The sequence below is a fragment of the Prevotella sp. ICM33 genome (genome assembly GCF_000517825.1).
Classification (GTDB): domain Bacteria; phylum Bacteroidota; class Bacteroidia; order Bacteroidales; family Bacteroidaceae; genus Prevotella; species Prevotella melaninogenica.
This window is the reverse complement of the sequence record NZ_JACD01000009.1, coordinates 1-56028: the sequence shown is the minus strand read 5'-3', so window position 1 is coordinate 56028 and position 56028 is coordinate 1. Positions and strand designations below refer to the sequence as shown.

General features: G+C 41.4%; 40 protein-coding genes and 5 tRNA genes. 38 read left to right on the top strand and 7 right to left on the bottom strand.

What is annotated here, in order from left to right; genetic code table 11:
• Positions 1-43: 43 nt before the first annotated feature.
• Positions 44-1027: a transposase gene (locus HMPREF1505_RS02770; protein WP_036922172.1), complete on the top strand. Its 984-nt coding sequence runs from the start codon at positions 44-46 to the stop codon at positions 1025-1027.
• A gap of 561 nt (positions 1028-1588) precedes the next feature.
• Here the strand turns inward: HMPREF1505_RS02770 and HMPREF1505_RS02765 are convergent.
• Together HMPREF1505_RS02765 and HMPREF1505_RS02760 are read right to left on the bottom strand one after the other, a co-directional pair.
• Complete coding sequence (locus HMPREF1505_RS02765) at positions 1589-4273, bottom strand: fimbrillin family protein (RefSeq protein ID WP_036922169.1); 2685 nt, start codon at positions 4271-4273, stop codon at positions 1589-1591.
• Between the two features lie 46 nt (positions 4274-4319).
• The gene (locus HMPREF1505_RS02760) at positions 4320-4514 is read right to left on the bottom strand and encodes a hypothetical protein (protein ID WP_255326818.1); all 195 of its coding nucleotides are present in this window, start codon (positions 4512-4514) and stop codon (positions 4320-4322) included.
• Between the two features lie 380 nt (positions 4515-4894).
• On the opposite strand from HMPREF1505_RS02760, the gene HMPREF1505_RS02755 reads away from it, so the two are divergent.
• The 10 genes from HMPREF1505_RS02755 to priA all read left to right on the top strand — a co-directional run bounded on the left by HMPREF1505_RS02755 (position 4895) and on the right by priA (position 17038).
• On the top strand, positions 4895-5503 hold the full coding sequence (locus HMPREF1505_RS02755) for a hypothetical protein (RefSeq protein WP_036922164.1): 609 nt from the start codon (positions 4895-4897) through the stop codon (positions 5501-5503).
• Between the two features lie 36 nt (positions 5504-5539).
• Positions 5540-6112, top strand: coding sequence for a cob(I)yrinic acid a,c-diamide adenosyltransferase (locus HMPREF1505_RS02750; RefSeq protein WP_036922161.1), 573 nt, complete (start codon positions 5540-5542; stop codon positions 6110-6112).
• 53 nt (positions 6113-6165) lie between these two features.
• Complete coding sequence (locus HMPREF1505_RS02745) at positions 6166-6387, top strand: DUF2795 domain-containing protein (RefSeq protein ID WP_004337463.1); 222 nt, start codon at positions 6166-6168, stop codon at positions 6385-6387.
• 596 nt (positions 6388-6983) lie between these two features.
• On the top strand, positions 6984-7922 hold the full coding sequence (locus tag HMPREF1505_RS02740; RefSeq protein WP_051412295.1) for a type IX secretion system membrane protein PorP/SprF: 939 nt from the start codon (positions 6984-6986) through the stop codon (positions 7920-7922).
• A gap of 9 nt (positions 7923-7931) precedes the next feature.
• Positions 7932-9413: an SUMF1/EgtB/PvdO family nonheme iron enzyme gene (locus HMPREF1505_RS02735; protein ID WP_036922155.1), complete on the top strand. Its 1482-nt coding sequence runs from the start codon at positions 7932-7934 to the stop codon at positions 9411-9413.
• Positions 9414-10211, top strand: a complete 798-nt coding sequence (gene gldL / locus HMPREF1505_RS02730; protein ID WP_036922151.1) for a gliding motility protein GldL — start codon at positions 9414-9416, stop codon at positions 10209-10211.
• 64 nt (positions 10212-10275) lie between these two features.
• The gene (gene gldM, locus HMPREF1505_RS02725; RefSeq protein ID WP_036922148.1) at positions 10276-11865 is read left to right on the top strand and encodes a gliding motility protein GldM; all 1590 of its coding nucleotides are present in this window, start codon (positions 10276-10278) and stop codon (positions 11863-11865) included.
• A gap of 118 nt (positions 11866-11983) precedes the next feature.
• Positions 11984-13027 (top strand): gliding motility protein GldN, encoded by a 1044-nt coding sequence (gene gldN / locus HMPREF1505_RS02720; RefSeq protein WP_036922145.1) that lies wholly within the window; start codon positions 11984-11986, stop codon positions 13025-13027.
• A gap of 852 nt (positions 13028-13879) precedes the next feature.
• The gene (locus HMPREF1505_RS02715) at positions 13880-14509 is read left to right on the top strand and encodes a porin family protein (protein ID WP_036922180.1); all 630 of its coding nucleotides are present in this window, start codon (positions 13880-13882) and stop codon (positions 14507-14509) included.
• A 222-nt stretch (positions 14510-14731) separates the two neighbouring features.
• Positions 14732-17038 carry a primosomal protein N' gene (priA, locus tag HMPREF1505_RS02710; RefSeq protein WP_036922142.1) on the top strand — a complete coding sequence of 769 codons (2307 nt, stop codon included), beginning with the start codon at positions 14732-14734 and terminating at the stop codon, positions 17036-17038.
• Between the two features lie 275 nt (positions 17039-17313).
• On the opposite strand, the gene HMPREF1505_RS02705 is transcribed toward priA, so the two are convergent.
• The 4 genes from HMPREF1505_RS02705 to HMPREF1505_RS02690 form a co-directional block, all read right to left on the bottom strand.
• Positions 17314-17847: a hypothetical protein gene (locus HMPREF1505_RS02705; protein ID WP_036922140.1), complete on the bottom strand. Its 534-nt coding sequence runs from the start codon at positions 17845-17847 to the stop codon at positions 17314-17316.
• A 12-nt stretch (positions 17848-17859) separates the two neighbouring features.
• Positions 17860-18063, bottom strand: a complete 204-nt coding sequence (locus HMPREF1505_RS02700; RefSeq protein ID WP_036922138.1) for a hypothetical protein — start codon at positions 18061-18063, stop codon at positions 17860-17862.
• Between the two features lie 150 nt (positions 18064-18213).
• Positions 18214-19899: a membrane protein gene (locus HMPREF1505_RS02695; RefSeq protein ID WP_036922135.1), complete on the bottom strand. Its 1686-nt coding sequence runs from the start codon at positions 19897-19899 to the stop codon at positions 18214-18216.
• An 873-nt stretch (positions 19900-20772) separates the two neighbouring features.
• A complete protein-coding gene (locus HMPREF1505_RS02690) occupies positions 20773-22824 on the bottom strand; it encodes an HD family phosphohydrolase (protein ID WP_036922132.1) in 2052 nt (683 codons plus the stop codon).
• 141 nt (positions 22825-22965) lie between these two features.
• Here HMPREF1505_RS02690 and gltX point away from each other — a divergent pair, with 141 nt between their 5' ends.
• From gltX to HMPREF1505_RS02650, 8 genes are all read left to right on the top strand, one after another.
• Positions 22966-24483: a glutamate--tRNA ligase gene (gene gltX / locus HMPREF1505_RS02685; RefSeq protein ID WP_036922130.1), complete on the top strand. Its 1518-nt coding sequence runs from the start codon at positions 22966-22968 to the stop codon at positions 24481-24483.
• A 33-nt stretch (positions 24484-24516) separates the two neighbouring features.
• Entirely contained in the window at positions 24517-25752 is a 1236-nt protein-coding gene (locus HMPREF1505_RS02680; protein WP_036922127.1) for a 3-deoxy-D-manno-octulosonic acid transferase, read from the top strand.
• Positions 25749-26237 carry a hypothetical protein gene (locus tag HMPREF1505_RS02675; protein ID WP_036922124.1) on the top strand — a complete coding sequence of 163 codons (489 nt, stop codon included), beginning with the start codon at positions 25749-25751 and terminating at the stop codon, positions 26235-26237. Before HMPREF1505_RS02680 ends, HMPREF1505_RS02675 begins: the two co-directional genes overlap by 4 nt.
• Positions 26238-26277: 40 nt before the next feature.
• Complete coding sequence (gene trpS / locus HMPREF1505_RS02670) at positions 26278-27366, top strand: tryptophan--tRNA ligase (RefSeq protein ID WP_036922121.1); 1089 nt, start codon at positions 26278-26280, stop codon at positions 27364-27366.
• Positions 27367-28014: 648 nt separating this feature from the next.
• Positions 28015-31371, top strand: a complete 3357-nt coding sequence (locus HMPREF1505_RS02665) for a TonB-dependent receptor (RefSeq protein ID WP_036922178.1) — start codon at positions 28015-28017, stop codon at positions 31369-31371.
• Positions 31372-31390: 19 nt separating this feature from the next.
• Positions 31391-32980 (top strand): SusD family outer membrane lipoprotein NanU, encoded by a 1590-nt coding sequence (nanU, locus tag HMPREF1505_RS02660; RefSeq protein ID WP_036922175.1) that lies wholly within the window; start codon positions 31391-31393, stop codon positions 32978-32980.
• 433 nt (positions 32981-33413) lie between these two features.
• Complete coding sequence (locus HMPREF1505_RS02655) at positions 33414-35588, top strand: TonB-dependent siderophore receptor (protein ID WP_036922118.1); 2175 nt, start codon at positions 33414-33416, stop codon at positions 35586-35588.
• A gap of 108 nt (positions 35589-35696) precedes the next feature.
• Positions 35697-36944 (top strand): hypothetical protein, encoded by a 1248-nt coding sequence (locus tag HMPREF1505_RS02650; protein ID WP_036922115.1) that lies wholly within the window; start codon positions 35697-35699, stop codon positions 36942-36944.
• A 334-nt stretch (positions 36945-37278) separates the two neighbouring features.
• Here HMPREF1505_RS02650 and HMPREF1505_RS02645 read toward each other — a convergent pair whose 3' ends face one another.
• The gene (locus HMPREF1505_RS02645) at positions 37279-38271 is read right to left on the bottom strand and encodes a malate dehydrogenase (protein ID WP_036922112.1); all 993 of its coding nucleotides are present in this window, start codon (positions 38269-38271) and stop codon (positions 37279-37281) included.
• 300 nt (positions 38272-38571) lie between these two features.
• Between HMPREF1505_RS02645 and HMPREF1505_RS02640 the strand changes: the two genes are divergently transcribed.
• From HMPREF1505_RS02640 to tssD, 19 genes are all read left to right on the top strand, one after another.
• A complete protein-coding gene (locus tag HMPREF1505_RS02640; RefSeq protein ID WP_036922108.1) occupies positions 38572-40359 on the top strand; it encodes an aminopeptidase P family protein in 1788 nt (595 codons plus the stop codon).
• A gap of 244 nt (positions 40360-40603) precedes the next feature.
• The gene (gene rpsU / locus HMPREF1505_RS02635) at positions 40604-40795 is read left to right on the top strand and encodes a 30S ribosomal protein S21 (protein ID WP_009012368.1); all 192 of its coding nucleotides are present in this window, start codon (positions 40604-40606) and stop codon (positions 40793-40795) included.
• Positions 40796-40866: 71 nt separating this feature from the next.
• Positions 40867-41751: a tyrosine recombinase XerC gene (gene xerC, locus HMPREF1505_RS02630; RefSeq protein WP_081722914.1), complete on the top strand. Its 885-nt coding sequence runs from the start codon at positions 40867-40869 to the stop codon at positions 41749-41751.
• 22 nt (positions 41752-41773) lie between these two features.
• Positions 41774-42073 carry a ribosome hibernation-promoting factor, HPF/YfiA family gene (gene hpf / locus HMPREF1505_RS02625; protein WP_013264738.1) on the top strand — a complete coding sequence of 100 codons (300 nt, stop codon included), beginning with the start codon at positions 41774-41776 and terminating at the stop codon, positions 42071-42073.
• An 88-nt stretch (positions 42074-42161) separates the two neighbouring features.
• Positions 42162-42235 (top strand) — tRNA-Thr (locus HMPREF1505_RS02620).
• Positions 42236-42265: 30 nt separating this feature from the next.
• Positions 42266-42347: transfer RNA gene (locus HMPREF1505_RS02615), tRNA-Tyr, on the top strand.
• Between the two features lie 18 nt (positions 42348-42365).
• Positions 42366-42438: transfer RNA gene (locus HMPREF1505_RS02610), tRNA-Gly, on the top strand.
• Between the two features lie 10 nt (positions 42439-42448).
• Positions 42449-42520: transfer RNA gene (locus tag HMPREF1505_RS02605), tRNA-Thr, on the top strand.
• Positions 42521-42593: 73 nt separating this feature from the next.
• Positions 42594-43790 (top strand): elongation factor Tu, encoded by a 1197-nt coding sequence (gene tuf / locus HMPREF1505_RS02600; RefSeq protein WP_013264904.1) that lies wholly within the window; start codon positions 42594-42596, stop codon positions 43788-43790.
• Positions 43791-43850: 60 nt separating this feature from the next.
• A tRNA-Trp gene (locus HMPREF1505_RS02595) sits at positions 43851-43923 on the top strand.
• 17 nt (positions 43924-43940) lie between these two features.
• The gene (secE, locus tag HMPREF1505_RS02590; RefSeq protein ID WP_004361442.1) at positions 43941-44132 is read left to right on the top strand and encodes a preprotein translocase subunit SecE; all 192 of its coding nucleotides are present in this window, start codon (positions 43941-43943) and stop codon (positions 44130-44132) included.
• A gap of 11 nt (positions 44133-44143) precedes the next feature.
• Positions 44144-44692: a transcription termination/antitermination protein NusG gene (nusG, locus tag HMPREF1505_RS02585; protein WP_036922101.1), complete on the top strand. Its 549-nt coding sequence runs from the start codon at positions 44144-44146 to the stop codon at positions 44690-44692.
• A gap of 55 nt (positions 44693-44747) precedes the next feature.
• A complete protein-coding gene (gene rplK / locus HMPREF1505_RS02580; protein WP_013263907.1) occupies positions 44748-45188 on the top strand; it encodes a 50S ribosomal protein L11 in 441 nt (146 codons plus the stop codon).
• A gap of 21 nt (positions 45189-45209) precedes the next feature.
• Positions 45210-45902: a 50S ribosomal protein L1 gene (gene rplA, locus HMPREF1505_RS02575; protein ID WP_013264682.1), complete on the top strand. Its 693-nt coding sequence runs from the start codon at positions 45210-45212 to the stop codon at positions 45900-45902.
• An 18-nt stretch (positions 45903-45920) separates the two neighbouring features.
• Positions 45921-46439 carry a 50S ribosomal protein L10 gene (gene rplJ / locus HMPREF1505_RS02570; protein WP_013264185.1) on the top strand — a complete coding sequence of 173 codons (519 nt, stop codon included), beginning with the start codon at positions 45921-45923 and terminating at the stop codon, positions 46437-46439.
• A 64-nt stretch (positions 46440-46503) separates the two neighbouring features.
• Positions 46504-46881, top strand: coding sequence for a 50S ribosomal protein L7/L12 (gene rplL / locus HMPREF1505_RS02565; RefSeq protein ID WP_004361437.1), 378 nt, complete (start codon positions 46504-46506; stop codon positions 46879-46881).
• 149 nt (positions 46882-47030) lie between these two features.
• The gene (gene rpoB, locus HMPREF1505_RS02560) at positions 47031-50840 is read left to right on the top strand and encodes a DNA-directed RNA polymerase subunit beta (RefSeq protein ID WP_013264493.1); all 3810 of its coding nucleotides are present in this window, start codon (positions 47031-47033) and stop codon (positions 50838-50840) included.
• A gap of 28 nt (positions 50841-50868) precedes the next feature.
• Entirely contained in the window at positions 50869-55239 is a 4371-nt protein-coding gene (rpoC, locus tag HMPREF1505_RS02555) for a DNA-directed RNA polymerase subunit beta' (protein ID WP_013264976.1), read from the top strand.
• A gap of 466 nt (positions 55240-55705) precedes the next feature.
• Positions 55706-56028, top strand: a 323-nt coding sequence (tssD, locus tag HMPREF1505_RS02550) for a type VI secretion system tube protein TssD (RefSeq protein ID WP_036922097.1), incomplete at its 3' end; no start/stop codon positions are given.

Here is a 56028-nt window from a genome sequence, read left to right as displayed (position 1 = left end):
ACTCGTTATTCCAAAGAGTTCGGAGCTTTTTTAAAAGAAACGTATGGAGACATCCCCAGTGACCTGCCGTACGCTTGAGGAATTTTATCATATCGATGGACATCAGTTTGAGAAACAATATAAGGAGGTGCTTAGCGGCTATAGGGATTGGGATCAGCTATATCACGCTGAGGACTGGCTTCTGTTTCCTGATAATATTGGTTCACATCTTGCTATAGATGAGACCGCTCTGTCCAACGGAGAACTTTATACGATAGTAACTAATAGGGACAGACATGGCAAGAAGGGCTGCCTTGTAGCAATGGTTGCTGGAACAAAGTCTGAGAAGGTATGTGAGGCACTCGATAGGATAGATGAACAAAAGCGTGAGAAGGTCGAGGAGGTAACACTAGACTTGTCAGACAGTATGCGTAAGATAGTACGCCATAGCTTCCCTAAAGCCAAAAGAGTCATTGATAGGTTTCATGTTCAAAAGCTTGCCTGTGATGCTGTACAGCAGATGAGGATAGACTATCGTTGGAGAGCCATACAGGAGGCAAATGATGAAATGGAGGAAGCTAAACTTATAGGAAAGAAGTATCAACCTCGCACCTTTGAGAATGGAGATACGAAGAAGGAACTGCTAGCCAGGAGTAGATATCTTCTGTTCAAGTCTTCAGAGAAATGGACAGACTCACAGAAACAGAGAGCTAAGATACTCTTCGAACTTTATCCTAAGCTTCAGACGGCCTATGGTCTGTGTCATTCCTTAAGAATGATTTTTGCCAAGAATACCATCAAAAATGCAGCAAGGTTATCAATGGCTAAATGGTACAATAAGGTGGAAGAGGCAGGGTTTGATTCTTTCAATGTTATTGCAGCTACATTCTATGAGCATTATGATGATATCCTTAATTTTTACAACAATAGAGCATCAAATGCAGCAGCAGAATCTTTCAACTCAAAAATAAAATTATTCAGAACGAATCTGAGAGGAGTCAGAGACAAAAGTTTCTTTTTGTTTAGAATTAAAAACCTATATGCATAATCCCCACCTTTTTCCTACTGAGCCCTAATTGGATTAATAAGGCTTATAGGGCTGATACGGATAATAGCGCTCAAAAGCTAATAAGGCTAATATGGTTAATGCTTTTTTATTAAGGCTAATGAACTTGATCTGACTATTTACTTATTAGTTGAGATTAATGGGTTAGATAGGCGTAATTTTGTTATTAGCAGATTATATGCTTGTTTGAATCTTTTAAGTCGTTTAAATCGAAAGGAAAGGGCTTTTGGGGTAATGGTTTGATGGCTTATTCTATTGGAATGCAAATGTGAGCATTTGAATAGAGTATTATTAGGAGGGAAAAGAGCACATTAAGTAAGCTGTAATGGCAATACTTAATGTGCTCTTATATTTTGTTTATAGTGTATTAATCAAGTGAGAATTATTTGGTCTGTTTTTACTTTTTATTACACTTCATCTAATTTAGTTGTCAACTGATGTACCCTTATGTTTTAAATCAATTATATACAAAAGAGCAGCATACCATTTAGTATGCTGCTCTTTTGTATTATAGTATTATTTATTGAATAAATAAGATTGATATTATTGTGCTGCTACCGGACGGACACAGCCACCAGCTGCACGTGTAATTTCCATCAGCGGTCTTACATCATTTTCCTCAATTGTAAAACATCTTCCAGTTCTAATACCATCAGCGATACCATTCCAATAAATACCTTTACCACCGACTCCGAACAACTCACCATCGTTATATCTGCGTGAACCGATAGCTGGGAAGTAGACTGTAGATGGTGACGATGCATCTTTGGTATAGAAGTGATATCCCTGATCCCAGTTGCCAAGTGCATTTATTTTCCCAGGCTGAAAGACTACATTTTCACCAGTTGTTGTTACACCTGTAAAAGCGTTATATGGAGGCATGTGGAAACCAACAGGACATGGGTCGTAAATTGTTTTTACGAGAGCATTTGTTGGATCTTTTACCACTGTAGTTTCCATTGACCATAAGTTATATTGATTATAATTATTAGCCCAAGAAACATCACCAGTATAGAATTTCTCTGGATTCTGGATAGAATTTTTAATAGACATGTCGTCACCTGCATTTTTAACAATAGTGCCACCATAGAGTTTATCTACATCTACGCCAGGGAAAGCATCCTTACGCCCGAACTGATAGAATGTTGTAGAATAGATTCTTTCTGCGTATGGAGTTTGTGTGATAGTAATGTATGCAGTTTTCTTCTCACCATTTCCTAATTCCTGTTCAATCTTCATACGTGCAGCGCGTGCTGACTCATAAGATGTAGCTTGCCATTTATATAATGTATAGCCAAGGATGTTTTTTGTAAACTTAAACTTGTTACCATCATGGTTGGTACTTTCAATTGTACTCAACGCATCGCTATGGTCGAACCAAAGGTGCCAGCTCCACATAATAGTACCATCTGCACTCTTAACAGCGATAACAGCATTACCATTCTTAATATTTGCTGCAGACACATGGAAGTTAACAAATGACTTGTCGCCATTGTTTGTAACACTCAAACCGTCAACAAGTGCCTGCTGGTCCATCCATACGATAGATGCTTGTGTTGCAGGATTACTTGCATTTTGTACATTAATGTAAGGAGTGGTGATGTCATTTCCTAAATGATCTTTGAAATTACTCAAAATATCAGTACCTGTGTGAGCAGTCTTATATGAACTTTCATTTGTAGTTCCACCCTTAACAGCATTACCATATACCAATGGGATACGATAGTAGCCAGGAGCAGAAATCAAGTAGCTGTTAGCTGTGTTCTGGATAGCGTCACCGCCATTAGTATTTGACAAGTTGTAGTAGTTGCCTGCTGCACCTTTCTCTGTTGCAGTCTGCAATACCTTATTATACTCTGTGAGGCGATCTTTCAAGTCTGCCTTTGTTATAGTTGCTCTACCAGACTCAGCATTTGCACCACCTTCGCCATTTTCCTTAGACATGGCTGTCAACCAAGTAGGCTTATTTGTGCCCAAGTTAGTCCAACTGTCAGTTGCACGGTCATACTCCTCAAAGCCAACTGCCTTCCATTTAACAGGCTGCTTTGTTCCATCAGGAGCATTTCTGTAACTTGTTACAAGATAGTCATTAGACTTGTCTTGATTGTATGCTACGTTTGCTGGGTTTGTTGTTTCAAGTGTATATTCCCATGTTGAGTTCTTCTCGCTAAGCTTATAAGTCTTGGTAGTACCAGCTAACCATGAGCCCTTTAGTGTACTTTCAATTTTAGAACCATCAGTAAACTCAACATATACAGTAATATTCTTACCTGTAAGCTCTTGAGGAATCATATAGAAGGTATAGTTGTCACCATCATTACCAGTAAGCACTGCGTTAGGGTTCTGATTAGTGCTAACAGCAAGCCCTTCAAGCTTAAAGGTTTTAGCGTCACTCAAATTCTCCCATTTAGCACCAGTACCATCAAACTTGTCAGAAAGTGTATATTTACCTTTGCTCAAAGCATTGCGGATCTCAACCTTACTGATAGTTTTGTTGATAGAAAGGTTTTGACCAACAGCAAATTTGATAGCAGTCAGTGCGTGACGGAAGTCTAAGTCAGTTCTTGGAGCAGTACCTTGAACAGAATAGTGTACATGACCAGAGCAAGCAGTCATCAAGTCCTTCTGGTTAGTTACATCTGTTTCATCCTCAAACTCAATATAAGGGCTACCCTCATAAGTTTCTGGAGAAAGCTTAATCTTAGTATACTCATTCTTAACCTGTGGGAATACAGCATAAAAACGAGCGTGAGGAATTGCCCAACTCCACTTTCTTGGAGTAACAAGCTTACCATTACTCAAAGTTGGCTCATTGTAGAACCACTCAGGCTTAGTAGTGATATTAGCTTCTGTTGTACCACGATGACCAGAAGCAGAGAAGTTCTCTGTAATGTTTTTAATAACATTAGCACGTGTCTGAGCATCTGCCTGAACAGGATTGACACCCTCTACAGTTGTCTCAATGATGCAGAGCTTTTCAGCGTCAGCACCCTTAACATCCAATTTCTGTGGTGCAAGATCTTCTGATGAAAGATAAGGATTAATTGCTCCACGAGTTAAAGTTCTACCGCTTACAGCAATAGCACGTGTTTGAACATCGTTCACACCAAATGAAACTAATGCATCATTATCTCCGTTATTCTCATTCAAGTTGTCATTATCGACACAAGAAAACATTGTCAAAGTAGCTACACCAGCCAACAACAATGTTGATAATTTATTTTTCATACTTCGTTTAATTTGAAATATTTTAGGTTTAACTTTAGTGAGATGACTATCCTTCAAGGTCAGTATCTTCGTCATCTACAGTTTGCTCTATCACTCTTATGCTGCCTCCTGCATCACCTCCAGGGCGTACATTAGGGCTAACAGCCATGATGAAACTCTTTTCAGCCAATTCAAAAATCTTGGCACAAGGCTTGATATAAACCTCTTTTACAAGTTGTCGTTTTGTTTCCATTTGTAGAATGTAATATTTAATTATATCGTTTACTTGAATATACAGTTTGTAGAATCTGTGGTTATTAAAGATTGTAGAAAGAATATTTCATCTGATTATCCTGTCAGATAGAAAAATCGTTCTGATTTTATATTACTATGTATAGCAACCTTTTCTTAAAAAGCAGTGCAAAGATATAAATCTTTTGCGAATTATTAATGTTTTTTAAAATAAAAGTGTGTAATGATTTGACGTTTAATATAATTTTATAGATAAAACAGTTAATTGTTTGTATGTAAAGAGTAGAGTTTGTAAAGATTGAGTGAAAATAATTAAATTCACGGTTTTTGCATCTATTCTTTCTCTAATAAGGAAAAAACTATTAACTTTGTCAATTACATCAACTTATCATGGTATATTTCATCAAGCGATTTATAGTTTGGCTAAGACGTGTGCGCTACTCCAGAGGATTCGGCGTACAGTCGCCTTGGGCATATCGTTTTATTCGTTATGTGGTGAATGAACATTATCCTTATTATAAGTATGAACACCTTGCTGAGCAGGTTTATGGGATTGATAAGACAACTCGTAAACTATGCAAGTTTTACTTCCGTTTAGCGAATTATCAGCAAGGTCACACATTTGTAGATTGTTATCCAACCTCTTCTTGCTACAAGATTTATGTAGATGCAGGTTGCCAAAAGGTTAACTATCATAGGATAACAGAAGCGACATCAGAAGAAGAACTGATACGTTTATTCTCAAACATTGGTGAGTATAGTATGCTGCGTGTACCTCTTGTTGCAAACTATCGTACCGTTGTTGATAAAGCATTGGACCATTTACCTTCATCAAGTGTGTTGATTATAGAGAATATCAAGCGTGACAAAGAAACTCATAAATACTGGTCAGAGCTTATATCAGATTCGCGCACAGGTGTTAGCTTTGATTTATATTATTGTGGGGTCATATTCTTGAATAAAGATATGGTAAAGCAATCATATATAGTAAATTTTTGAAAATACAAGGTTAAACTTTAGAAATGTAATACTATTATGAAGATATATACGAAGACAGGTGACAAGGGTATGACCTCCTTATGTGATGGTAGTCGCTTATCGAAAGATGATATGCGTATAGAAGCATATGGAACATTAGACGAATTAAATGCAAATATAGGTTTACTTATCTCGTTACTGCAAGCAGATACCTTAAAAGAAGGAGATACTTTTGTCAGCTTAATTGATTTTTTGGTGGAAATTCAAGAAGAACTCTTTGTAATCGGTGGGCAACTCGCCTGTGCAGAGATAAAGGAAGACGACCGTTTTTGCACACAAAAACTTATTAAGGAGATAGAAACAAATATTGATAAACTCTCATCCCAACTCCCTGTACAGCATCATTTTGTTCTACCAGGAGGAACTCTATTAGCTGCTCAAAGTCATGTTTGTCGTACAATCTGTCGCCGTGCAGAACGTCGAATTGTAACACTATCCCATATCGCAACAGTTTCGCCAGAAATCTTTGAGTTTGTCAACAGATTATCAGATTATTTCTTCATTTTGTCACGTTATTTGAATAATGATAGTAGTTTAAGTGAAAAAATATGGAAAAATACTTGCAGATAAGAAAATAAATGTTACTTTTGCACGCACTAAGAATCATGTAAAAAAATAAGAATATGTATTGGACACTTGAATTGGCCTCTAAGCTGGAAGATGCTCCATGGCCTGCAACAAAAGATGAGCTGATTGACTATGCAATGCGATCAGGTGCACCACTTGAGGTTCTTGAGAATCTTCAAGAAATTGAAGACGAAGGAGATGTCTATGATAGTATCGAGGATATTTGGCCTGACTATCCTTCAAAGGACGATTTCTTGTGGAATGAAGACGAATATTAAAGAATAGAAAAGAGGTTGTAACGTAGCGTTACAACCTCTTTTTTATTGTTGTTAGTGGGAAGCAAAAACCCAAGTAATAGCTCATACTAATATGTATATGAGTCTTTTATTGTATATATAGTATTTGTTATTGGCTTAACTTTTTATGCGCACAGACTCAGATAGAGATAAAACGATCGCTTTTGCTATTTGAAATTATATGACAAAACGATCATCTTTGTTGGTCGTTTTTTATCGAGACACTAAGGTTTTTGCCTTTCTTGCAACTCTTTTATAATTAGTAATTTATAAATTTGGATTGCAAGAGGTGCTTAATTGGACTTCAAAAGGGCGTTAGTTAGGTCTCAAAAGGGCATCTTTTGCAAGCTAATTGGGCGTCTTTTCAAAGCTAAAAGCGCATCATTAAAAATCTGACACGAGAAATTTATTTACAATCATCACTTATGTATACATTCTTTCTTTTGGCAAGGAAGATGTAGAAGGGTAGAGGTGTGGTAGACCTTTTTTATCAGAGGTTTTCCTTTCTATATCCATATGCTCTTTAATATTTATACGTATAGAAAGCAATAATTCAACCAGACATACGTTATAGAAACGTGTTTAAACGTTTAATACTCATATTCCCACTTGCTTGCCTGATAGGAAACCCTGTCAAGGCACAGTACGATCCGTCTTATAGTCACTATTGGGCGATGGAGCCATCGTTTAATCCAGCTACAGTCGGAAAGGACAACAAACTGAATGTTGTGGGTGCATACGCCCTCGACTTTGCGGGTTATGAGCACAATCCAAACACTTTCTATGTCGGAGCAGACATGCCTATCTATTTCATGAAGCAATATCATGGAGTGGGTATTTCTATTTTGAATGATAAGTTAGGAGCCTTTGTTCATCAGCGTGTAGCGGGGCAATACGCTTTTCGTAAGGACCTTTGGGGTGGAATGCTATCTGCAGGTGTTCAGGTGGGTATGCTTTTTGAAAAATTAGATGGCTCTAAGTTAGACCCAGAAGAGTCAAGCGATCCAGCTTTAGCACAAGGAGAAGTCAACGGACATGGACTCGATTTGGGTGTTGGAGTTTATTATACACATAAGAACTGGTATGTTGGTGCATCTGTTCAGCATCTCAATGCGCCCTTAGTAGATTTGGGTGAGACCAATGAATTACAGATAAATCGTACATATTATTTAACGGGTGGATACAATATTAAATTACGAAATCCGTTTCTTACTATACCGACTTCTGTCTTGGGACGGTATGACGGCGTGAACTATCGGGCTGATATCACCGCTCGATTAGTCTACACGCACGAAAAGAAAGTACTTTACGGAGGAGTCTCTTATAGTCCAACAAACTCAGTGACAGCCATGATAGGTGGAACATTCCACGGAATTAACTTGGGTTATAGCTATGAGATGTACACGGGTACAGCAGCTTTCAAGAATGGTAGTCATGGGCTGTTTGTCAGCTATCAAACCGATATAAACCTGCAGAAGAAAGGTAGGAACAAACATAAAAGCGTAAGATTTCTATAGAAAGATATAATGAAAATGAAGAAAAGTATAGTTGCCATTTGTCTTGGTGCACTCGTCTTGGGAACATTGACAGGCTGTTTTGCTGGTAAGTCAACCGCATCGTCAGGTCGTGGCGGTGAGGTCACTGGCGTTGGTGGAGGTCGTGCCTTCCGCGAACCAGCACCTTACGGCATGACACTTGTCAAGCGTGGCTGGTTAAGAATGGGTTTGGAAAAGCAGGACTCCCTATGGGGTAAGAAGACACCTGTAAAGGACATCTCTGTTGATGGATTCTGGATGGATGAAACAGAGGTAACCAATTCCGAGTACAAGCAGTTTGTAGAGTGGGTTCGTGATTCTATTATCCGTACCCGTTTGGCAGACCCTGCATATGGTGGTGATGAAAGCTATATGATTACAGAAGACAAGAATGGCGATCCTGTCACACCGCATTTGGATTGGAACAAGCGACTCCCTCGTAAGCCTAATGAGGATGAGCAGCGTGCTTTCGAAAGCCTTTATGTAACCAATCCAGTAACAGGTGAGAAGAGCATTGATGGCAGACAGTTGAACTATCGTTATGAAATTTACGATTACACATCAGCTGCCCTTCGTCGTAACCGTTTGAATCCACAGGAGCGTAATTTAAATACTGATATCACAGTCGACCCTAATGAGGTTGTGATGATATCAAAGGATACAGCTTATGTCGATGAAAACGGCGTTATTCATAGCGAGACTATCAATCGTCCGTTGACAGGTCCTTGGGACTTCCTCAATACCTATATCGTTAATATCTATCCAGATACAACTTGTTGGGTGAATGACTTCCGCAATTCAGACAACGAGATTTATCTCCGTAATTACTTCAGTAATCCAACTTATAACAACTATCCTGTAGTAGGAGTAACATGGGAGCAGGCTAATGCTTTCTGTGCTTGGCGTACGGAGTATTTGCTTAAAGGCTTGGGAAAAGAGGCGCGCTATGTACAGCGTTATCGCCTTCCTACAGAGGCAGAGTGGGAGTTTGCGGCTCGTGGAAAGAATCAAGATGAGTTCCCTTGGGACAATCAAAACGTTAAGAATGGTAACGGTTGTTTCTATGCCAACTTTAAACCAGACCGTGGAAACTACACCAAAGACGGTAACTTGATCACGAGTAAGGTGGGAATCTATGGTGCAAACTCTAATGGGTTGTTCGATATGGCAGGTAATGTTGCCGAGTGGACAAGTACCATTTATACAGAGGCTGGTGTTGATGCGATGAATGACCTCAATCCACAGTTAGACTATAAAGCAGCCAAAGAAGACCCATATCGCTTGAAGAAGAAGAGTGTTCGTGGTGGTAGCTGGAAGGATCCAGAGAGCTATATCCGCAGTGCTTGGCGTACTTGGGAATATCAGAACCAACCACGTAGCTACATCGGTTTCCGTTGTGTTCGTAGTCTTGCAAGCTCTTCAAGTGAGGCAGCTAAAGAGAATAAGAAAAGCAGTAAGAAAAAGAGAAGATAAATGACACAGTACAGTAAATACAATCTCATATACCATCTGCAGAAGTGGATGGATAGTGTTCCTGGGCAGACGTTCCTAAACTATGGTTATAGTTGGGGTGCATCAGTGGTTATTCTTGGAGCTTTGTTTAAGTTGACCCATTTGCCGGGAGCTAATATTATGCTTTACTTCGGTATGGGTACTGAGGTTATCGTGTTCTTCCTCTCGGCGTTTGACCGTCCATTTGATAAGACGGATGATGGTCGTGAACTTCCAACACATGTTACTGAGGAACTTCTTGATGACAACGAAAATACTGTAGAACGCCCCGCAGCTGCGCCACAGGTACAATATGCTGCTGCAGAGAACATTGCACAGAGTGTTCAAGAGGCAATGCCTTCAGCTAATGATATCGCTGCAGCCGTTGTTAGTCAGCAGAGTAAGGCTATCACAGATGCACAACAGCAGACACCAGAGATGGTAGAAGCACAGACAAACTATGTTGCTGCATTGCAGAATCTGACAGAGATGTTGGGTAAGGTGAACGACCAGAGTCAGCGTTTGACACGTGATAGCGAAGAGATGGAGAACCTTAATCGTACCCTCACAGGTATCGCTAAGGTTTATGAGATGCAACTTAAGAGTGCCAGCCAGCAGATTGGTACAATCGATCAGATTAATGATCAGACCCGTAAGATGGCACAGCAGATAGAGCAACTCAATAGTATCTATGCTCGAATGATTGAGGCAATGACTGTTAATATGCGTGTGGCAGCACCTAATGTTGCCCCTCAGCAGTCTACACCTGAAACCTTGTAATGATGAAATATGGTAGGGAAGGCGTCTGTTTTCAGCTGTCTTCCCACTACAAATAATAGAATTAATGGCTATTAAGAAGAGAAAGATTTCCCCACGCCAGAAGATGATTAACCTTATGTACGTCGTCCTCATGGCAATGTTGGCATTGAATATCTCTACCGAGGTACTCAATGGCTTCTCTGTTGTTGAAGAGAGCCTGAACCGTACGACGGGGAATTCATCCAAGGAAAATGATGCTATCTTTGGCGAACTTGACCAAATGATGCGCAAGAATCCACAGAAGGTTAAGCAGTGGTTTATGATGGCATCTACGGTTAGAGAGATGAGTGATTCCCTCTATAACTATGCACAAGCGCTGAAAGTAGCCATCGTTCGTGAGGCTGATGGTGAGAAAGGTGACCCCTTAAACATCGAAGGAAAGGATAATATTGAGGCTGCCAGTTACATTATGTTGAACCCAGCCAATGGACAAGGGCATAAGCTTTATGAGGCTATCAATAGCTATCGAGCACGTATATTGCAGTTTGTAACAGACCCACGACAGAAGAAGATTATTGCAAGTAACCTTTCTACGGAGGTACCTCACCATTCAATGGGTAAGAACTGGGAAGAGTATATGTTCGAAAATATGCCTGTTGCGGCAGCAGTAACGCTTCTCTCTAAGTTGCAAAGCGATGTTCGCTATGCTGAAGGTGAGGTGTTACACACCTTGGTGGCTAATGTCGGTTTAAAAGACATACGCGTTAACAAGCTTCAGGCTTTCGTTGTGCCAAGTCAGACACGCCTTTATCCAGGTGAATCAATGACTGCACAGATGTTTATGGGGGCTGTAGACTCTACACAACAGCCACAGGTCTTTGTTAATGGACAACTTATTAAGGGCAACCAGATAACTGTGAAAGCAGGTGCACCTGGTAAACATACTTTGAGTGGATACATCCTTATCAAGGACTTAACAGGTAATGTGTTGCGTAGAAACTTCTCACAAGACTATTGGGTGACGGGTGGTCCACAGCCAAAAGAGTATATCAGTCCTCAAGGAATGCAGAAGGTTCCACCTTTCGATGGAATGGCTACTATTGCAGCAGACCTGATGAACGTACTCTATGCAGGCTTTGATAACCCAATCACCATTAGTATTCCTAATACTTCTCAGCATGATGTGCAAGCTACTATGTCAGGTGGATCACTCGTAGCAAGGGGAGGTGGACATTTTATCGCACGTCCTTCAGCAGTTGGTCAGCCTGTAACTATCTCCGTATCCGCTAAGGGTCGTAAGATTGGAGACTACCAGTTCCGTGTGAGAAAATTGCCGGATCCATCGCCATATATCGCTATGGGTGCTGATAGATTTAAGAGTGGAGCCCTCTCAAAGGCAGCACTTATGTCTGCACCAGGCATTCAGGCTGCTATTGATGATGGCTTACTCGATATTCCTTTCAGTGTAACCAGCTTCCGTGTTGTCTTCTTTGATAATATGGGTAACGCTGTACCGCTTGCAAGTAACGGTGCTTCCTTCTCTCCACAGCAGAAAGAACAGTTCCGACAGTTGAGCCGTAACAAGCGATTCTATATCACAAACGTTGTCGTTCATGGACCTGATGGTACCACTCGAACGCTTAATGGAAGAAATATGGAGGTTATTGTGAGGTAGTAGTAGACGAGTTGACAAGTTTCTGGGTTGACAAGTTGATAGATAGTGTTGATACTATATCTACTTGTAAAACACTATGTCACAGCTTCTCTTTTAGTAAAGAACAAACAAAATAATAATGAAAAAGATATTTCTCATAGTCTGCACAGCCTGCTTGGCACTCTCTGTAAGTGCGCAGCCTGCTGCACGTCGTAATCAACAACAGCGTCAGTCGCCTGCTAATACGATTACTACACGTGCGCAGATATCCTTCCCTACAACCGCTCCTATGGAGGAAGATGTTGTTTGGCGACGTGATATCTATCGTGAACTCAAACTTACCGAGGATGCTAATGCTGGATTATATTATCCTACAGAGCCTGTAGGTTCGCAGATGAATCTCTTTACTTACATCTTCAAGTTGATGATGAATGGTCCTAATCGTGGGGGTATTGCAGCCTATAACTATCGTATGGACGGCAATGAGATATTTACGGATTCGGCTCGAGTTAAGCCTTTGCAGTTCCTTGATAACTATCATATCTTCTACGAGCGCACCGATCATGGTATTCGCCTTGACAATAGTGATATCCCTTCGGGTGAGGTGAAAGGCTATTATCTAAAGGAGAGTGCCTATTATGATCAAGGAACAGCAACCTTTCATCGTAAGGTCGTAGCTCTTTGCCCGATTATGTATCGTGAAGATGATTTCGGAGATGGTGAAGTGAAATACCCGCTCTTCTGGGTGCGTTATGATGACTTAGCCCCATTCCTTGCTAAGCAAACGATCATGACCAGTAATCTGAATAATGCTGCAACGATGAGTGTAGACGATTATTTCACGATGAATCTCTATAAGGGAAAGATTTACAAGACAACCAATATGTTAGGTAAGACACTCGCACAATACTGTCCAAATGATTCTGCAATGGCTGCAGAACAGAAGAAGATAGAGCGTGAGTTGGTTGCTTTCGAGAAGACAATCTATGGCGATCCTGCTCGTCGAGATAGTCTTGATAGTATCTCTGCGGCTAAGGAAGCTGAGAAAGCCCCAAGAAAGGTTGGACGTTCTCGTCGCACAAGTCCATCGACAAGTGGTGTTAGTCGCTCTCGTCGTCCATCTTCAAGTGGAAGTGCAGGAGTCTCTCCAGCGCGTGTAACAGTTCGCCGCGAGCGTCATTAATATTCTTTTTTACTCTTCGGAAGTTTGGTGTAGTAGTCTAAAGCTATTATATAATGAGGCATACAGAGCAACTCTAAGTTTGTAACAAGAAACTTGGAGTTGCTCTGTTTTATTTTTCTTAAAGTTCTAAATGTAACAAGCCAAGCTTATCACTTAAATGACTGAAATTCCTTTTTGTCCTAATTTTTCACATATTGATTTTTAAAAGGCCATCAAATGGCTTGCATTTAACGCCCAATTGGCTTGCAAGAGATGCCCTTTTGAGTTCTTATTAACGCCCTTTTGAAGCCTTGTTAAGCACCTTTAAAAATCTATCTCTGCAACTATTTGATAGCAAGTGACTTACATAGGTGCTAAAGTAGTTCACTTTTAAGTCATTTCTTTTCCTTTTCTTTGATTATTTTGTCAATATATTTCTTTATCTTTTGAAGCTAAATCTCACACGGAGGGAAGGAGGGAAGAGAGGTTTTATTTTTAGATTTGTAGCCCAATAGAGACACCTCTGTGTATTGTTTTAAGTTCTGTTTCTTCTGCTTCTTCTGTAACTTACTATGTAATAGGCTTACATTATTGCTCCATCTTTTGGAAGAACCTAAATTTCCTTAAGGTTGCTTCTGTAGAATCTACGATGGAATCAGCCTTTAATGAGGGATAGATAAAACTTCATTAAAGGAATTTTATAGAACCAAACTTAATTAATTTTAATTGGGCAATAATTGCCTTATGGATGTGGTTAATGTATAAAGATACTCGGATAGTTGTATTCTTTCGGGACTTCTCTCAAATGTGTAAGCATATATGCTTTGCGTGATGAGGAGTGAACTTAGTTCTTTATCATTAATACTTATGATCATGAAGAAAATTGTTTCATTGGCTTTCTTAGCCCTATTATTTCTTATTTCTGTTCCTGCCCATGCTGATGAACCATTAAAGTTTGGTGTAAAGGCAGGACTGAATGTGAGTGATTTCTACTTTGATAGTGATGTTTTTAATAAATCTAATCAGACAGGTTGGTTCATTGGTCCTACTGTGAAGTTCACCTTACCAGTAGTAGGTTTAGGTATGGATGCTTCTGTTCTCTATGACTATCGAGCAGCCAAACTTGATTATGCTACTATGACGCAGACCGTAAAACAACAGCAGATAGCGATTCCTGTGAATGCTCGCTATTCTATTGGATTAGGTAGTATGGCAAGTATTTTCTTCTTTGGCGGTCCTCAGATTGCATTTAATATTGGTGAAAAGGAGTATCAGTGGAACATGAGAAGTACTTATGCTTTGAAGAATAGTAACTTCAGTGTCAACCTTGGTTTCGGTGTAACGGCATTTAAACATTTGCAAGTTAGTGCTAACTATAATATTGCTTGTGGTAAAACAGGCAATGCAACGTGGAAAACAGCAACTGATGCAGCGACGTCTGTCTTTAATAAGGAGGGTAGTCGTAATAGCTCTTGGCAGTTGGGTTTGGCTTATTTCTTCTAAGAACAGTAGTTTAGTAATATATTAAAAAGTCCCATTTCATCGAAAATGAAATGGGATTTTTATGTGATAGAACATTATATTGAGATTGTTTCTGTGATAGTATAGTGTTATTGATGACTTCTATCATTGTGTATTTGCATCTTTCTTTGTAACTTTGTGTTCAAACCAATGTCTGGCTTATAGTATTGTTTGTTTTGGTTGATAGGTAATAAAGAATTTGTAATGACTTACGCTAATATTATTCTCCCCCTTCCTCTTGAAGGCTATTTTACGTATGGTGTACCCGATGCATTGGTATCTCGGATGACAGCTGGTGTACGAGTGTCTGTGCCTTTGGGAAAGAGTAAAATCTATGTGGGCATTGTTGCGGAATATCCTGTAAATATACCGAATCCATCGGAGAATGATGCTGTAGGCGGAAAGAAGATTACCTATAAGAATATCATAGATGTACTGGATAACACTCCTGTACTTTTATCACAGCAGCTAAAGCTCTGGCATTGGATATCCGATTACTATATGTCGCCAATTGGGGATGTCTATAAGGCTGCATTGCCATCGGGACTGAAAGAGGAATACGGTTATCGGCCACGAACAGAACTTTATATCCGATTAGCTGACAACTTACGTCATGAAAGGACGCTCTCACTTATGATTGACTCTATGAAGCGTGCAGCGAAACAAGTGGAAGTGCTTATGGCTTATTTGCAATTGGCTGGTGTCGATGAAATGGCAGAAATTACACCAGAGACAGTACTGCGAGAGGTGACCAGAGAGGAGTTGATGAACGTTACTCATGCTTCTGTTGGTATTATTCGTGCTTTACAGGATAGGAAAATATTGGTTACCTATGAGAAGGAGGTCGGTAGACTGAACAGTGGAAAGCCATCACATCCAGAGAATATAAAACCTCTAAACGAGGCACAGACGGAGGCTTACAATCAGATTCTTTTGCAAATGATGTCTCATCGTGTGACACTACTACATGGAGTGACCTCTTCTGGGAAGACAGAAATATACATCCATCTCATTCAGAAAGCCCTCAATGAGCATAAACAGGTGTTATACCTCTTGCCTGAGATTGCCCTAACCGTACAGATAACAGAACGTCTGAAGGCCGTTTTTGGCGATCGATTGGGAATTTATCATAGTAAGTATAGCGATGCAGAGCGTGTGGAAATATGGCATAAGCAGTTGTCTGATTCACCTTATGATGTTATTTTAGGTGCAAGAAGTGCTATTTTTCTCCCATTTCATCGGTTAGGTCTTGTCATTATAGATGAAGAACATGAACAGAGTTTTAAGCAACAAGACCCTGCTCCTCGTTATCATGCTCGCTCAGCAGCGATAGTGTTGGCACAGATGTATCCTAATGCAAAGACGCTTTTGGGAACAGCTACACCCTCGATGGAAAGCTATTACAATGCGAAACAAGGTAAGTATGGGCTTGTTGAGCTGACACGTCGTTATAAAGATATCCAACTTCCCGAAATAGAGATTGTTGATATAAAGGATCTTTATCGTCGAAAGATGATGACAGGTCCCTTCTCTCCGCGTCTTCTCTCTGCTGTTCGTGAGGCTTTGGGGCGTGGCGAACAAGCTATTCTATTTCAGAATCGACGTGGCTTTGCGCCGATGGTGGAGTGTAGACAGTGTGGGTGGGTTCCAAAGTGTCCAAACTGTGATGTTTCGTTGACGTATCATAAGAATATGAACTACCTCTCTTGCCACTATTGTGGTTATACGATGAAGGTGCCAGATGTTTGCCCTTGTTGTGAAAGTGAGGATATCCGTGGTCGTGGTTATGGTACGGAGAAGATTGAAGATGAGATTCGCTATATCTTCCCTGAGGCTCGTATAGCTCGTATGGACCTTGATACAACCCGCACACGTAATGCTTATGAGCGTTTGATTAACGACTTCTCTATAGGGAAGAGTAATCTTCTGATAGGTACGCAGATGATTTCAAAGGGTCTTGACTTTGATAAGGTTTCGGTCGTAGGAATCCTCAATGCAGACTCGATGTTGAATTATCCGGACTTTCGTGCATACGAGCAAGCGTTTATGATGATGAGTCAAGTGAGTGGACGAGCAGGCAGAAAGGGTAGACAGGGTTTGGTTATTCTGCAGACAAAGAGTCCAGATTTGCCGGTCATTCAGCAAGTAGTGCGTAATGATTATCAGTCGTTTTATTCCGACTTACTTACTGAGAGGCTGGAATTTCATTATCCTCCATTCTATCGACTTGTCTATGTCTATTTGAAGCATAGGGATGAAAATACGGTAAATTCAGCAGGTTTGGAATTAGGAAGTCGGCTCCGTGAAATCTTCAGTGACCGTGTGTTAGGTCCTGACAAGCCTGCTGTAGCTCGAGTGAAGACCTTAAACATTAGAAAGATTATGCTAAAGTTGGAGAATGGTATTGACTATTCTCGTGTTCGCCAATATCTTCGTGGAGCCTTAGAAGCCATGTTGAAGGATAAGAGATATGGTGCTCTTCAAGTGTATTACGACGTTGATCCACTTTAGTATATAGTTTCTTGTCACTTTTCTAAAGTCTTATTCTCTAAATTATTTTCATGAAGAAAAATATTTTTTATCGTGAAAATAAATATTTCTTTTCATGAAAATAATTTCTTTTGTTCATGAAAATAAATGAATGGAGTTGGTTGTTAGGGTTGGATTGGAACTTATGTTAGTCCTTTCTAAAATGTTGTTTGACCACTTTTAAAGCATATTTTCCAAATAAGATAAGATGTGAAAAGCATCTTTTATCTCATGTATTAATAGGTTTAAGATGGATGTTAGTCAAGGTAGGGGTAAAGTTCTTTAAAGCCTTCAACAATGTCATTGATGAGGTTGGGATTATCTTTTAATTGCTGTTTACATATTATCAAATACGCACTCTTCATGAGGTTATAATGATGTTCAAACTCTTCTGAGTTAAAGTAGGTCTGCATATACCTACTATATACTCGGAATCTTTTTGTTTCAAGTTCAGACTCTCCAATAGAGTTAGCACCAATAAAGCCGAAAGAAGCTTTATCGTCTTTCCCAGAAACTTCTTTCATAATAGCCATACAAGTCTGTATACATTCTCTTGGCTCGTTAAGTCCCGTTAAGATATTATACTTCTTATCACTATTTCTATGTGCTTTTAGATGGAACTTGACGGCATAAAAATGTTGTGAATAAACCTCTACCCACACCCAATAAGTCTGATGACTTTTATTAGACTTAAACGAATACAAAAGTTTATAAAGTAAAAAGCCTTGAGGTCCATCCCAAGGCTCATCTATTTTCTTCACAAATCTGTAAGGATAATAACTCAGGCTCATTTCTGTAGGTATTTAAGTATTGAGGTAAGCATCAATCTTCATTCTCTCAGCTTCCTCTTTTGGTACACGAACAAACCCATTCCCACTGAAGAGAATCTCTCTCTCTTCGGTAGATAAGTATCTTGCAATCCTTTGCAAACTTTCTAATTTCTTTTTCTCTTGGTATGCTTGTTTGGAAGCAATCTTTGATGCAAGCGTTGATATTGTTGTTCCCATAAACTTATTCCTTTCTGCTGCAAATATATGAATATTAGTTGAAAACGACAAGTAATTGTGATGAAATTATAAAAGTGTAGAGGCAGTCAGAATCACTCTGACTGCCTCTTAATGGTATTAGTTGTGGAAAACGGTAGATTTATTTGTGGCTTAGAAATCAATATCAAGTCCTACACCGAGTACCTTATTGGTACGAGTGAAGATATCGGTGTTTTTGGTTGCGAGAGTCTTAGGCTGCATAGTTACAGTACCATCAGGCTGTGTCACCTGCTCCTGACCTGCTTCGATAGCATCATTGTATTCCTTCTTGAAGTTTGAATAGTTGGTAAAGAAGTAAGCAATGTTGAGATGAGCGTTCTTTGCAACCTTAATCTTTGCGCCGAAACCGAAGCTGTAACTGCTCGTTACGAAGCTAAGATCGGTCAGGTATTTACCATCGCCAAGTCCGTAGAGCGTACGCTGGCCACCTGCGCTGACTGTCACTGAAGGGTTGATATCCCACTCAACACCAGCAAGGAACTCTTGTGTGTTATGCTTAAGGAAGCGCTGCTTGTCATTGTCCATGCGTGCATCCTTATCGAAATAGTGGTTATATCCTGCCATAACACGGAGGTTCTTCAGTACTTCATACTGTGCACCGAGTGCAAGAATACCTGGAATATCGTTTGGTGTGTTCACGCCATTCTCGTACTTTTTGGTGTCATCACGCTTTGTGTTGTTCTCAATATTGAACTTTGTGGTAAACTCATAGCGTGCTGCGAAGTTCCATTTGCCAGTGCGGTAGTCAATACCGAGGATTGGAGTGATACCCCATCCGCGCTGAGAAACCTCTAAATAGCGGTCTTTTACCTTTTCCTTACTACTGTCCAACTTGTCTGCACCTGCACGAACGAGCTTTGCACCTGCAGTTGCCTTCTGTGCTCCAACCGCGTATTGGTCTGCTGCAGCCTGTAACTGAGCCTTTGTTGTAGGATCGGTAGCTTTATCAGCTTGTGCACGAAGGGCATCTGCTTGGGTCTGTGCAGCAACAGCCTGTGTTTGCAATGCGCTTGCCTTTTCGTTCAAAGCGTTAACCTTTGATTGGAAATAGTCGTAGAGATTCTGGTTGTTTCCACCCACATTTGCTGAAATGTTGGTGATACTACCTTGGTATTTGTTGTAGATATAATTGAAACGAGCACCACCAAATACAGAGAGATTCTCGTTAATCTTATAAGCAACACCGAGTTGGAGACCGAAGTTATACTGCTGACCGCTCATATAGCTTTGAAGGCTATAGCTGGTTGCAGGCGTTTCCTGCTGTCCAAGTAGTGCCGCAAAAGTAGGCAACTGCTGGTTGATAAGTGCTGGGAGGAGCGATACTGGACGTTCAAATGTAGGAAGACCGTCGTTGAATGCAGCCTTACCGCCGCCACCGGTTAAACCAAATCCAGCTTGGAAACTCCATTTATCTTTATTATATGCCACCTGGAAAGATGGGAGGATAGGCACAGAGGCCTTACCTTGATAGAACTTACTACCATCAGTTGTATTGCCACCATTCAGCTTGAATGGATACTCATAAGGAGTATTAGCTAATGCAGGCACACTGAAAGTAGATGTTATCTCACGTGTCTGATATACGTTCTGGAAGTTAAGAGAGAGATGAAAACCTTGGTCAAGGAAAGCTACACCAGCAGGGTTAAAGTAAACACCGTCAATACCAATAGCACCTACACGTGCAAAGTTACGGTTAAATGCGATGCTCTGATTGGTGTTTGTAAGCAATCCTCCGGCTTGTGTTGTTGTTGCCATTGCGAGCAATGCAGCTGCAAGGACAGTCTTCTGATACTTCATTGTTGATTCGTAAGTGTATATAAAACTTATATATTTTGGTTGCAAAGTTATGAATATTGTTCTAAACTTCCAAATTTTCGTTTGTTTTTTCTCATTTTTAGTTAAAATGTGCAGCGTTAATTAGGTAGTTAAAGGGCTGAAATAAGATTATGTCGTTATATGAATAGAATGGGAATAGAAGAAAGACTTATCTATATGCAGGGTATTACTATCCCATATTAGATGGTCTTGCAGAGAGTGATAAGCTAAAAGATAAAAACGATTTGATACTATGTCTATCTGTTTCCTACAAATAACTTGATTCCTACATCACAGGTGTTTGTAAACTAATTTTATGCCACTCAAAACCAATACATGCTCTTTTGGCTTCTTAAAGATGCCTAATTAACTTGCAAAAGATGCCCTTTTGGAGTCTAACTAACGCCCTTTTGAAGTCCAATTAAGCACCTTTTGAAGTGCAGTTTCGCAAAGGCTTGATAGCGAATAACTTACAAAGGTGTTATTGGTGCTCAATTTTAGCCTTATTTCCTGTCTTTTTATGACTTGTTTTGTAAAGAAAATTCTAAAGTCTTAAACACTAAAGTATCAAAGAAAACAGGCTAATAACCTCTGCTTTCTCTATGTATCGATGGTGCCTTCGTTCCTTCTATTACTTTTTAAATCTTCTTCCGTGTTTTCCTTTTTTCTGTGTGGCATCATGTCAAAGTTCTAAGCTTAAGAGGTAAGCCTTATCATTTCAAATGATTGAAGCTCCTAAAAAGAACCCCCACTATGTTACTATTGTTGTAACTTAGTGAGGTCTCTTGGCGTTTATGTATCTTCCTTTTGGAAAGGAAGGGGAGAGGAGTCAGCCTTGTGGTTGTCCTCAAGCTTCTATACTTTCAACTGTGGGTACTGAATACGAGTATGATACATCGCTTTCAGACGTTCGATAAGTACAGCCTTAGCAGCGGTGATGTCACGGAATGTGATAGGACAATCCGTGAAGTTTCCATCAGCAACTTGACCATCAATGAGTCGGTTTACCAATCCACTGATACTCTCTTCGGTGTATTCCTGTAGAGAACGTGAAGCAGCCTCGACGGTATCACTCATCATAAGAATAGCCTGTTCGCGTGTGAAAGGATTTGGTCCAGGGTAACGGAATAAGTCTTCGTTGACCTCCTCATCTGGATGTTCATTCTTGTAGTGTATGTAGAAATACTTGGCAAGTCCAGCACCATGATGGGTGGTAATAAACTCCTTAATCTCACGTGGGAGGTTGTATTTTTCTGCAAGTTTCAGACCTTCCGTCACATGGCTGATGATGATACGTGCGCTCTCAAGGTCGTTTAGTTTGTCATGTGGGTTGATGCCTGCCTGATTCTCGGTAAAGAATGCAGGGTTGAGCATCTTGCCAATGTCATGATAGAGCGCACCAGTACGTACCAACTGGCCCTTTGCGCCGATTCTACTGGCTATTTCTGTGGCAAGATTACCAACCGTGATAGAGTGCTGGAACGTACCAGGAGCAACCTCACTGAGTCGGCGTAGCAGTTCATTGTTTGTGTTTGACAACTCAAACATTGTTACGGTAGATACGAAGCCGAAAGTCTTCTCGATGACCAACATCAGTGGATAGGTAAAGAGAAGGAAGAAGCCATTGACAGCAAAGTGGTAATACATGGTGCGATCAAGCTTCGAGAAATCGTCTGCCTGTATGAGTTGGAGCGATAGGTACACTGCTGCTGAGGCAATTGTAACAAGGAGTGCGGTAAGGAAGATTTGACTTCTCTTTGATAATTCGCGCAAAGAATAAATCGCCACGAGGCCAGCAACAAACTGTACGATAATGAATTCGTATTGATATTTGACAGCCACCGCACAGATAAGTACCATTGTCATGTGTCCTATGAAGGCTGTTCGTGAGTCCATAAACACACGGAAGAATATCGGAGCCATACTGAATGGAAGGATATACACACTCAGAATGTTATGCTCCATCATTAAGGATGTGAGGATAGGATAGATGACTATCATCACATAAAGTAGTGAGATGGAACGTGGTTTGTTAAAATAATCTTTTCTGAAAAGTGCCAAGTAGAGTGTGAAAAGGCAAATGAAGATTAGGACGTAGATGGTCTGCCCGATGAAGGTAGATGTTATCTCGTCTTCAGTAGCCTTGCGCTTCTCCATTGCTTGTTCAAAGGAATTAAGCACACGATAGGTCTTTGCATCGACAATGTCACCACGATCGATGATGCGTTGTCCCTCCAGTACCATGCCTGAAGCCTGCGGAATAAGACTTAGCATGTCGTTCATCTCCGTCTCACTACGGTCTTTGTCATAGACAAGGTTTGCCTCTATGTAGTCGTTAAGATTACATTGCTGAAGTACGGAACGCTTCGGACCTAACAAAGGGTCCATGAAAAGCTGCTCATAGGCACCAAGGGTAGAGTAGGTCTTATTAATAGGTACACTCACTGCCTGCTTACCAGTTACGACACGGATGTAATGGTTACTGTCCTTGGCAAGTGTAGAGTACTGTTGTGGATCAATGATTCCAGCCTCATAGATTTCGTGTAGCCGGTGGGCAATCGCATCGATATAGTCTTTTGACAAGCCTGGTATACCATCCTTGTATGCCTGCTTAAACTGTTCAATCTTCTTCTGTTCAACCGTTTGGTTAATGTTGTAATAAGGTTGGAAATGCTTTGTGATAGAGTCTTTCTCAACCTTCAACGCAGCATCAGTCTTAAAGATAGGGAAGTCGAACTTAGCAATCAACTGTCCGTACATCCATGGTTTTCCTTCGTCATAATGGAAAAGTTTACCTTGTGTACGGGGTAAAAATAGCACTATCAAAACGACGGCAACGATGATCAAGGCTACTCTTGAAACCATGTTCCGCCAATAGGGGTTGCTTATGTTTTTGAATCTTATCATCTTATATATTGTTTCGTAAATGTTATAACAAGCTGTTGTATCTTGTTGCGTAATCCTCTAACAACTTGCGAAAATACTAAAAATATAGCGGATAGTCAAAAAAAAGCATTAATTTTGCAGGAAAATATAATATTTAAGACAATGGCAGAAAGAAATGTGAGAGTGCGTTTTGCTCCAAGTCCAACAGGTGCTTTGCATATTGGTGGTGTGCGTACTGCTTTGTATAACTACCTTTTCGCTCGTCAACATGGCGGCAAACTTATCTTCCGTATTGAAGACACAGACTCTAATCGTTTTGTTCCAGGGGCAGAGGAATATATCCTCGACTCTTTTGATTGGTTAGGTATTAAGTTTGATGAGGGTGTTAGCTTTGGTGGCGAACATGGTCCTTATCGTCAGAGTGAACGTCGTGATATTTATAAAAAGTACGTCAATCAGCTTTTAGAAGCTGGTAAGGCATACATTGCTTTTGATACTCCAGAGGAGTTGGATGCGAAGCGTAAGGAAATTGAAAACTTCCAGTACGACGCACACACTCGTCTGCAGATGCGTAACTCTTTGACAATGCCAAAGGAGGAAGTTGAAAGTCTGATAGAAGATGGTCAACAATATGTTGTTCGTTTCAAGATAGAAACAGGTGAGGAAGTTCATGTTAATGATATGATTCGTGGTGATGTTTGCATCAAGACAGATATCCTTGATGATAAAGTTTTGTTTAAGAGTGCAGACGAATTACCAACTTATCACCTTGCAAACATCGTTGATGATCACTTGATGGAAATCTCTCACGTTATTCGTGGTGAGGAATGGTTGCCAAGTGCACCGTTACATGTGTTGCTTTATCGTGCCTTTGGTTGGGAAGATAGTATGCCACGCTTTGCCCATCTGCCTTTGTTGTTGAAGCCAGAGGGTAAGGGTAAGCTCAGTAAACGTGATGGTGACCGCCTTGGTTTCCCTGTGTTCCCATTGGAGTGGCACGACCCTAAGACAGGTGAAGTAAGTTCTGGCTATCGTGAGAGTGGCTATTTCCCAGAGGCAGTAGTCAACTTCTTGGCACTTTTGGGCTGGAACCCTGGCACAGAACAGGAACTCTTCTCGCTTGAGGAACTCGTAAAAGCATTTGATATCACGAAGTGTTCAAAGAGTGGAGCTAAGTTTGACTATCAGAAGGGTATGTGGTTTAACCACGAATACATCCTCCAAAAGTCTGATGATGAGATAGCACAACTCTTCGCACCAATCGTAGCTAATAATGGCATCGAGGCTACTATGGAGCAGGTGACACAGGTTGTACACATGATGAAAGACCGTGTTAGCTTCGTGAAAGAACTTTGGGAGCTTTGCTCTTTCTTCTTCATTGCACCAACAAGCTATGATGAGAAGACTGTTAAGAAACGTTGGAAGGAATATTCTGCACAGCAGATGAGCGAGCTTGCTGATGTCTTGGAGGGAATAGAAGACTTCAGTGTTGAAGGTCAGGAACCTATTGTTTTGAAGTGGGTAGAGGACAAAGGCTATAAGCTTGGTGATATCATGAACGCATTCCGACTCACCCTTGTTGGTATTGGTAAGGGTCCTGGAATGTTCGATATATCTGCTTTCCTTGGCAAAGAGGAAACCTTGAAGCGTATGCACAAGGCTATTGAGGTGTTGGGATAAGCACCTTGAAAGGCTAAATTAATTGAGCCGAGTATGTATAATATAATAATGTATGTCATCCAGTTTGGTATCGCTGTGGGTAGTCTTTTCAATGAAAAGCTACGCAGGATGTGGCGAGGAGAACAGGAGGCAGTGCGGATTTTACGTGAGAAGGTGGAGCCAGACGCTCAATATGTTTGGTTTCATGCTGCTTCATTGGGCGAGTTCGAACAAGGTCGCCCTTTGATAGAGCAGATACGAAAAGACTGTCCGCAATATAAGATTCTGCTTACTTTCTTTTCTCCTTCTGGTTATGAGGTGAGGAAGAATTATGAGGGCGCAGACATCATCACCTACCTTCCTATAGATACGGTGGGCAATGCACGCAGATTCCTACGTGCAGTTCGTCCTGTCATGGCGTTCTTTATCAAGTATGAATTCTGGTATAATTACCTGCATATCCTGCAGTATCGTGATATACCAGTCTATAGTGTGTCAAGCATTTTCCGTCCAGATCAAATCTTCTTTAAGTGGTATGGTCGTGGTTATGGTCGTGTCTTGAAGTGCTTTAGCCGTTTCTTTGTTCAGAATGAGGAGAGCAAGGAACTCCTGAATAAGATAGGAATCTCTGACGCTGTTGTTGTGGGTGATACTCGCTTCGACCGTGTTTTGCAAATCAAGGAAGCAAGCAAGAAACTACCATTGGTGGAGAAATTCGTCAATAGGGATGCTACTGATAGAAAGAAAGTCTTTGTGGCAGGATCATCATGGCAGCCTGATGAGGAAATCTTCCTTAAGTACTTTAATGAACATAGGGACTGGAAACTTATTATTGCACCGCACGTTATCGGAGAAGATCATCTAAAGACTATCCTCTCACTGATAAAGGATAAGAAGGTAATACGCTACACACAGGCAACAGAAGAGAATGTTGCTGATGCAGATGTATTGATTATCGACTGTTTTGGTTTGTTGTCATCGATTTATCATTATGGTGATGTCGCCTACGTCGGTGGTGGTTTCGGTGTAGGAATCCACAATGTTCTTGAGGCTGCTGTGTGGGATATGCCAGTTCTCTTTGGTCCTAATAACAAGCATTTTGCTGAAGCACAAGGACTCTTGCGTGATGGTGGTGGCTTTGAAGTTTTCGACTTTGAAAGTTTTAGTTTGTTGATGAATCACTTTGCTGAAGACGAAGAATATCGCTCTGCTTGTGGTTCTTTGGCAGGTACTTATGTCGAGAGTTTGGCTGGTGCTACAAATAAAGTTCTAAGCAACGTAAAGTTATGAAATATCAGATAACGTGTGATAACTGTGGAACACAGTTTATTGTTGAGGCTGAAGAAGGACAGACAATCGAGTGTACTTGTCCTCATTGTCATGGTGTCATGGAGGTTACATTACCTTTGGTGAGTGCTGGTCAGCAGTATGAACAACCTACAGGTTTTACCTCACAAGCGCAGCAGGTACAAGGAGAAACGCACAAGAAAGACAGCAATGCAATCCTTTGGGGCGTTGTTATCGGTCTACTTCTATTGGCTGGTGGTGTAGGTGCTTATTTCACTTTCGGCTCTTCTTCGCCAGAAACACCTGTGACTGATAGCATCCCTAATGATACGATTCCATATGAATCTCCTATTCAAGCAGAGCAAACTCCATCTGTTGATACTGTGGCAACAGCCCCAGCAGAGCCTGAGCAGAAGGAAGAAGAGCAAGTTGAAGAACAGCCAGAAGAAGACGCAGATACCATTGCTGTACCAGGACACGATGAGTAACTTCAACGATACACATAACGAATAAAACAGAAATATATACATGGGAAAGATTATTTTAACAGGTGACCGCCCTACAGGTAAACTTCACTTGGGTCACTACGTGGGTTCTCTCCGCCGTCGTGTGGAACTTCAGAACCTCGGAGACTACGATAAGATGTTTGTCTTTATGGCAGACGTACAGGCGTTGACAGATAATGCTGACAACCCAGAGAAGATTCGACAGAATATTATTGAGGTAGCTTTAGATTATCTCTCTGCTGGCTTGAGTCCAGAGAAATGTACACTCTACATACAGAGTCAGATTCCTGAAATAGCCGAACTGACTACTTTCTTGATGAATCTTGTCAGCGTAAGCCGTGTTCAGCGTAACCCGACGGTGAAGACTGAGATTAAGATGCGCAACTTTGAAGCTAATATCCCAATGGGCTTCTTTGCTTATCCTGTTTCTCAGGCTGCTGATATTGCAGCTTTTAAGGCTACTACTGTCCCTGCAGGTGAGGATCAAGAGCCTATGTTGGAGTTGACACGTGAACTCGTACGTCGCTTCAATCAGATTTATGCACCAGTACTCGTTGAGCCTGCTATTATGTTGCCAGAGAACGCTACGGCACGTCGTCTGCCTGGTACAGATGGTAAGGAGAAGATGAGTAAGAGTCTTGGTAACTGTATCTATCTCTCTGACGATGCTGACACCGTATGGAAGAAGGTGAAGACAATGTACACTGATCCAACTCACTTGAATGTGTCTGACCCAGGTCATGTTGAGGGTAATGCTGTGTTTACTTACCTTGATGCCTTCTCAACAGATGAGGACTTCGCTGAGTTCTGGCCAGAGTTCCAGAACCTTGATGAGTTGAAATCTGCTTATACAGCCGGTGGTATCGGTGATATGAAGTGTAAGAAGTTGCTCAATAGTGTATTGAACAAGATGTTGGACCCAATCCGTGCGCGCCGTCGTGAGTACGAACAGGATATTCCAGAGATCTATAATATCCTCAAGAAGGGCTCATTGGAAGCACGAGAAACCGCTGCCCAGACAATGGATGAGGTACGTGCAGCTATGCAGATTAACTATTTCGAGGATACCGACTTGATTCAGAGTCAGGCTGAGCGATTCAGACAGAAGTAAGTCTTTGGCTCTACTTTAAAGTCATATAGCAGTCTTATTCCATCTTTTTATAGAAGGAATAAGACTGTTTTTTGTGTCTAATAGTCTTGCAGTTAGTACTCTTGATTAAGTTTTCTTACCTGTTCTAACGTATGTGCGAACGCCCCGCACGTATGGTGTGGACGCTTAACACCATTGGTGTGGAGGCTTAGCACGCTACAATAAGTTCTAATTCTTCGAACGATTTATTGGTCCGAAAGAACCATATTACTAAAGGTTAATCATTTTCTTAAGTCTAAGTTATTATTTATATTGAGTGGAGGAGGGTAGATGAAGAATCCCTTTTCGTCTGATAGTCAGTAGAGTTTACATTCGCCTTGATTAAAATTAATGATTATTTAGAAAATATTTCTTAGCATAATTTGTGTCAAATAAAAAAAGTCCCTACATTTGCCTATATCAACCTAAACAATATATAACATCGGCAAATGGCGTTCTGCGGAAAGGGGAATAATACCTCCTCTCGTAATAAGCCATTAATATCGTGAACATAAATAGAATATCATTTTAATAATTTTATATCCTTTCGTGCTGCTGTAGGCATGACGCTCTTTGTCAACAGTTTTGCGGAGGAACTAAACAATCTTTACTATTAAAAGTTAGATGCGCATGATTTTACACATCAAGCCAATCGGTTTTACGTTATGCATGGGTGTATCTTTCTTGATGTCAACGCAAGGATTTGCAGTGTCAAAGCTGCCTGTTCAAAGCGTACAGCAATCAGGGAAATGCACGGGTATTATTCTTGACGAACAAGGAGAGCCTATCATTGGTGCCACTGTTCAAGTGAAAGGTACAAGTAATGGAGCTGTTACTGATTTAGACGGTCGCTTCTCTTTATCAAACATTCCTCCTGGTAGTATTATTGTTATTAGCTACATTGGTATGGACACCAAGGAGGTAAAATGGGATGGTCAGGAAATTAAAGTGACGTTAAAGGAGGAACAGCATGCTCTCAACGAACTTATTGTGACAGGTTATGGTGGTCAACAGAAGCGTGCTACGTTGACAACAGCTATCTCTAAGATGGATAATAAGGTGTTAGATGCGGCAGCTTTCTCAAATGTCGGTAGTGCATTGCAGGGTAGTGTGACAGGTCTTCAGGTTGTCAATAGCTCTGGTCAGCCAGGCACTGCGCCTTCTATCACCTTGCGTGGTGGTGCTTCTATCACAGGAAGTGCTCCTGCATTGATTATCGTTGATGGTGTTGAGCGCACTTTGTCAGAGATTAACCCATCTGATATCGAGTCAATTGAAGTATTGAAGGATGCGGCGTCAACTGCAATTTATGGTGCGAGAGCAAACGGTGGTGTAATCCTTGTTACAACAAAGCGTGCTCAAGCGGGAACTTCCAGCATTAATTATCGTTTGAAAGTGGGTGCCAACTTCAAGCGTGATGACTATAAGTTCATGAATGCCCGTAACTATCTTTACTATAACCGAATGGGTTTCAAGCGTTATGCTGATGCTATGGAAGGACACGGAAGGGCTGCTAATGTCGATGCACAGAATGGTTATTCTGGTCGTGGATATACTGATTACACTCCACGTACGGATGTTATGTATTACGATGCAACCAATCCTGAGCACCAAAGACTGCTAACTGAAGAAGGATGGGAGGTTATGGACGACCCTTACTATGGTGCAACAAATGGTGCAAAGCTTATCTTTAAGGATTATGGAGGTCTTTTAGAAGATGCAATCTACCATAATCAAACCCTTACACAAGACCATTATCTGAGCTTCAGCGGTGGTAATAACATGGGTTCTTTTGTAGCTTCATTAGGTTACTATAATGAGAATGGTGTTGTACGTAATACTTCTTTCCGTCGTTTCACTGGTAGCGTGAAGGGTGATTATCAAATCAAGCCTTGGCTGAAGGTGCGTGCTGGTGCACAATACACCTGGTTTACGAAGCCGGATAGTTATTTTGGCTCATGGAGTTCTTTGTTCTATCGTACCCGTTCACAGCGTCCTACATGGAATCCTTACCTTGCTGATGGTTCTCCAGCACCAGGTTGGAGTAGCTCAGATGGTAACTATATGTATTGGAATGATAAACTCACGATGGAGAATGGTTCACGTTCAGAAACCTTCAACATAGGTTTTGACTTGACATTAATACCTAAGCATCTGAAGATGTCAGCCAATGGATCTATTTATCATGTGCTGAATCAGAATGAAAGCTTCAATAAAGCTTATTACACACAGAGCAATCCTAATAGCATCAATACGACACGTCGTGCATATGCTTATATGATGAAGGATACACAGATACAGCTTAATACGATATTGAATTACTTCGATACGTTTGCTGAGCATCATAATGTCGACTTCATGTTGGGTGCGGAGTATTATGATTATAACTACTTCTGGATGAATGCCTCTACAAAGAATTCACCTACAGATGATATCCCTACACTCAATGCTGGTGCTGATAAGGATAGCAATCCAAAGTCTGAGAAGTCTGGTAATCGTATCGAGTCTCTCTTCGGACGCTTCAATTATGATTACAAACAGAAGTATTTGCTCAGCTTTACTTTCCGCTATGATGGTAACTCTAAGCTAAAAGATAACCGTTGGGGTTTCTTCCCTGGCATCTCTTTGGGTTGGAACATGATGGAAGAAGACTTCTGGAAGGAGTCTAAGTTGTCGAATTTTATTAGTAATATCAAACCTCGTATTAGTTATGGTAGCAATGGTAATGTGAGTGGTATTGGTGATTTCTATATCTATGGAATCTATGACCAACTTACAAACTATCATGGTAACACTGCTTTCTACGATCGTTCGCTTGTGAATACAGCCTTAAAGTGGGAGCAGAGTCATACGTTTGAGGCTGGTCTTGACCTTGGTTTCTTCAAGAACCGTTTGTCATTGATTCTCGATTACTACGTTCGTAATACGAGTAATCTGCTTCAGAGCGTGAGTCTTCCATCCTACTTAGGTTTCTCTTCTATCCAAACAAACTTGGGTAAGTTGCGTAATCAAGGATTTGAAATGGAGGTGCGTGCAACCCCTGTTCACCTAAAGAACAGCTTCCGTTGGGACCTTTCTTTCAACCTCTCAACTGTAAAGAATACGATTATTCAGCTTCCTAAGAGCGACCGTCCATTTAATCAACTTCAAGGAGTAGAGGTTGCTGCGGGCAAGGTTGGCGCTGATGGCAAGACTCCTACTAAGTGGATTGGTGGTTATCGTGAGGGTGGAACACTCGGAGAACTCTATGGTTACAGCCAAGATCACATCTTTAGAGATTGGGATGATGTAAAGGCAAATGCTAACAAACGTATTGATAACATTGCAAAGTTGTACGGTCCTGGTCTTGCTGATGAAGTAAACCCACAGACTGGAGTGCTTTATAAGAACTCAACAGGCTGGAAGGCTATTGAGCCTGGTGATGTTTGTTGGGAGGATATCAATGAAGATGGTATCATCAACTCACTCGACCGTAAGGTGTTGGGTAACTCAAGACCAACGGTAACAGGAGGTTGGACAAGTACGTTAAGCTATAAGAACCTCTCATTATTTGCTCGTTTCGATTACGCTTTGGGTCATACAATCTACAATGATCTCAAGGCTCGCTCTATGGGACAATATCAAGGCCAGTTCAATCTTATAGAGAATGTACAAGATATGTGGACTGAAACCAATCCTGGTGCCAGCTATCCAGCATTCAGTTATGCCGACCAGTTGAATAAGCAGAACATCTGGCGTGAAGGCTCTAAGTTCTTTGAGAAGGCTGGTTACATGGCTTTACGTGAGATAACATTGAGTTATACCTTACCAAGAACATGGATTAAGGCAATGAAGATGGCGAATGCCAATGTTTATGTGACAGGACAGAACCTCTTCTATCTTACCCCTTATGACGGAGCTTCTCCTGAAGCAATCTTGGACGGATATGACTACGGTCGTTACCCAACTCCTCGCACACTTATCTTTGGATTAAACGTTACATTTTAATTAAGCAATGTTACTTACAATGAAAAAGTTACTATCCTATATAACAGCTGCAGCTCTCAGCCTTTCGCTGACAGGCTGTATGGACATTGAGCCAGTTAGTACTATTACCGATGCAAACTACTGGAAGAATCCTGATCAAGTACAAGCTTTCAATCAAGGACTGAGTTCTTGGATGCGAAGCTATGCTGATAAGTATATCGTCTGGGGTGAGATGCGAAGTAATATCTATAGTGGAACCTCTTTTAGTGGTGAGGCTCCACAGGGTTATGACCGTCTATGGAATAACACACTTGAGAAGAGTAGTGCGGTAGTAGGCAACTATGGAGGTCTTTATACTGGTATCAACCAAATCAATTTGATGATAGATAAGGTGAATGAAGCTGGCTATCTGACAGATGCGGAGAAGACTAACTACCTTGCTGGTGCTTATGGTATGCGTGCTTTCTTGTATTTCCAGTTGCTCCGTACCTATGGTGATGTTATTGTTTATCTACAGCACACGGAGGGCAAGACTATTGACTTAGGTAAGGTTGCCCGTAAGCAGGATGCAGCTGCTGACGTAATGAAGCAGATTAAGGCAGACATCTCGGCTTCAGAAACCGCTTATAACAATAACTATAAGTTCACCAACGGACGTACTTATTGGTCGCTTGCTGCAACCAAGATGCTTAAAGGTGAGGTATATCTGTGGAGTGGAAAGCAGATGGGTGGTGGTGCTGCAGATTATCAGACTGCGCTTACAGCTTATCAAGAGGTTCAGAATAATGCCGATGTAAGTTTGCTTGACAACTTTGAAGATGTCTTTGCATATGATAACAAGGAGAATAAAGAGATTATCTATGCACTCCATAATCGAGAGAATGAAACTTCTTTGTGGGGCGGACTTTACACTTCACTCGTAATGAACAAGCAGAATGTAGGTGCTTATCGTCTGCATAACGATGCTGGTCAGGCAATTCAGTTTAGTGAGTCACCGAATCTAAACTTGCGTTTAGGTAGTGGTGTAATGCGTTTTCCACTGGATAAACGTTTGTGGACTAAGCTCTATACAAATGATAATGATAAACGTAAGAAGGCTTCTTTGGCGGATGTTTATCAGGCTTCTGATGGTTCATACGTTGGTAATATCTGTAATAAGTTCCATGGAACATTGATTGCTGGTAGTTCTGCCACATCATGGTATGACGATCAACCGATTTATCGTTATGCAGAGTGTTTGCTTGGTATTGCTGAGGCTAAGGCTTTCTTAGGTCAGGACCCATCAACAGAAATCAATCAAGTTCGTCGTCGTGCATACGGTGCAACCTACTTCAATGCTCATACAGAGGTGCAATATCCAAATGATGTAAGTACTGGAGGAAGTTCCGCACTGACCAACTTCTATACCGATAACCCATTTGTTGGTGGTGATGAGGACCCAATAGAAGCTATCCTTAAAGAGCGTATGCGCGAGTTCTTGTTTGAAGGAAAGCGTTGGCATGATATTCGTTTGGTTGATAAGGCTACAAAGTATTCAACAGCAAGTGCCGACCGCTTGTTGTGGCCTATTGATGAAACAACGAAGTCAACCAATGCAGAGCTGAAACAGACTCCAGGCTACGGAGATTAATTCAAAAGACCATTAAGTTTTATTTTATAGGGGAAAGTACGGGAGAGTGTTCTCGTCTTCCCCCTTTCTTTTGCAGGTAATTAGCAAGACGCTCTGTTCCCTATTAATGTTATTAGGCATACATTATGTGTATTAATCGTTTGTTCGTGCCTTGCCATAGGTTATGATTTTTTTTATATACCATCTTCAAATCTTGTGTTGATGCTCCGCACATATGGTGCTCATGCTCCGCACCAATGGTGCTAAGCATGAATTAAACTACTCATATGCCCATTTATTCTAAGAATAGACTTGTTTATTGTCAGTTGGTTTACTAACTTTTAGGTATTGCACGCTCTATAGAATATTAATACTTTTGCATTGATAGTTGAATACATATTTTTTACTTAAGACTCTATTCGTTGTTACACGGAGTCTTTAAACTACAAGTTAGATGAAGAATAACAGAAAAATACTTATCTGCAAAGGGGTGTATAATACTTGTTCGTTATATAGAAAGGTGATTTATCTAACACTTTTTTCATGTTTTTTCATGCTTAGTGGAAATGCACAAGAGGTGAATAAGCGTGATACAACTGTTGAGATGAAAGAAGTTATGGTGACAGCACGTAGCGAGATTAGGAAGTTGAAGGAGTCGGCTATGCCTATATCTGTTATAGGACAGCGTCAGTTACAAGGTACAGCGACAAATATTAATGACGTACTTGCGCGTACAGTTGGAGTTACCGTGCGAAATACAGGAGGTTTAGGTAGTGCCTCTCGCATTTCACTTCGTGGCTTAGAAGGTAAGCGCATGGGAATGTATGTGGATGAAGTTCCGATGTCGCAATTGAGTAACTTTGTTGCCTTAAATGATATTCCTACGAATATGATAGAGCGCATAGAGGTTTATAAAGGTATTGTCCCTTATAAGTTTGGTGGCTCAGCCTTAGGCGGAGCAGTCAATGTAGTAACAAAGGAATACCCACCTGTTTATTTTGACTTCTCATACGAGTTAGGTTCATTTAACACACATCAAGTATCAACGGTGTTTAAACGTACCAATCATAAAACTGGTCTACAATTTGGTATTGGTGGAGCCTTCTCGTTTTCAAAGAACAATTACAAGATGACCTTGGCAAATTTGGACAATAGAATTGTGGAAAGAGACCATGATAAGTTCAATAAAGTCATGGCTGGAATGTCTGTTAAGGCTACGAAATGGTGGTTTGATGAAATGAAGTGGGAACTTATTTTCCTTAAGACACGTCAGGAAATACAAGGAATCGACCTCGATGTGCGTGAGGCTTATAACCATTCTGTTAGTGGATTGACGGCATTGACACTAAAGCGTAAGAATTTCTTTTTAGATGGTCTCGATTTTGATTTTGATATAGGATATATCATTGGCAGGTATGGTTTGAATGATAAGGCTTCAAATCGTTATGATTGGGATGGAAACAAGTTGCCTGCAGTCTCTCCATACGGAGGAGAGCAGAATAACTTCCCTTCAGATGGAAGAAACCGGTCGAACGAGTTGACGGCGAAGCTTAATTTGGGATATACCATAGATAAGCATCATGGCATTAATTTGAATGTTTACTTTGATAGGAATTCACTTCATCCAAATGACTCTTTAATGGATAAAGCCTTGGGATTTCAATCAAATTTCCCAAGTAAGATGAAAACCTTAACAACGGGTTTGTCATACGATCTGACCCTCTTTGATGGTCGTTTCCAGAATGCTTTTACTTTAAAGAACTTTATTTTCTCATCTCATTCTCGTAGTATAGATGTTTTTTCGGTACGTGCGCCAGAGCCCGTAAAAGTGTCTAAATCTTATTTTGGATTCAGTGATGCCTTTCGTTATAAGTTTACAGATGACTTGATGCTAAAGGCTTCTTTTAATTCAGAGGTGCGAATACCTACAAGTGAGGAGTTGATAGGTAATGGATATTCTATCCTCGCATCCCCAGCTTTGAAGCCTGAGCGTACATCTGGTGTCAATCTTGGTATGCTTTATCGTCACTTAAAACAAGATGGTGGACTTGTTGAGATAGAGTTGAATGGTTTTTATAATCAGTTGAAAGACATGATAAGGTTCACGCCTGATATGATTCCTACGATGGCTCGCTATCGTAACTTTGGTAGTGTACGTACGAGAGGTGTTGAACTTGATGTTAAGGGAGATGTCTGTCCAGTACTTTATCTTTATGCGAATGGTACTTATCAAGACCTTCGTGACGTCAGAAAGCTAACTCCTGGTACTACTGTTGAGAATCCCACCTATATGAAACGTATCCCAAACGTACCTTATCTATTAGCAAACTTTGGTGCAGAGTTTCATAAAGAAAACCTCTTTGGAGGAAAGGAACAGAACACACGTTTCCTCTTTGATGCTTCATACGTGCATACATATTACTATGATTTTGAAGTAAGTCGGTATCAAGATAAGAAGATTCCTTCTGCTTTGACGATGGATGCAGCAATAGAACATAGTTTCAAGAATGACCAATGGGTTTTAACGTTTAAGGTAAAGAATCTTATGGATCGCCATGTTGTATCAGAGTTTAATCGCCCTCTGCCAGGAAGATATATAGGAGTAAAAGTTAGATATCTTCTGAAGTAAGAGGCAATAAGACTTTATTTTGCAATATGAAAGAATAAAGTATGATTCATAAAGAAAGGGCATATTGTGTGTCTATAGAGATAATATTAATATTAAATAAAGAGAAAAATGAAAAAGCTTAAATCAATTCTTTCAGCCATTGTTGTGATGGCTATGTTTACCGCTTGTGGAAACAATGGTGACGACCCAACACCGGGTCCTAAACCTAATCCTGGTAATAAGGACTTTCATGGAGTTGTCTTCGCAACGGGAATTACCAATCCAGAGGGTAATAGTGGTAATGTATATTTGCAAGCATTGCCAAGTTTCTTACCAGGAACATACGACAATAAGAACGGTATTCCTTGCGGTTTTGGTGCTACGCCAATTGTAACAGAGTCGGGCAATGTCTACACATTCCCTGATTATATGGGTAACACGAAGGCGGAGATAAATCGCTATAGAATTATGAACGATGGTACATGGAAGAAAGAAGGTGCCTTGTCTATTCCTGCAGGTGCTGCAGCATGTAACATCGTTGAGGCAAGTAGTGAGAAAGCATACGTCAGTTTACAAGGTATTGGTGTTGTGATGGTATTCAACCCAACAACTATGACAAAGATTGCAGATATTGACCTTAATAATCTGAAACAGTCAGATACGAGGGTGGCACCTGCTGCAATGATTATTCGTGATGGTAAACTCTTTGTTGGACTGAACCAAATGAATGCTCAGTATATGCCAACACGTAATAACATTGAACTGGCTATGATTGATGTGAAGACTGATAAGGTTGAAAAGCATATCGTTAACACTACCTTGGGACTGTGCTTTGCCACACGCCCGATAGACCCAGGTTCCATTTTCATGGATGAGAACAAAGACATATATATCAACTGTATCGGTTCATTCGGTTTCATCCCAGGGCTCAATGGTGGTATTGTACGCATAAAGAACGGTTCGACAGACATCGATCCCGACTACTATATCCGGCTTGACAAAACAGAGGTTGTAGGTCTGACGACTAAGTATGCCAACTTCCTGTCAACGATATTCTACGCCGACAACGGGAAGGCTTACGCATATGCTAACTCATTCGGTCTTGATCCTAACGGACTGAAGAATCCTTATGTCAGCCTTACCAATATTCCAGTTGTTATCGACCTAAAGCAGAAGACGGTGGCTGTCATAAAGGGAATGGAAATTTCCAACCCGCAAGGAATAGCCATCGGCAGGCATAAAAACCTGATTGTCTTTGGAAGTGCCAATAAGAAAGCGAATGGATTTTACACATATAACCCTGACACGAAAGAAGTGGTTGGTCCAGTCGTACAGGTGAAAGGAAATCCAAGCTTCTTCCATAGTTTTGCGAAGTAATTTAGCTTTGTACAATAGAAAAGAGGGTGTGTCAAAATTGATACATCCTCTTTTTATTTAGCTTTGTAAACATATAACTTGTTAACTTGTCAACTTGTTAACTCGTCAACTAACTTAGCTTTGTACAATAAAAAAGGCAACCAACGAAAGTTGATTGGCTTTTTATTTTACTTTGTAATCAGATAACTCGTCAACTTGTCAACTTGTTAACTCGTCAACTAACTTAGCTTTGTACAATAAAAAAAGGCAACCAACAAAAAGTTGATTGCCTTTATATTTTGCTTTGTAATTAGATAACTCGTCAACTTGTCAACTTGTTAACTCGTCAACTATCTTACAAATTCGCGTTGTCGTTCTTCCATTCAGCAACAGCTGGGATGATGTCGAGACCAATAATCTCATCACGCATCTTGCAGAGGTGCTCGTAAGAAGCCTGAAGAGAAGCCATCTCCTCTGGAGTACCTGTTGGCTCAGTGTAGTGAACACCAGTAGCATCGATAGTTGTAGGCATAGCCATCATAACGTTCTTGAAGCCGAGCTTCTCGTCGTTAACGTAGCAACCTGCTGGCAAGGTGAACTTCTCACCGCCCATAGCAGCCTCAATCATCTTAACAGCATTGTAAGCTGGGCTCTGGAATGAGCTACGGCCACGAAGCTTGATGATGTTTGAACCACCCTGTACTGTGTGGTGCTTAATCTCTTCCCAACGCTCTGCAGAAAGACCCATCTCTGACAATGGCTTGCCATCGATCTTAACCTTAGAAGCGAATACTGCCATCTGCTCACCGTGACCACCGTATGTGTGTGCACCAGTAACCTTGTCCTGCTGTACGCCAAACTCGTGAGCCAATGCCTGCTGCAAACGAGTAGAGTCAAGTGCAGCGAGTGATGTGAGCTGATTAGCCTTCAAACCAGAGTGGATGAGAGCTGTCAATGCTGTAACGTCAGCTGGGTTGAAGATAACAACAACGTGCTTAACGTCTGGGCAGTACTTCTTGATATTCTCACCGAAGTCAGCTGCAATCTGGCAGTTACCCTTCAACAGGTCCTCACGTGTCATACCTTCCTTACGAGGAGCACCGCCAGAAGAGATGATGTACTTAGCACCAGTGAATGCCTCAGCAGGGTCAACGGTGTAAGAGAGGTTAGCACCTGGGAAAGCACACTGCTCCATCTCGTCAAATACACCATGAACACCTGGCTCATAGATATCGTACAGACAGATGTTAGGAGTGAGACCGAGTGTGAGAACGGTCTGAACCATGTTAGAACCAATCATACCGCCAGCACCGACGATAACGAGTTTTTCGTTTGTTAAATAATTCATAATAGATATTTAATTAAAAGTTAAATTCTCTTTTGTATCGATACGGCAAAGTTACGAAAAAAATGAGCATGTGAGAAAGATATTTTAGAATAAATGTGTTATTTATTATAAAAAGTAGAGGCTTTGCAAAGTCTGTCTATCAAATCGATTAATTCTTAGTCGGCTTGTCTTGGAAGTTCTGAATTTATTGTTTAACTTAGCAGCGTAAACAAAGTTGCTTTTACAAAGGAAGGGAGGATTTGTATAAGTTACTTCTATAGTAAATGAGATTTCTTAAGATTAAACCTTAAAAACAACGATATGACACATACAATTAATGAGCGTGTTGGCAGATTACGCTTCTGGATGAAAGAGAATGGGTTTACTGCTTTTGTTTTCCCAAGTAGTGATCCCCATAATAGTGAATATGTAGCTGACCATTGGAAGAGCCGTGAGTGGATATCAGGCTTTAGTGGGTCGGCAGGAACGGCAGTTGTCACTTTAGAACATGCTGCGCTATGGACGGATTCACGTTATTTTATTGCAGCTGAGAAGGAGTTGAACGGTACTGGCTTTCAGCTAATGAAGCTTCGTGTGGAGGGAACTCCGTCTGTGTCAGAATGGCTTGCAAGTGAACTGTCTACTTATGAAAGGGCTGTGGTTGGACTGGATGGGAATGTAAACTCTTTTGCAGAGGTTGCTGCGATGGAACAAGAGTTGGCGACAAAAGGGAACATTACAGTGCGAACAGATGCCGACCCTATGGCTGAACTTTGGACGGACAGACCTGTAATTCCTGATAATATGGTAAGTCTTCATCCGTTGGAATATTCTGGAGAATCAACATCGAGTAAGGTAAGTAGGGTTCGTAAGCATCTTTTAGATTGTGGTGCTGATGGATTATTAGTAACAGCTCTCGATGAGATTGCATGGGTGTTGAACTTGCGAGGGAGTGATGTGCACTGTAATCCTGTTTTTGTATCTTATCTATTGATTTCCCCCGAGAATATTACTTTATATATAAATAATGTAAAACTTCCCGATGATGTTAAAGCCTATTTGATGTCAGAACATATAGATGTACAGGCTTATGAATCGGTTGTAGAGGGACTTCGTTTATATGCGGGTAAATCGCTGTTAGTAGATATGTCCTCTACAAACTATTCGTTGGCAACGGCAGTGCCTTTTGAGAAGGTGCGTTCGGGTGTTTCTCCAATTGCCAGTATGAAGGCTGTAAAAAACAAAGTGGAGCAGGATGGCTTCCGTGCTGCGATGTTGCGGGATGGTGTGGCTGTGGTAAAATTCCTTGCGTGGCTAAAGTCTGCTGTTGAGGCTGGTGGACAGACGGAAATCTCACTTGATAATCGTTTAACGGCTTTACGTGCTGAACAGCCAAAGTTTAAGGGTATCTCTTTTGATACGATAGTAGGATATGAGGCGCATGGAGCTATTGTACATTATGAAGCAACGCCAGAGACGGATATTCCTATTCAACCACATGGTTTGGTGCTCATTGATAGTGGAGCGCAATATTTAGACGGTACGACAGATATTACAAGAACTATTGCTTTGGGTGAATTGTCAGAAGAACAGCGTCGAGTTTATACTTTGGTGTTGAAGGGACATATTCAACTTGATAGGTGTCGTTTTCCTGCAGGTGCGTGTGGATCACAGATTGATGCGCTTGCACGTGCACCGATGTGGCGTGAAGGGTATAACTACATGCATGGAACAGGGCATGGAGTAGGGAGTTATCTGAATGTGCATGAAGGTCCTCACCAAATACGCATGGAATGGCGTCCTGCCCCCCTTCAAGCAGGAATGACAGTTACTAATGAGCCTGGTATTTATCTGGAAGGAAAATTTGGTGTGCGTATAGAAAACACATTGTTGATTGTTCCTGCTGAATCTACAGCCTTTGGTGATTTTCTTAAGTTTGAAACACTTACGCTCGCACCGATTGATATGGCTCCAATTGTGCTTGAGATGTTGAGTACTGAGGAACGTGAGTGGCTTAATACCTATCATCGTCGTGTTTATGAAAGCCTATCGCCTCATTTGACAGAGGGTGAAAAAGAGTGGCTAAGAGTGGCAACATTACCAATTTAACGCTTGTGTAATACCGCTTAGAACATGATGTTAAGCAACCTTTGAAAAGAAGCGTGAAGGCTCTAAACAGTATGTTCTGAGCTGTAATAATGTCTTTTCTAAAGCCTTTTTAATCGATAAGAAAGTAGGAAAAAACCACAAATGTTTGGAAGTTAGGAGAATAAAGTGTAACTTTGCAGGCGCAAAAGTGGTATCATGCCCTTTTGTACTATGTTTAATTAATAAATAATTTAAAACAAAAAGCATGATTATTGTACCAGTAAAGGACGGTGAGAACATCGAGCGCGCGCTCAAGAAGTTCAAGAGAAAGTTTGAGAAGACAGGTGTTGTTAAGGAGCTTCGTGCTCGTCAGCAGTTTGACAAACCATCTGTTAAGAAGCGCTTGAAGATGGAACGTGCCGTTTACGTACAGCATCTTCGCGACGCAGAAGAGTAAAATCTTCTTTAAAAATTTGGCGGTTTGGATTAATTTCCGTAAATTCGTTGCCATATAAATGATTTGACAATGTGCCGATGGTAGAAAAGTTCTTAGATTACATTAAGTTTGAAAGGAATTATTCCCCGATGACAGTAATCAACTATCGTAAGGACTTAACGGAGTTCGAACGATTCTACAAGGAACTTGAACCTCAGCTCTCTTGGGAGTCTATAGACTCTGATATTGTCAGAAATTGGATGGAGTACATGATGGATAGAGGTAATTCTGCTTCGTCTGTCAATAGAAGACTCAGTGCGCTGAGGTCTTTCTATAGATTTGCACTTCGTCGTAAACTTATTGAAAAAGACCCTGTTCATGGTCTTCAAGGTCCTAAAAAACAAAAGCCTCTTCCTCAATTCTTAAAGGAGTCGGAAATGGAAAGGTTGCTGGATTCTAAGATGTGGACAGATAGTTATAAGGACGTACTCGAACGTACTATAATTATAACATTCTATGTAACGGGTATTCGTTTGTCAGAATTGATTGGTCTTGATGATAAAGATATTGACAATGTCACTTGTGAAATTAAAGTAACAGGTAAGAGAAATAAGCAACGAATTGTTCCCTTTGGTAAGGAACTTGCTGATGTGTTCGCTCAGTACCAAGAAGTACGCAACACGACAGTAAAAGGTGATTCCATAGCCTTCTTTCAAACAGAGAAGGGCAAAAGGATGACGACTGCACAGGTAAGAACTTTGGTTAAGAAGAATCTTTCAAAGGTGTCAACGTTGAAAAAACGTTCACCACACGTTCTTCGCCATACGTTTGCCACGGCAATGCTCAATCATGAAGCAGGACTGGAAAGTGTAAAGAAGCTGCTTGGCCATGAGAGTCTGTCAACGACAGAGATTTATACTCATACAACTTTCGAGCAGTTGAAGAAAGTCTATAAAAATGCCCATCCAAGGGCTTAACCTTTTAAAAACGGAGGTACCTATGGAAATTAAGATTCAGTCGATTCATTTCGACACAACCGAGAAGTTACAGGCCTTTATTACCAAGAAGGCTGAAAAATTAGAAAAGTCTTACGAAGACATTCAGAAAGTAGAGGTGCAATTGAAGGTAGAGAAACCTGCTACAGCATTAAATAAAACCACAAGTTTATCAGTAGTAGTTCCTGGTAATACCTTGTTTGTGGAGAAGACATGTGATACCTTTGAAGAAGGGATTGATCAGTGTTTAGATGCGATGAAGGTTCAGCTCACCAAGTTTAAGGAAAAACAAAGAAAGCATTAAAAAATCTCCGAAATATTTTGGAGATTAAAATAAAAAGTCTTACCTTTGCAGCCGTTTTACGACAAGTAGCCTTCGGCTGCAAAGTAATGCCTCTTTAGCTCAGTTGGCCAGAGCACGTGATTTGTAATCTCGGGGTCGTTGGTTCGAATCCGACAAGAGGCTCTCTTTGAAAGGGGGAATGCATTTGCTGACGGGTAGTTTCCAGAGTGGCCAAATGGGGCAGACTGTAAATCTGCTGCTTCTAGCTTCGGTGGTTCGAATCCATCACTACCCACTTCAGAAAATGTAATTTGCGGAAATAGCTCAGTTGATAGAGCACTAGCCTTCCAAGCTGGGGGTCGCGGGTTTGAGCCCCGTTTTCCGCTCTATGGTTTTGCTGTAATAGCTCAGTGGTAGAGCACTTCCTTGGTAAGGAAGAGGTCCTGAGTTCAACTCTCAGTTACAGCTCTGCTATTATTGTTGTTAATTTAGTGTAACTAAAAGCACAGATTATTCATTTAATATTAAATAAGAAAAAGCTATGGCTAAAGAAGAATTCGTGCGCACCAAACCGCATGTAAACATTGGTACTATCGGTCACGTTGACCACGGTAAGACCACTCTTACTGCAGCAATCTCAAAGGTTCTTCACGAGAAGGGCTTCGGTACAGAAGATGTTAAGTCTTTCGATCAGATTGATAATGCTCCTGAGGAGAAAGAGCGTGGTATTACCATTAACTCTGCACATATTGAGTACGAAACAGCTAACCGTCACTACGCACACGTAGACTGTCCAGGTCACGCCGACTATGTAAAGAACATGGTAACTGGTGCTGCTCAGATGGATGGTGCTATCTTGGTTGTAGCTGCTACTGATGGTCCTATGCCTCAGACTCGTGAGCACGTATTGCTCGCTCGTCAGGTAAACGTACCACGCTTGGTTGTATTCTTGAACAAGTGTGATATGGTTGACGATGCTGAGATGCTTGACCTCGTTGAGATGGAGGTTCGTGAGATCCTCGAGCAGTACGGTTATGAGGAGGATACTCCTATTATTCGTGGTTCTGCACTCGGTGCTTTGAACGGTGTTGAGAAGTGGGTAGACTCTGTAATGGAGCTCATGGATACTGTTGATACTTGGATTGAAGAGCCAGAGCGTGAGATTGACAAGCCATTCTTGATGCCTGTTGAGGACGTATTCTCTATCACAGGTCGTGGTACTGTAGCTACTGGTCGTATCGAGACTGGTATCTGTAAGGTAGGTGATGAGGTTCAGTTGCTCGGTCTCGGTGAGGATAAGAAGTCTGTTATCACTGGTGTTGAGATGTTCCGTAAGAACCTTCCAACAGGTCAGGCTGGTGACAACGTAGGTCTCCTCCTCCGTGGTATCGATAAGGCTGAGGTTAAGCGTGGTATGGTTGTTGTGCACCCAGGTGCTATTACTCCTCACGATCACTTCAAGGCATCTATCTATGTATTGAAGAAGGAAGAGGGTGGTCGTCATACTCCATTCGGTAACAAGTATCGTCCACAGTTCTACCTCCGTACAATGGACTGTACAGGTGAAATCCACCTCCCAGAGGGCGTTGAGATGGTTATGCCAGGTGACAACGTAGAGATTGAAGTTGTATTGATCTATAAGGTTGCTTTGAACGAGGGTCTTCGTTTCGCTATCCGTGAGGGTGGTCGTACAGTAGGTTCTGGTCAGATCACAGAGATCCTTCCAGACGTAAACTAATCAGTAATCTTATATTACAAGATATAGTTCCCGATTTTCTTGGGAATCGGGAACTAACTTACGGGTTTAGCTCAGTTGGTAGAGCACTGGTCTCCAAAACCAGGTGTCGAGGGTTCGAGCCCTTCAACCCGTGCAAAAAGAAAATATTTTATGTTTAATAAGATAGTTAATTATTGCAAGGCTTGCTACGACGAACTTGCGCATAAAACTACATGGCCATCACGCGCTCAACTTACACATAGTGCAATGGTAGTTATTTCTGCTTCCGTTATCATTGCATTGGTTGTGTTTGCAATGGACTCTGTGTTCCAACGCGTAATGGAATTTGTATATCCAAGATAATTCATTAGGAAATGGCAGATACAGAAAAGAAATGGTATGTTCTTCGTGCTGTCAGCGGAAAAGAGGCAAAGGTAAAAGAATATATCGATGCTCAATTACGTCTGAACGAAAAACTTGCTGAGCGTGTTTTTGAGGTTTTATTACCTATGGAAAAACACGCAACTGTGCGTAAAGATGGGAAGCGTGTTGTCAAGGAGAAATTAAGTCTCCCTGGTTATGTGCTTGTTCAGGCCAATATGACACCTGACGTAGCTTCTACGTTGCGTTTCATGCCTAATGTTTTAGGATTCCTCGGAGGTATGTCTGAACCATCACCAGTACGCCAAGCAGATATTAATCGTCTGTTGGGTAATGTGGAAGATACTGAACTTGAAGAGGTTCAGAATGTACCATATATGGTTGGTGAAAGTGTTCAGGTTACTGATGGTCCTTTTAGTGGTTTCCATGGTATCATCGAAGAGGTGAATGCCGAGAAGCATAAGCTGAAAGTGATGGTGATGATTTTTGGTCGTCAGAATCCATTGGAGCTAAGTTTTATGCAAGTCGCAAAAGAAGAATAGTGTTGTTACGGATACTATTCTACTATAGTTTAATTTTTTAATATTAACAAAAGAAATGGCTAAAGAAGTAGCTGGATTAATCAAATTACAGATTAAAGGTGGCGCTGCAAATCCTTCCCCTCCAGTAGGCCCTGCATTGGGTTCTAAGGGTATTAATATCATGGGATTTTGTAAGGAATTCAACGCCCGTACCCAGGACAAGGCTGGTAAAGTTCTTCCAGTCGTTATTACCTACTACAACGATAAGTCTTTCAGCTTTATCATCAAGACTCCTCCTGCAGCTGTACAGCTCATGGAAGCTGCTAAGGTGAAAGGTGGATCTGGAGAGCCAAACCGTAGAAAGGTTGGATCCGTAACTTGGGAGCAGGTAAAAGCTATCGCAGAAGACAAAATGCCAGATCTCAACTGTTTTACAGTAGAGAGTGCAATGAAGCTTATTGCTGGTACTGCTCGTAGTATGGGTATCACTGTAAAAGGGGACTTCCCTGGTAAATAATTTTAAACTTCAAAAGTAAAAATGAGTAAACTGACAAAAAATCAGAAATCAGTAGCTGAGAAGGTTGAAGCAGGGAAGGCATATTCATTGGCAGAAGCAGCACAGTTGGTAAAAGAAATTACCACTACTAAGTTTGATGCTTCTGTAGATGTTGATGTACGTCTCGGTGTTGACCCACGTAAAGCTAACCAGATGGTTCGTGGCGTTGTGTCACTCCCACATGGTACTGGTAAGGTTACACGTGTGCTTTGTCTCTGTACACCTGATCAGGAGGCTGCCGCTAAGGAAGCTGGTGCTGATTATGTTGGTCTTGACGAATACGTTGAAAAGATCAAGGGCGGATGGACTGATATTGATGTTATTATCACTATGCCATCATGCATGGGTAAGTTAGGTCCTTTGGGTCGTGTACTCGGTCCTCGTGGCTTGATGCCAAACCCAAAGAGCGGTACTGTGACTATGGATGTTGCTAAGGCAGTAAAGGACGTTAAGCAGGGTAAGATTGACTTTAAGGTTGATAAGGCTGGTATTATCCATACTTCAATCGGTAAGGTTAGTATGTCTCCTGAGCAGATTTATGGTAACGCGAAGGAGTTTATCTCTACTGTTATCAAGCTGAAGCCTGCTGCTGCTAAAGGTACATATATCAAGAGTATCTTTATTTCTAGCACAATGAGTAAGGGTGTCAAGATTGATCCTAAATCAGCTGAATAACTCTAAAAGTTTTGTACAATGAAGAAAGAAGTAAAAGATACAATTATCGCTGAACTCGGTGAGAAGTTAAAGAACTATCCTCATTTCTATTTGGTTGATGTAACTGGATTGAATGCTGAGGCTACAAGTTCTCTTCGCCGTAAGTGTTTCAAGAGCGAAATCAATATGGTTGTTGTGAAGAATAACCTTCTTCACAAAGCTTTTGAAGCTTCAGATGTAGATTTTGAACCACTGTATGGTTCTTTGAAGGGTAATACAGCAGTTTTGTTTTCTCAGACTGCTAATGTGCCAGCAAAGTTGTTGAAGGAGTATAAGAAGGAAGGTATTCCTGCTCTTAAGGCAGCTTACGCAGAGGAATCTCTGTTTATTGGTGCTGATAAACTCGAAGAACTTGCAGCTCTCAAGAGCAAGAACGAACTTATTGCAGACGTTGTGGCATTGCTACAGTCTCCAGCAAAGAACGTTGTTTCTGCTCTCCAGTCAGGTGCTGGCACCATCCATGGTGTGCTTAAGACTTTAGGCGAGCGTCCTGAGTAAAAAATCTAATAAAGTCAATAAGGTATATTATTTTTAGAACAAAAAATTAAAAATTTAGAATAAAATGGCAGACGTAAAAGCTATTGCAGAAGAGTTAGTAAATCTTACTGTTAAGGAAGTAAATGAGTTGGCAACTGTCCTCAAGGACGAGTATGGTATTGAGCCTGCAGCTGCAGCTGTTGCTGTAGCTGGTCCTGCTGCAGCTGCTGCAGGTGGCGCAGCTGAGGAGAAGTCAGATTTTGACGTAGTTCTTGTTGACGCTGGTGCTAACAAGCTCAAGGTTGTTAAGGCTGTTAAGGAGGCTTGTGGTCTCGGTTTGAAGGAAGCTAAGGACCTCGTAGATGGTGCACCTTCTACTTTGAAGGAGGGTATGGCTAAGGCTGAGGCTGAGAACCTGAAGGCTGCTATTGAGGCTGAGGGTGCTAAGGTTGAGTTGAAGTAATTCTACTTTTTCCTTACATTAATAAAAAATACGGTTAGGATTTACCAAGTAGGTGAGTCCTAACCTTTTTGTGTCTTTTGACATATATAGGGATTTCCCCTTTTTAGTCCGCCACTGGACTTTAAACATTTGAATATTTAATTTCAGTTATGGCATTAGAAAATAAACCCAGAGTAAATTTCGCCAGCGTTAAGAATCCGTATCCATATCCGGATTTCCTCGATGTGCAGTTGAAGTCTTTCCGTGACTTCTTACAGCTGGATACTCCGCCTGAGGAACGCAAGAATGACGGTTTGTATAAGGTGTTCGCAGAGAACTTCCCTATCACCGATACGCGTAATAATTTTGTCCTTGAGTTCCTGGATTATTATGTTGACCCACCAAGATATTCTATTGATGAATGTTTGGAGCGTGGCTTGACATACAGTGTACCTTTGAAGGCTAAGATGAAGCTGTATTGTACTGACCCAGATCATGAGGATTTCGGTACATTTATTCAAGATGTATTTTTGGGAACAATTCCATACATGACCAGCAATGGTACTTTTGTTATCAATGGTGCTGAGCGTGTTGTTGTTTCTCAGTTACATCGTTCTCCGGGTGTATTCTTTGGTCAGGGTGTCCATGCTAATGGTACTGTTCTTTATAGTGCACGTATCATTCCATTTAAGGGCTCATGGATAGAGTTTGCTACTGACATAAACAATGTCATGTATGCTTATATTGACCGTAAGAAAAAGTTGCCTGTAACCACGATGCTTCGTGCTATTGGTTATGAGTCTGACCGTGATATTCTTCAGATTTTTGATCTTTGCGAAGAGGTAAAGGTGAATAAGAAGAATATGAAGGCAGCTATCGGTCGCAAGATTGCTGGTAATGTCATGAAGTCTTGGACTGAAGACTTTGTTGATGAGGATACAGGCGAGGTTGTATCTATAGAACGTAATGAGGTTGTTGTAGAGCGTGAGACTATCATCACAGAAGACAATGTTGATCAGATTCTTGATAGCTCAGTTTCTTCAATCTTGCTACATAAGGATGAGGATGCTGCAAGTAAGTATTCTATCATCTTCAACACACTTGCCAAAGACCCAAGCCACTCGGAGATTGAGGCAGTAAATTATATTTATCGTCAGCTGCGTAATGCAGATGCTGCTGATGATGCAAGTGCACGTGAGGTATTCCAAAACCTTTTCTTCTCAGACAAGCGTTATGACTTGGGTGAGGTTGGTCGTTACCGAATCAATAAAAAGTTGAATTTGGAAACGGATATGGATGTACGTGTACTGACAAAGGACGATATCATTGAGATTATTAAGTATCTTATCAGCCTTATCAATTCAAATGCTACGGTTGATGATATTGACCACTTGTCAAATCGTCGTGTTCGTACTGTTGGAGAGCAGTTAGCTAACCAGTTCTCTGTCGGCCTTGCACGTATGAATCGTACTATCCGTGAGCGTATGAACGTTCGTGATAGTGAAGTGTTCCAGCCAACGGATTTGATTAATGCAAAGACTATATCAAGCGTCATTAACTCATTCTTTGGAACTAACCCATTGAGCCAGTTTATGGACCAAACCAACCCATTGGCAGAGGTAACTCATAAGCGTCGTCTTTCTGCTCTTGGTCCTGGTGGTCTGTCTCGTGAGCGTGCAGGTTTCGAGGTACGTGACGTTCACTATACCCATTATGGTCGTCTTTGTCCTATTGAGTCTCCTGAAGGTCCTAACATCGGATTGATTTCATCACTCTGTATGTATGCTAAGATTAATGATCTTGGCTTTATCGTTACACCATATCGTCGTGTGAAGGATGCTAAGGTGGACATGGATAATAAGGATGTAGTCTTCTTGACAGCAGAGGAGGAAGAAGAGCAGATTATCGGACAGGGTAATGCACCATTGAATGCAGATGGTACATTTATCCGTGATGTTGTTAAGTGTCGTCAGGATGCTGATTATCCAGTAGTTACTCCAGACTCCGTTGCTCTTATCGACGTATCTCCACAACAGATTGCATCTGTGTCAGCAGGTTTGATTCCATTCTTGGAGCATGACGACGGTCACCGTGCATTGATGGGATGTAACATGATGCGCCAGGCTGTTCCTTTGCTTCACAATGATGCACCTATTGTTGGTACAGGTCTTGAGAAGCAGGTATGTGAGGACTCACGTACTATGGTTACTGCAGAGGGTGATGGTGTTATCGAGTATGTTGATGCTACAACAATCCGTATTCTCTATGATCGTACAGATGATGAGGAGTTTGTAAGTTTCGAGCCTGCTCTTAAAGAGTATCGCATTCCTAAGTTCCGTCGTACTAACCAGAACATGGTTGTAGACCTTCGACCAATTTGTGATAAGGGTCAGCGCGTGAAGAAGGGTGATATCCTTACAGAGGGTTATGCAACAGAGAATGGTGAGTTAGCATTGGGTCGTAACCTTGTTGTGGCTTACATGCCTTGGAAGGGTTACAACTATGAGGATGCTATCGTTATTTCTGAGCGCATGGTTCGTGAGGATGTATTGACTTCTGTTCATGTTGATGAGTATTCTCTCGAAGTTCGCGAAACTAAGCGTGGTGTTGAGGAGTTTACTGCTGATATTCCTAACGTAAGTGAGGAAGCTACTAAGGATCTTGACGATAATGGTATTATCCGTATTGGTGCTCGTGTTGAGCCAGGTGATATCATGATTGGTAAGATTTCTCCTAAGGGTGAAAGCGATCCTTCTCCAGAAGAGAAACTTCTCCGTGCTATCTTCGGTGACAAGGCTGGTGATGTTAAGGATTCTTCTTTGAAGGCTAATCCATCATTGAGCGGTGTTGTTATTGATAAGAAACTCTTTAGCCGTGCTATTAAGACACGTGAGAGCAAGCGTCAAGATAAGAATATTCTTGCTAAGATTGATGAGGAGCAGGAGGCAAAGATTAATGACTTGAAGGACCTCTTGGTTGATAAGTTGCTCGAACTGACTGAGGATAAGGTTTCAGAGGGTGTTAAGGACTACTCTGATGCTGAGATTATCACTAAGGGAAGCAAGTTTACAGTTGCTGCATTGAAGAACCTCGATTATGAGGGAATCCAATCAAATGGCTGGACTGATGATGAGCATACCAACCTCCTGATTCAGAAGTTGATTATGAACTTCATCCGCAAGTACAAGCAGATGGATGCTGAGATGAAGCGTAAGAAGTTTGCTATCACTATTGGTGATGAACTTCCATCAGGTGTATTGCAGATGGCTAAGGTTTACATTGCTAAGAAGCGTAAGATTCAGGTGGGTGATAAGCTTGCAGGTCGTCACGGTAACAAGGGTATCGTATCAAAGGTCGTACGTACAGAAGATATGCCATTCCTCGAGGATGGTAGTCCTGTAGACTTGGTATTGAACCCAATGGGTGTGCCTTCACGTATGAACCTTGGTCAGATTTTCGAGGCTATCCTTGGTGCTGCAGGTCGTAAGTTGGGTGTTAAGTTTGCTACTCCTATCTTCGATGGTGCTAAGCTCTCTGATTTGAAGGAGTGGACAGATAAGGCAGGTCTGCCAAATCTCTGTTCAACCTATATCTATGATGGTGAAACCGGTGAGAAGTTCGACCAGCCAGCTACAGTGGGTATTACTTACTTCTTGAAGTTGGGCCACATGGTTGAGGATAAGATGCACGCTCGTAGTATCGGTCCATACTCATTGATTACACAGCAGCCACTTGGTGGTAAGGCACAGTTTGGTGGTCAGCGTTTCGGAGAGATGGAGGTCTGGGCTATTGAGGCCTTCGGTGCATCTCATGTTCTCCAGGAAATCTTGACAATCAAGTCTGATGATGTAGTTGGTCGTTCAAAGGCTTACGAGGCTATCGTTAAGGGTGAACCAATGCCAACTCCAGGTATTCCAGAGTCACTGAACGTGTTGTTACACGAGCTTCGTGGTCTCGGTCTCAGTGTCAAACTTGATTAATACGTACACCCCATAATAGAAGTAAAACATGGCTTTTAAGAAAGATAATAAAGTAAAGAGTAATTTCAGCAAGATTACTATCGGACTGGCTTCACCTGAAGAGATTCTTGAGAACTCTTTTGGTGAGGTAACCAAGCCAGAGACTATCAACTATCGTACCTATAAACCAGAACGTGATGGTTTGTTCTGCGAGCGTATCTTCGGTCCAACAAAGGATTACGAGTGTGCCTGCGGTAAGTACAAGCGTATCCGTTATAAGGGTATTGTCTGCGATCGTTGTGGTGTTGAGGTAACTGAGAAGAAGGTACGTCGTGAGCGTGCTGGACATATTGAATTGGTTGTCCCTGTTGCTCATATCTGGTATTTCCGTAGTCTTCCTAACAAGATTGGTTACCTTCTTGGTATGCCAACAAAGAAGCTTGATGCTGTTATTTACTATGAGAAATATGTTGTCATCCAGCCGGGTGTCGTAGAGGGTATGAAGAATGCCGATACTGAAGAGGATTTGAATGGTTCTCATAAGTTCGACCTTCTTTCAGAGGATGAGTATCTCGATATCCTTGATAATAAACTCCCAGAGGGTAATGAGCGTTTGGATGATTCTGATCCAAGCAAGTTCATTGCTAAGATGGGTGCAGAGGCTATTTATGACCTCCTCACAGGCATTGATCTTGATCGTTTGGCAGGTGAATTGCGTGACCGTGCAACAACTGACTCAAGTCAGCAGCGTAAGACAGAAGCTTTGAAGCGTCTGCAGGTTGTAGAGGGCTTCCGTCAGTCAATCGGTGTGAATAATCCAGAATGGATGATTATGAAGATTATCCCTGTTACTCCACCAGAGCTTCGTCCATTGGTTCCATTGGATGGAGGACGTTTCGCAACATCCGACCTTAATGACCTCTATCGTCGCGTTATCATCCGTAACAATCGTTTGAAGCGTTTGATGGAGATTAAGGCTCCTGAGGTTATTCTGCGTAATGAGAAGCGTATGCTTCAGGAAGCTGTTGACTCACTTTTCGATAACAGCCGTAAGTCTTCTGCTGTAAAGAGTGAGAGCAATCGTCCATTGAAGTCACTCTCTGACTCTCTGAAGGGTAAGCAGGGACGTTTCCGTCAGAACCTCCTCGGTAAGCGTGTTGACTATTCTGCGCGTTCAGTAATTGTCGTTGGTCCAGAGTTGAAGATGGGTGAGTGCGGTCTGCCTAAGTTGATGGCAGCAGAACTTTACAAGCCATTCATTATTCGTAAGCTCATTGAGCGCGGTATTGTGAAGACTGTAAAGAGTGCTAAGAAGATTGTAGACCGTCGTGAGCCTGTAATTTGGGATATCCTTGAGAATGTAATGAAGGGTCACCCAGTTATGTTGAACCGTGCCCCGACACTTCACCGTCTTGGTATTCAGGCGTTCCAGCCTAAACTTATTGAAGGTAAAGCTATTCAGTTGCATCCATTGGCATGTACAGCGTTTAACGCTGACTTCGATGGTGACCAGATGGCTGTTCACCTCCCATTGAGTAATGAGGCTGTGTTGGAGACACAGGTGTTGATGCTTCAGAGCCATAACATCCTTAATCCAGCTAATGGTGCGCCTATTACCGTTCCTTCACAGGATATGGTGCTTGGTCTCTACTATATTACAAAGATTCGTCCAGGTGCTAAGGGCGAAGGTCTTACATTCTACGGCTCAGAAGAAGCTATTATCGCTTACAATGAGAAGAAGTGTGACCTCCACTCACAGGTAAAGGTAATCGTCGATGACCTCGTTGATGGTAAACTCCAGAAACGTATGGTTGAGACATCAGTTGGTCGTGTAATTGTTAATCAGATTATCCCAACTGAGATTGGATACTTCAACGGTATTATCTCTAAGAAATCACTTCGTGGTCTTATCGCTGACGTTATTAAGGCTGTTGGTATGGCTCGTGCTTGTGAGTTCCTTGATGGTATCAAGAACCTTGGTTACCGTATGGCATATGTTGCAGGTCTTTCCTTTAACCTCGACGATATCATCGTTCCTGTTGAGAAAACTGATATCGTTGGTAAGGGTCAGAGTGAGGTTGACCAAGTGAAGGCTAACTATGAAATGGGTTTCATCACTGATAAGGAGCGTTACAATCAGGTAATTGATGCGTGGACACACGTAAACAATAACCTTAAGCAGGCTGTTATGAAGCACATGACAGAGGCTGATCAGGGATTTAATGCTGTATATATGATGCTTGACTCTGGTGCCCGTGGTTCTGCTGACCAGATTGCTCAGCTTGCTGGTATGCGTGGTCTTATGGCTAAGCCACAGAAGGCAGGTGCTGAAGGTGCTCAGATTATTGAGAACCCAATTATCTCTAACTTTAAGGAGGGTATGTCTGTGTTGGAGTACTTTATTGCTTCTCACGGTGCTCGTAAGGGTCTTGCTGATACGGCTATGAAGACTGCCGATGCAGGATACTTGACACGTCGTCTTGTTGACGTTTCTCATGATGTTATCATCAATGAGGAGGATTGTGGTTCACTCCGTGGTCTTGAGTGTCGTGCCTTGAAGAATGGTGATGAGACAATTGCAAGCCTCTATGAGCGTATCTTGGGTCGTGTGTCAGTTCATGATGTTATCAATCCAACAACTGGTGATATTATCGTTGCTGCAGGTGAGGAGATTACAGAGGCAAAGGCACAGGCTATTGAAGATTCACCAATTGAGATGGTAGAAATCCGTTCTGTACTCACTTGTGAGAGCAAGAAGGGTGTATGTAAGAAGTGTTACGGACGTAACCTTGCTTCTGCACGTATGGTACAGATGGGTGAGGCTGTTGGTGTCATTGCTGCACAAGCTATTGGTGAGCCTGGTACACAGCTTACTCTTCGTACGTTCCATGCTGGTGGTGTGGCTGGTAATGCTGCGGCTAATGCAACTATTACAGCTAAGAGTGATGCAAAGATTGAGTTTGAGGAACTTCGTACCGTACCATTCGTTGATGAGAATGACAAGGAGTGTGAGATGGTTGTTAGCCGTTTGGCTGAAATTCGCTTTGTAGATCCTAACACTGGTATTGTACTCCTTACAGATAATGTTCCATATGGTAGTTCTCTTTACTTTAAGTCTGGGGATACTGTCAAGAAGGGTGATATGATTTGTAAGTGGGACCCATTCAATGCTGTTATTGTTAGTGAATATGCAGGTGTTCTCCGTCTACATGACGTTATAGAGGGTGTTACTTATAAGGCTGAAACCGATGATGCTACAGGTCTTACAGAGCGTATCATTATCGATTCTCGTGATAAGACAAAACTCCCTACTGTTGATATTGTCAAGGTTGGTGCTAAGAAGGGTGCTGATGGTCTTTATGCTGCATCTGATATCCTTGGTACATATAACCTCCCTGTAGGTGGTCACTTGGAGCAGGTACTTCTTGATGGTGCTGAGATTAAGACGGGTATGACACTTGTTAAGATTCCACGTTCTGTCGGTGGTGCTGGTGATATTACTGGTGGTCTTCCACGTGTTACCGAGCTCTTTGAGGCTCGTAACCCATCTAACCCTGCTGTCGTATCTGAAATTGATGGTGAGATTACTATGGGTAAGGTGAAGCGTGGTAACCGTGAGATTATCGTGACTTCTAAGACTGGTGAGCAGCGTAAGTATCTTGTTAGTCTGTCTAAGCAGATTCTTGTGCAAGAGCATGATGCTGTTCGTGCTGGTACTCCATTGTCTGATGGTATCATCACACCTGCTGATATCTTGTCTATCATGGGTCCAACAGCTGTTCAAGAGTATATTGTTAATGAGGTTCAGGACGTATATCGTTTGCAGGGTGTGAAGATTAATGACAAGCACTTTGAGATTATCGTTCGTCAGATGATGCGCAAGGTACGTATCGACGATCCAGGAGATACTACATTCCTCGAGCAAGAACTTGTTGACAAACTTGACTTTGCTGAGGAGAATGATCGTATCTGGGGTAAGAAGGTTGTTACCGATCCAGGTGATTCAGAAAACTGCTATAAGGGTCAGATTCTCTCTGTACGTAAGTTACGTGATGAGAACTCAAGCCTTAAGCGTCGTGACCTCAAGCTTGTTCAGGTGCGTGATGCCGTTCAGGCAACTGCTACCCAGATTCTTCAGGGTATCACTCGTGCTGCCCTCGGTACGAAGAGCTTCATGAGTGCTGCTTCCTTCCAGGAGACAACTAAGGTTCTCAACGAGGCTGCTCTCCGTGGTAAGAGCGATAACCTTGAGGGTATGAAGGAGAATGTTATCTGTGGTCACCTTATTCCTGCCGGTACTGGTCTTCGCCAGTGGCAGAAACTCGTTGTTGGTTCGCAAGAAGAGCACGAGCGTATGGAGGCTAACAAGAAGAATGTTCTTGACTTCGCTAAGCAAGAGGCAGAGGCTACACAGGAGTAATCCTAACCTCTCATACATAAGATTAAAAGGGATTTGCAATAATTTTGCAAGTCCCTTTTTTGTATATTGCTTTAGCTGTCTAAGTTCATTATTAGAACGAAAGGTGATGGTGTAAAGGTCAAATTTATTCATTAATCCCAAATCTCTAAATGATGAAGATTCTAACATAGTTAACTCTCTTATTCTTAAAAATTATAATAGTATTTTGATTTAGCTTACCAAATGTTAAAATAGCATTATTTTATGTTTTTCTTTTGCTTTTATAAAAATATCTTTCTACTTTTGGCATCGTAAAACAACAGATTGTGAATCTTCCTCTTCTTTCCAAGAGCAAGACTGTTTAACAGCCGTACAGAGGGGACTTCAAGAAGTTGTTGAGGTTTTCTCTTTTTTGTTTTCTGGTNAAGGAGATGATAAGGGTGCCTCGTTTATCATTTTTTTTCNAANAANTNAAAANTTNTCAATTATGAGTTCATTTAGAGCAACTTTGGAATTAGGTGGTAAGGAGTATGACGTACTCTACTCTAACTACGAGTTCAGCCGTACAACTGACAAGAAGGGTCAGCCTGCATCAAGCATCTCTGGCGGTCGTATCAGTGTAACTATNGAGTCTACTGATGACACTTCTACNATCGAGGCTATGCTTAACAGCCAGTTNAANCCTGTTGAGGGTAANATNGTTTANAAGAAGAGCGANGAGGATGCTAAGATGAAGGAGATTTCTTTCAAGAATGCTTACATCGTTCATTACAAGGAGACACTCGACGTTAACAACGAGGCNCCNATGAC

Excerpts from the sequence above, each read along its gene's own strand:
- HMPREF1505_RS02695 (WP_036922135.1), bottom strand. The coding sequence starts at position 19,899 with ATGAAGTATCAGAAGACTGTCCTTGCAGCTGCATTGCTCGCAATGGCA.
- HMPREF1505_RS02735 (WP_036922155.1), top strand. The coding sequence starts at position 7,932 with ATGAAAATGAAGAAAAGTATAGTTGCCATTTGTCTTGGTGCACTCGTC.
- gltX (WP_036922130.1), top strand. The coding sequence starts at position 22,966 with ATGGCAGAAAGAAATGTGAGAGTGCGTTTTGCTCCAAGTCCAACAGGT.
- rplK (WP_013263907.1), top strand. The coding sequence starts at position 44,748 with ATGGCTAAAGAAGTAGCTGGATTAATCAAATTACAGATTAAAGGTGGC.
- secE (WP_004361442.1), top strand. The coding sequence starts at position 43,941 with ATGTTTAATAAGATAGTTAATTATTGCAAGGCTTGCTACGACGAACTT.
- tuf (WP_013264904.1), top strand. The coding sequence starts at position 42,594 with ATGGCTAAAGAAGAATTCGTGCGCACCAAACCGCATGTAAACATTGGT.
- rpsU (WP_009012368.1), top strand. The coding sequence starts at position 40,604 with ATGATTATTGTACCAGTAAAGGACGGTGAGAACATCGAGCGCGCGCTC.
- HMPREF1505_RS02755 (WP_036922164.1), top strand. The coding sequence starts at position 4,895 with ATGGTATATTTCATCAAGCGATTTATAGTTTGGCTAAGACGTGTGCGC.
- trpS (WP_036922121.1), top strand. The coding sequence starts at position 26,278 with ATGGGAAAGATTATTTTAACAGGTGACCGCCCTACAGGTAAACTTCAC.
- HMPREF1505_RS02645 (WP_036922112.1), bottom strand. The coding sequence starts at position 38,271 with ATGAATTATTTAACAAACGAAAAACTCGTTATCGTCGGTGCTGGCGGT.
- HMPREF1505_RS02690 (WP_036922132.1), bottom strand. The coding sequence starts at position 22,824 with ATGATAAGATTCAAAAACATAAGCAACCCCTATTGGCGGAACATGGTT.
- rpoB (WP_013264493.1), top strand. The coding sequence starts at position 47,031 with ATGGCATTAGAAAATAAACCCAGAGTAAATTTCGCCAGCGTTAAGAAT.
- HMPREF1505_RS02750 (WP_036922161.1), top strand. The coding sequence starts at position 5,540 with ATGAAGATATATACGAAGACAGGTGACAAGGGTATGACCTCCTTATGT.
- HMPREF1505_RS02650 (WP_036922115.1), top strand. The coding sequence starts at position 35,697 with ATGAAAAAGCTTAAATCAATTCTTTCAGCCATTGTTGTGATGGCTATG.
- HMPREF1505_RS02680 (WP_036922127.1), top strand. The coding sequence starts at position 24,517 with ATGTATAATATAATAATGTATGTCATCCAGTTTGGTATCGCTGTGGGT.
- rpoC (WP_013264976.1), top strand. The coding sequence starts at position 50,869 with ATGGCTTTTAAGAAAGATAATAAAGTAAAGAGTAATTTCAGCAAGATT.
- HMPREF1505_RS02700 (WP_036922138.1), bottom strand. The coding sequence starts at position 18,063 with ATGGGAACAACAATATCAACGCTTGCATCAAAGATTGCTTCCAAACAA.
- nanU (WP_036922175.1), top strand. The coding sequence starts at position 31,391 with ATGAAAAAGTTACTATCCTATATAACAGCTGCAGCTCTCAGCCTTTCG.
- gldL (WP_036922151.1), top strand. The coding sequence starts at position 9,414 with ATGACACAGTACAGTAAATACAATCTCATATACCATCTGCAGAAGTGG.
- priA (WP_036922142.1), top strand. The coding sequence starts at position 14,732 with ATGACTTACGCTAATATTATTCTCCCCCTTCCTCTTGAAGGCTATTTT.
- HMPREF1505_RS02745 (WP_004337463.1), top strand. The coding sequence starts at position 6,166 with ATGTATTGGACACTTGAATTGGCCTCTAAGCTGGAAGATGCTCCATGG.
- rplA (WP_013264682.1), top strand. The coding sequence starts at position 45,210 with ATGAGTAAACTGACAAAAAATCAGAAATCAGTAGCTGAGAAGGTTGAA.
- HMPREF1505_RS02705 (WP_036922140.1), bottom strand. The coding sequence starts at position 17,847 with ATGAGCCTGAGTTATTATCCTTACAGATTTGTGAAGAAAATAGATGAG.
- HMPREF1505_RS02665 (WP_036922178.1), top strand. The coding sequence starts at position 28,015 with ATGATTTTACACATCAAGCCAATCGGTTTTACGTTATGCATGGGTGTA.
- hpf (WP_013264738.1), top strand. The coding sequence starts at position 41,774 with ATGGAAATTAAGATTCAGTCGATTCATTTCGACACAACCGAGAAGTTA.
- rplJ (WP_013264185.1), top strand. The coding sequence starts at position 45,921 with ATGAAGAAAGAAGTAAAAGATACAATTATCGCTGAACTCGGTGAGAAG.
- gldM (WP_036922148.1), top strand. The coding sequence starts at position 10,276 with ATGGCTATTAAGAAGAGAAAGATTTCCCCACGCCAGAAGATGATTAAC.
- HMPREF1505_RS02675 (WP_036922124.1), top strand. The coding sequence starts at position 25,749 with ATGAAATATCAGATAACGTGTGATAACTGTGGAACACAGTTTATTGTT.
- HMPREF1505_RS02640 (WP_036922108.1), top strand. The coding sequence starts at position 38,572 with ATGACACATACAATTAATGAGCGTGTTGGCAGATTACGCTTCTGGATG.
- HMPREF1505_RS02770 (WP_036922172.1), top strand. The coding sequence starts at position 44 with ATGGAGACATCCCCAGTGACCTGCCGTACGCTTGAGGAATTTTATCAT.
- gldN (WP_036922145.1), top strand. The coding sequence starts at position 11,984 with ATGAAAAAGATATTTCTCATAGTCTGCACAGCCTGCTTGGCACTCTCT.
- HMPREF1505_RS02655 (WP_036922118.1), top strand. The coding sequence starts at position 33,414 with ATGAAGAATAACAGAAAAATACTTATCTGCAAAGGGGTGTATAATACT.
- nusG (WP_036922101.1), top strand. The coding sequence starts at position 44,144 with ATGGCAGATACAGAAAAGAAATGGTATGTTCTTCGTGCTGTCAGCGGA.
- rplL (WP_004361437.1), top strand. The coding sequence starts at position 46,504 with ATGGCAGACGTAAAAGCTATTGCAGAAGAGTTAGTAAATCTTACTGTT.
- HMPREF1505_RS02765 (WP_036922169.1), bottom strand. The coding sequence starts at position 4,273 with ATGAAAAATAAATTATCAACATTGTTGTTGGCTGGTGTAGCTACTTTG.
- HMPREF1505_RS02715 (WP_036922180.1), top strand. The coding sequence starts at position 13,880 with ATGAAGAAAATTGTTTCATTGGCTTTCTTAGCCCTATTATTTCTTATT.